The organism is Alteromonas sp. 5NW40-0090 (assembly GCF_057552975.1).
Genome location: NZ_BAAJLT010000002.1, coordinates 172138 through 229808, shown reverse-complemented (window position 1 = coordinate 229808; position 57671 = coordinate 172138). Strand labels below are relative to the sequence as shown.

55 protein-coding genes (2 of these 55 only partly in view) are annotated in these 57671 nt (G+C 45.2%); 33 read left to right on the top strand and 22 right to left on the bottom strand.

Annotated features, from left to right (window positions below; genetic code table 11):
• Together AC27KT_RS03130 and AC27KT_RS03125 are read left to right on the top strand one after the other, a co-directional pair.
• Positions 1-620, top strand: the 3' portion of a protein-coding gene (locus tag AC27KT_RS03130; protein ID WP_487127286.1) for a DUF6445 family protein. Its footprint begins 82 nt before the window's first position; the window shows 620 of its 702 coding nt (coding positions 83-702); its start codon lies off the left edge, out of view; its stop codon occupies positions 618-620.
• Between the two features lie 169 nt (positions 621-789).
• Positions 790-972: a DUF6435 family protein gene (locus AC27KT_RS03125; protein WP_039221919.1), complete on the top strand. Its 183-nt coding sequence runs from the start codon at positions 790-792 to the stop codon at positions 970-972.
• Positions 973-1001: 29 nt separating this feature from the next.
• Here the strand turns inward: AC27KT_RS03125 and AC27KT_RS03120 are convergent, their stop codons facing one another.
• Positions 1002-4166 (bottom strand): TonB-dependent receptor, encoded by a 3165-nt coding sequence (locus tag AC27KT_RS03120; RefSeq protein ID WP_487127284.1) that lies wholly within the window; start codon positions 4164-4166, stop codon positions 1002-1004.
• 209 nt (positions 4167-4375) lie between these two features.
• Here AC27KT_RS03120 and AC27KT_RS03115 point away from each other — a divergent pair, with 209 nt between their 5' ends.
• From AC27KT_RS03115 to AC27KT_RS03105, 3 genes are all read left to right on the top strand, one after another.
• Entirely contained in the window at positions 4376-4966 is a 591-nt protein-coding gene (locus AC27KT_RS03115) for a sigma-70 family RNA polymerase sigma factor (protein WP_487127282.1), read from the top strand.
• The gene (locus AC27KT_RS03110; protein WP_487127280.1) at positions 4959-6065 is read left to right on the top strand and encodes a FecR family protein; all 1107 of its coding nucleotides are present in this window, start codon (positions 4959-4961) and stop codon (positions 6063-6065) included. The genes AC27KT_RS03115 and AC27KT_RS03110 overlap by 8 nt, the downstream gene beginning before the upstream one ends.
• A 176-nt stretch (positions 6066-6241) precedes the next feature.
• Complete coding sequence (locus AC27KT_RS03105; RefSeq protein ID WP_487127278.1) at positions 6242-6988, top strand: hypothetical protein; 747 nt, start codon at positions 6242-6244, stop codon at positions 6986-6988.
• A 93-nt stretch (positions 6989-7081) separates the two neighbouring features.
• Here the strand turns inward: AC27KT_RS03105 and ppiC are convergent, their stop codons facing one another.
• Positions 7082-7363 (bottom strand): peptidylprolyl isomerase PpiC, encoded by a 282-nt coding sequence (ppiC, locus tag AC27KT_RS03100; RefSeq protein WP_012520075.1) that lies wholly within the window; start codon positions 7361-7363, stop codon positions 7082-7084.
• A 186-nt stretch (positions 7364-7549) separates the two neighbouring features.
• On the opposite strand from ppiC, the gene AC27KT_RS03095 reads away from it, so the two are divergent.
• Positions 7550-8062 (top strand): YgjV family protein, encoded by a 513-nt coding sequence (locus AC27KT_RS03095; RefSeq protein ID WP_071960224.1) that lies wholly within the window; start codon positions 7550-7552, stop codon positions 8060-8062.
• Between the two features lie 129 nt (positions 8063-8191).
• Here AC27KT_RS03095 and cyoE read toward each other — a convergent pair whose 3' ends face one another.
• The 6 genes from cyoE to AC27KT_RS03065 form a co-directional block, all read right to left on the bottom strand.
• Entirely contained in the window at positions 8192-9088 is an 897-nt protein-coding gene (gene cyoE, locus AC27KT_RS03090) for a heme o synthase (RefSeq protein WP_487127275.1), read from the bottom strand.
• Positions 9089-9285: 197 nt separating this feature from the next.
• On the bottom strand, positions 9286-9657 hold the full coding sequence (gene cyoD, locus AC27KT_RS03085; protein ID WP_461852236.1) for a cytochrome o ubiquinol oxidase subunit IV: 372 nt from the start codon (positions 9655-9657) through the stop codon (positions 9286-9288).
• Complete coding sequence (gene cyoC / locus AC27KT_RS03080) at positions 9657-10274, bottom strand: cytochrome o ubiquinol oxidase subunit III (protein WP_487127273.1); 618 nt, start codon at positions 10272-10274, stop codon at positions 9657-9659. Before cyoC ends, cyoD begins: the two co-directional genes overlap by 1 nt.
• On the bottom strand, positions 10271-12259 hold the full coding sequence (gene cyoB / locus AC27KT_RS03075; protein ID WP_487127271.1) for a cytochrome o ubiquinol oxidase subunit I: 1989 nt from the start codon (positions 12257-12259) through the stop codon (positions 10271-10273). Before cyoB ends, cyoC begins: the two co-directional genes overlap by 4 nt.
• 2 nt (positions 12260-12261) lie before the next feature.
• Positions 12262-13203: a ubiquinol oxidase subunit II gene (gene cyoA, locus AC27KT_RS03070; RefSeq protein ID WP_131136875.1), complete on the bottom strand. Its 942-nt coding sequence runs from the start codon at positions 13201-13203 to the stop codon at positions 12262-12264.
• Between the two features lie 147 nt (positions 13204-13350).
• Positions 13351-13758, bottom strand: a complete 408-nt coding sequence (locus tag AC27KT_RS03065; RefSeq protein ID WP_487127269.1) for a hypothetical protein — start codon at positions 13756-13758, stop codon at positions 13351-13353.
• Positions 13759-14256: 498 nt separating this feature from the next.
• Between AC27KT_RS03065 and vapB the strand changes: the two genes are divergently transcribed.
• Both vapB and vapC read left to right on the top strand, forming a co-directional pair.
• On the top strand, positions 14257-14496 hold the full coding sequence (gene vapB, locus AC27KT_RS03060) for a type II toxin-antitoxin system VapB family antitoxin (RefSeq protein WP_179984955.1): 240 nt from the start codon (positions 14257-14259) through the stop codon (positions 14494-14496).
• A complete protein-coding gene (gene vapC / locus AC27KT_RS03055) occupies positions 14447-14890 on the top strand; it encodes a type II toxin-antitoxin system tRNA(fMet)-specific endonuclease VapC (RefSeq protein WP_442864470.1) in 444 nt (147 codons plus the stop codon). Before vapB ends, vapC begins: the two co-directional genes overlap by 50 nt.
• Before the next feature lie 222 nt (positions 14891-15112).
• Here vapC and groL read toward each other — a convergent pair whose 3' ends face one another.
• The 3 genes from groL to AC27KT_RS03040 all read right to left on the bottom strand — a co-directional run bounded on the left by groL (position 15113) and on the right by AC27KT_RS03040 (position 17927).
• Positions 15113-16750, bottom strand: coding sequence for a chaperonin GroEL (gene groL, locus AC27KT_RS03050; protein WP_136782534.1), 1638 nt, complete (start codon positions 16748-16750; stop codon positions 15113-15115).
• Positions 16751-16790: 40 nt separating this feature from the next.
• Complete coding sequence (locus tag AC27KT_RS03045; protein ID WP_012520088.1) at positions 16791-17081, bottom strand: co-chaperone GroES; 291 nt, start codon at positions 17079-17081, stop codon at positions 16791-16793.
• A gap of 321 nt (positions 17082-17402) precedes the next feature.
• A complete protein-coding gene (locus AC27KT_RS03040) occupies positions 17403-17927 on the bottom strand; it encodes an FxsA family protein (RefSeq protein ID WP_487127265.1) in 525 nt (174 codons plus the stop codon).
• 212 nt (positions 17928-18139) lie between these two features.
• Here AC27KT_RS03040 and cutA point away from each other — a divergent pair, with 212 nt between their 5' ends.
• The 8 genes from cutA to AC27KT_RS03000 all read left to right on the top strand — a co-directional run bounded on the left by cutA (position 18140) and on the right by AC27KT_RS03000 (position 25951).
• Positions 18140-18454, top strand: a complete 315-nt coding sequence (cutA, locus tag AC27KT_RS03035) for a divalent-cation tolerance protein CutA (RefSeq protein WP_136782532.1) — start codon at positions 18140-18142, stop codon at positions 18452-18454.
• A 64-nt stretch (positions 18455-18518) separates the two neighbouring features.
• Positions 18519-20405 (top strand): protein-disulfide reductase DsbD, encoded by a 1887-nt coding sequence (locus AC27KT_RS03030; protein WP_487127263.1) that lies wholly within the window; start codon positions 18519-18521, stop codon positions 20403-20405.
• Positions 20406-20658: 253 nt separating this feature from the next.
• Positions 20659-21330 (top strand): M23 family metallopeptidase, encoded by a 672-nt coding sequence (locus AC27KT_RS03025; RefSeq protein WP_487127261.1) that lies wholly within the window; start codon positions 20659-20661, stop codon positions 21328-21330.
• Between the two features lie 294 nt (positions 21331-21624).
• Positions 21625-22065: a type II 3-dehydroquinate dehydratase gene (aroQ, locus tag AC27KT_RS03020; RefSeq protein ID WP_487127259.1), complete on the top strand. Its 441-nt coding sequence runs from the start codon at positions 21625-21627 to the stop codon at positions 22063-22065.
• Positions 22066-22079: 14 nt separating this feature from the next.
• Positions 22080-22544 (top strand): acetyl-CoA carboxylase biotin carboxyl carrier protein, encoded by a 465-nt coding sequence (gene accB / locus AC27KT_RS03015; protein WP_014951276.1) that lies wholly within the window; start codon positions 22080-22082, stop codon positions 22542-22544.
• A 14-nt stretch (positions 22545-22558) separates the two neighbouring features.
• Entirely contained in the window at positions 22559-23902 is a 1344-nt protein-coding gene (gene accC, locus AC27KT_RS03010; RefSeq protein WP_487127257.1) for an acetyl-CoA carboxylase biotin carboxylase subunit, read from the top strand.
• 357 nt (positions 23903-24259) lie between these two features.
• Positions 24260-25204, top strand: a complete 945-nt coding sequence (locus AC27KT_RS03005; RefSeq protein ID WP_487127255.1) for a hypothetical protein — start codon at positions 24260-24262, stop codon at positions 25202-25204.
• A gap of 279 nt (positions 25205-25483) precedes the next feature.
• Positions 25484-25951 carry a hypothetical protein gene (locus AC27KT_RS03000; RefSeq protein ID WP_487127253.1) on the top strand — a complete coding sequence of 156 codons (468 nt, stop codon included), beginning with the start codon at positions 25484-25486 and terminating at the stop codon, positions 25949-25951.
• A gap of 55 nt (positions 25952-26006) precedes the next feature.
• On the opposite strand, the gene AC27KT_RS02995 is transcribed toward AC27KT_RS03000, so the two are convergent.
• The 3 genes from AC27KT_RS02995 to AC27KT_RS02985 all read right to left on the bottom strand — a co-directional run bounded on the left by AC27KT_RS02995 (position 26007) and on the right by AC27KT_RS02985 (position 28908).
• The gene (locus tag AC27KT_RS02995) at positions 26007-26270 is read right to left on the bottom strand and encodes a TIGR03643 family protein (protein WP_015000000.1); all 264 of its coding nucleotides are present in this window, start codon (positions 26268-26270) and stop codon (positions 26007-26009) included.
• A gap of 99 nt (positions 26271-26369) precedes the next feature.
• Positions 26370-28514 (bottom strand): exonuclease domain-containing protein, encoded by a 2145-nt coding sequence (locus tag AC27KT_RS02990; RefSeq protein WP_487127251.1) that lies wholly within the window; start codon positions 28512-28514, stop codon positions 26370-26372.
• 106 nt (positions 28515-28620) lie between these two features.
• On the bottom strand, positions 28621-28908 hold the full coding sequence (locus AC27KT_RS02985; protein WP_269917953.1) for a hypothetical protein: 288 nt from the start codon (positions 28906-28908) through the stop codon (positions 28621-28623).
• Between the two features lie 189 nt (positions 28909-29097).
• On the opposite strand from AC27KT_RS02985, the gene AC27KT_RS02980 reads away from it, so the two are divergent.
• From AC27KT_RS02980 to AC27KT_RS02970, 3 genes are all read left to right on the top strand, one after another.
• On the top strand, positions 29098-29289 hold the full coding sequence (locus AC27KT_RS02980; RefSeq protein ID WP_105932532.1) for a zinc ribbon domain-containing protein: 192 nt from the start codon (positions 29098-29100) through the stop codon (positions 29287-29289).
• The gene (locus tag AC27KT_RS02975; RefSeq protein ID WP_487127248.1) at positions 29282-29911 is read left to right on the top strand and encodes a flavin reductase family protein; all 630 of its coding nucleotides are present in this window, start codon (positions 29282-29284) and stop codon (positions 29909-29911) included. Before AC27KT_RS02980 ends, AC27KT_RS02975 begins: the two co-directional genes overlap by 8 nt.
• A gap of 222 nt (positions 29912-30133) precedes the next feature.
• The gene (locus tag AC27KT_RS02970) at positions 30134-30427 is read left to right on the top strand and encodes a high-potential iron-sulfur protein (protein ID WP_487127246.1); all 294 of its coding nucleotides are present in this window, start codon (positions 30134-30136) and stop codon (positions 30425-30427) included.
• A 131-nt stretch (positions 30428-30558) separates the two neighbouring features.
• Here the strand turns inward: AC27KT_RS02970 and AC27KT_RS02965 are convergent, their stop codons facing one another.
• Positions 30559-32181, bottom strand: coding sequence for an amidase (locus tag AC27KT_RS02965; protein ID WP_487127244.1), 1623 nt, complete (start codon positions 32179-32181; stop codon positions 30559-30561).
• Positions 32182-32334: 153 nt separating this feature from the next.
• The gene (locus AC27KT_RS02960) at positions 32335-33096 is read right to left on the bottom strand and encodes a substrate-binding periplasmic protein (protein WP_487127242.1); all 762 of its coding nucleotides are present in this window, start codon (positions 33094-33096) and stop codon (positions 32335-32337) included.
• Positions 33097-33304: 208 nt separating this feature from the next.
• Between AC27KT_RS02960 and prmA the strand changes: the two genes are divergently transcribed.
• The 6 genes from prmA to purD all read left to right on the top strand — a co-directional run bounded on the left by prmA (position 33305) and on the right by purD (position 40003).
• Positions 33305-34183, top strand: a complete 879-nt coding sequence (prmA, locus tag AC27KT_RS02955; protein ID WP_487127240.1) for a 50S ribosomal protein L11 methyltransferase — start codon at positions 33305-33307, stop codon at positions 34181-34183.
• A 370-nt stretch (positions 34184-34553) separates the two neighbouring features.
• Entirely contained in the window at positions 34554-35552 is a 999-nt protein-coding gene (dusB, locus tag AC27KT_RS02950; RefSeq protein ID WP_487127238.1) for a tRNA dihydrouridine synthase DusB, read from the top strand.
• Between the two features lie 30 nt (positions 35553-35582).
• On the top strand, positions 35583-35876 hold the full coding sequence (gene fis / locus AC27KT_RS02945; protein ID WP_012520109.1) for a DNA-binding transcriptional regulator Fis: 294 nt from the start codon (positions 35583-35585) through the stop codon (positions 35874-35876).
• An 82-nt stretch (positions 35877-35958) separates the two neighbouring features.
• On the top strand, positions 35959-37557 hold the full coding sequence (gene purH / locus AC27KT_RS02940; protein WP_487127236.1) for a bifunctional phosphoribosylaminoimidazolecarboxamide formyltransferase/IMP cyclohydrolase: 1599 nt from the start codon (positions 35959-35961) through the stop codon (positions 37555-37557).
• Positions 37558-37867: 310 nt separating this feature from the next.
• Positions 37868-38683, top strand: coding sequence for a class I SAM-dependent methyltransferase (locus tag AC27KT_RS02935; RefSeq protein ID WP_487127234.1), 816 nt, complete (start codon positions 37868-37870; stop codon positions 38681-38683).
• Positions 38684-38710: 27 nt separating this feature from the next.
• A complete protein-coding gene (gene purD, locus AC27KT_RS02930) occupies positions 38711-40003 on the top strand; it encodes a phosphoribosylamine--glycine ligase (protein ID WP_487127232.1) in 1293 nt (430 codons plus the stop codon).
• 94 nt (positions 40004-40097) lie between these two features.
• On the opposite strand, the gene AC27KT_RS02925 is transcribed toward purD, so the two are convergent.
• Positions 40098-40811 (bottom strand): sugar-binding protein, encoded by a 714-nt coding sequence (locus AC27KT_RS02925; RefSeq protein ID WP_487127591.1) that lies wholly within the window; start codon positions 40809-40811, stop codon positions 40098-40100.
• A gap of 203 nt (positions 40812-41014) precedes the next feature.
• Here AC27KT_RS02925 and AC27KT_RS02920 point away from each other — a divergent pair, with 203 nt between their 5' ends.
• From AC27KT_RS02920 to envZ, 5 genes are all read left to right on the top strand, one after another.
• A complete protein-coding gene (locus AC27KT_RS02920) occupies positions 41015-41947 on the top strand; it encodes an ion transporter (RefSeq protein WP_487127230.1) in 933 nt (310 codons plus the stop codon).
• A gap of 122 nt (positions 41948-42069) precedes the next feature.
• The gene (locus tag AC27KT_RS02915; protein ID WP_487127228.1) at positions 42070-42975 is read left to right on the top strand and encodes a phosphoribulokinase; all 906 of its coding nucleotides are present in this window, start codon (positions 42070-42072) and stop codon (positions 42973-42975) included.
• Positions 42976-43119: 144 nt separating this feature from the next.
• Entirely contained in the window at positions 43120-44250 is a 1131-nt protein-coding gene (locus tag AC27KT_RS02910; RefSeq protein WP_487127226.1) for a DUF2855 family protein, read from the top strand.
• A gap of 182 nt (positions 44251-44432) precedes the next feature.
• The gene (gene ompR, locus AC27KT_RS02905; protein ID WP_014951298.1) at positions 44433-45155 is read left to right on the top strand and encodes an osmolarity response regulator transcription factor OmpR; all 723 of its coding nucleotides are present in this window, start codon (positions 44433-44435) and stop codon (positions 45153-45155) included.
• Between the two features lie 133 nt (positions 45156-45288).
• Entirely contained in the window at positions 45289-46623 is a 1335-nt protein-coding gene (gene envZ, locus AC27KT_RS02900; protein WP_039221491.1) for a two-component system sensor histidine kinase EnvZ, read from the top strand.
• A gap of 93 nt (positions 46624-46716) precedes the next feature.
• On the opposite strand, the gene AC27KT_RS02895 is transcribed toward envZ, so the two are convergent.
• Positions 46717-47889 carry an MFS transporter gene (locus AC27KT_RS02895; RefSeq protein WP_487127223.1) on the bottom strand — a complete coding sequence of 391 codons (1173 nt, stop codon included), beginning with the start codon at positions 47887-47889 and terminating at the stop codon, positions 46717-46719.
• A 141-nt stretch (positions 47890-48030) separates the two neighbouring features.
• Positions 48031-50454, bottom strand: a complete 2424-nt coding sequence (locus AC27KT_RS02890) for a TIM-barrel domain-containing protein (RefSeq protein ID WP_487127221.1) — start codon at positions 50452-50454, stop codon at positions 48031-48033.
• Positions 50455-50781: 327 nt separating this feature from the next.
• On the opposite strand from AC27KT_RS02890, the gene AC27KT_RS02885 reads away from it, so the two are divergent.
• The gene (locus tag AC27KT_RS02885; protein WP_487127219.1) at positions 50782-51273 is read left to right on the top strand and encodes a hypothetical protein; all 492 of its coding nucleotides are present in this window, start codon (positions 50782-50784) and stop codon (positions 51271-51273) included.
• Between the two features lie 137 nt (positions 51274-51410).
• Here AC27KT_RS02885 and AC27KT_RS02880 read toward each other — a convergent pair whose 3' ends face one another.
• From AC27KT_RS02880 to hslR, 3 genes are all read right to left on the bottom strand, one after another.
• Positions 51411-52973, bottom strand: a complete 1563-nt coding sequence (locus tag AC27KT_RS02880; RefSeq protein WP_487127217.1) for a phosphoenolpyruvate carboxykinase — start codon at positions 52971-52973, stop codon at positions 51411-51413.
• A gap of 445 nt (positions 52974-53418) precedes the next feature.
• Positions 53419-54318: an Hsp33 family molecular chaperone HslO gene (gene hslO / locus AC27KT_RS02875; RefSeq protein ID WP_487127215.1), complete on the bottom strand. Its 900-nt coding sequence runs from the start codon at positions 54316-54318 to the stop codon at positions 53419-53421.
• Positions 54319-54341: 23 nt separating this feature from the next.
• On the bottom strand, positions 54342-54746 hold the full coding sequence (gene hslR / locus AC27KT_RS02870) for a ribosome-associated heat shock protein Hsp15 (protein WP_487127213.1): 405 nt from the start codon (positions 54744-54746) through the stop codon (positions 54342-54344).
• Positions 54747-54875: 129 nt separating this feature from the next.
• Between hslR and gspC the strand changes: the two genes are divergently transcribed.
• Both gspC and gspD read left to right on the top strand, forming a co-directional pair.
• A complete protein-coding gene (gene gspC / locus AC27KT_RS02865; protein ID WP_487127211.1) occupies positions 54876-55793 on the top strand; it encodes a type II secretion system protein GspC in 918 nt (305 codons plus the stop codon).
• A 116-nt stretch (positions 55794-55909) separates the two neighbouring features.
• Positions 55910-57671 carry the 5' portion of a type II secretion system secretin GspD gene (gene gspD, locus AC27KT_RS02860; protein WP_487127209.1) on the top strand. It continues 284 nt past the right edge of the window, so only the first 1762 of its 2046 coding nucleotides appear in the window; the start codon lies at positions 55910-55912; the stop codon falls past the right edge of the window.

Sequence of the window (57671 nt, the reverse complement as noted above, 5' to 3'; positions counted from 1 at the left end):
AGAGTCTGGTAGAAACGATTGCGCAACACCATTCATTTACAAAACAAGATGGCGATTTTTATCCCGGGGTAAGGAGTCACGCGCCCCGAGATTATGTCGCACACCTGCATACCTCGCTTCCGCTGCTGTTTAGCCAACTTGCTTCGCATAATGGGCTACAAGATTTTGGCGTGGACAAGCCGCTTCAAATACCCCTAGTGCAACTTTCCATAGCCAATCAAGCGCCGAAAAGTTTATCGCCCATTCAATGTATTCCGCACATCGATACGCAAAAGGATAATGAATGGGCATTGGTGCACTATCTGTTTAGCGCGCCTTTGGGCGGTACTGCATTCTATCGACATATTGAAACGGAGTTAGAGCGGGTTAATGCAGCGCAATACGAAGGCTATTTTAAAACCTTAAAACGTCAGGCCACCAGCGTAGGGCTACCACCTAAAGCGTACATAAATGGTGATACTGCCATGTTCACCCAAATTTCCCGCGTTGAGCCTAAATTTAATCGCGCCGTGTTATATCCTGCCAACTTGCTTCACAGCGGCTGTTTACCTAACAATATTTCGGATTCTGTTAATGTGAAAGAAGGCAGGCTAACCGCAAACGCCAGTATCGTTTTTTGACTCACTTTTAACTGGGCATGACGTATCATCTATAGAGTAGTCTACGCGTGTAGCATCACAATTTGTGAGCCTTGTGCAAAGTATTCATGAAGGTTTATTCATACAAAAAGGTGATCGAAACTTTATTTTCAAACGTTTCCTCGCTAAATCACCGTATTGGATATTTATTATGTTTGGACTTTTCAAAAGCAACCCAACCAAAAAAATGCGAAAGCAGTATGACGCCCTTCTTGAGAAAGCCATGCATGCGCAAAGAAACGGCGATATAAAAACGTATTCCTTGCTCACAGCGCAATCTGAACAGCTATGGAAAGAAATAGAGGCGTTGGAACAAGGTACGCCAAAATCATAGAGCGCTATGAACCAGGATAAATAAAGCGGTTAGTAGGTGATGTTAACGCCCACTGCATAGCGAGCTCCTGCATCTTGCACGAGCAAAAGATGATTGCTGAATCGGCCGCGCTTATGCACGGTTTCGTTCGTAATATTGATACCTTCCAAAAATACGGAAACTTTTGGGCTGAACTGGTATGAAACACTCATGTCCCATTGCTGGTAAGGGCTCACAAAGGTGGGTTCAGTACTTTGGGGTTGGTTCAGTGACTGTAAAAAGCCTTCTCGCTGGTTCCAAGCCAACCGCCATTGCAGCGCATTTTTTTCATAGAAAAGCACCATGTTTTTTGCACCCGACAGCCCCGTAAGTGCGAACGTTGAACGGATATTGGCGGTGTCTAATTCAGCGTTGCTGTCTACAAAGCTCGCATTGGCCTGAACTCCCCAGCCTGACTCGCCAAAAAAATGCTGCACCGCTATCTCGACCCCTTCAACCGTTGCTGACTCGCCATTGCTGGGAGATATTACGGAAAATTCCGCTAACGCATCAGCATCGTCGGCTGCGTTTGGATCCGTGCCGGTGCTAGGATCGCTCACGTTATTAAAGGTTTGCGTACTGCTCTCGTTAACGATGAAATTATCTACCGTTTTTCTAAAGTAACCTGCAGATAAGTAGCTATTTTCCTGGTAGTAATGCTCAATGGCCAAATCAATGTTTTTTGCCTCGAAAGGCAATAGCTGTGCGTTTCCTATACGCGCTCTCAGATCCCCACCTTGTCGCGTGGTGGTATAGGTTACACCTGGCGCCATCTGTTCTAAGGTTGGACGGGTGATACTGTGATTGTAAGCAGCCCGAAATACCCAGCTATCTAACCAGCTGGCTTTAAGGCTTACGCTAGGTAGAACGTTGGTGTAGTTTGACGATTCATCAATGCTTACCGAGGCGCCAAACTCTTGCCCCAGCTCGGTTTGGTCTAAAATGACTAACGCCGATAACTGTTCGTCGACACCACTTACTTTTACGTCAGTATACTCAGCGCGTAGCCCTAAATGCACATCGATAAACCAAGGCGCGAAATCCTTTTCGATAGCGGCTTGAGCATACGCCGCATACACCGTTTCTTTAACCGCGAAAGAACTCCCCCGGGTTTCAGCGGCTAAACTGATATCTCCGGCGTTTTCTAAGTAACGAAATAGAGTATCACCGTCGTGACGCAACCACTGATGAGGTATGTTCTCATGCCCACTAATCGATCCGAGAAAATCGTCGCCTGCGTCAAATATGGTTTGAAAGCTGTCGGGAATATCTGGTGCATCAAAATAGCCGCAAAAACTGCAGTGTCTTGCGTCTGCTTCGTTGTCTCTTCTTTCGTTGGCTTTTTCTCGCTGAGTTAATGCTCCGCCAACGTCAATTTTGCTAAACCAGTTATCATCGCCAAGTACGCTTACATTGATTTTTGCTTGCCCTATATCGTCGTCAACACTCCATCCTCTGCGCAGCATAACGTGGGAACGACCGTTGGCTGGATCTAAGTAATGGGACACCCCCACCGGCTCCCCCAAGGCATTTACCTGACGGGGGTTAGCTTGTTCAAAGCCCGATATTGCGGGCAATATATTCGACTGACGATGATCGAATGAAGAGCGATTTAGATAACCGATAAGCGAGAGAGAATTCCCCTCTCCATTGTTGTCATCGACATTAGCCATTGAGTAAGACAGATCAGCATCAACAATTACGCTATCGCTTGCGATGTAGTTCGCTGCAAAACCGAAGCTTCTCAAAGTCGATGAACGGTTAAAAGTGCGAGCGTGAAAATCGGTGGCGTGCCCACTGTTTTGTGAGAAAGATACCGCTGTGCCATTTTTATCAACCGTAACATCTTCAAGATTACTTGAAGTGAACCAATGCCCCATTGAGGTTGCCGAGGTCTCTACATCGAATGTCGATCCCAAATAGTCTGCAGTAAGCTCTAGCTTGTTATTGGGTCGATACTGTAAAACGAGCGCAGACCCCGTACGGGTTCTATCGTCAAAACGCACTCTTTGATCGTAATTTCTGGGCACATATAGCGTAGAAGCGTCATCAGAAAGCTCACTTTCAGGTACATTAGTATTTACTAACCAGCCATCAATTTGCGCTTCATCTAACCGCGCTTGGCGTTTGTGTTGGGTAAAAGAGGCTAGAATGCCAAACGAATTATCTAAATAGGTGTTGCTGAACATGGCAGACGTTGAAGGCGCGTACTGTTGCGAGTTGGTATCGTACTGCATTTTGACGCTGCCAGCCGCCCGCATCCCCTTGAAGGACAAAGGTTTAGCGGTGTGAACATCAATTGTAGCGCCGATGCCACCCGACTGCATAGTCGCCTGGCTTTGTTTGTGCACGGTTACACTGCTGACAATCTCAGAGGCCAGTGTATCAAAGCTGAATTCGCGCCCGAGCTTATCGGTTGCCATGGGCCTACCGTTTAATAACACCCGATTAAATTCCGGACCGAACCCCCTTACCGTAACAAGTTGCCCTTCCCCTTCTGCGCGGTCGATAGATACGCCAGACACACGCTGCAGCGCTTCTGCGAGGTTTTGATCGGGAAACTTGCCCATATCCACCGACTGAATAGTATCAATGATGACGTTCGCGTTGCGTTTAATCCCCACCGATTGGGCAACACGCGCTCGCAAGCCCCTCACCTCAATATATTCAATATCGTAACTACCTTGCTCGTCAGGTACGGTTACCAAGCTATCGTCTTGTGCGGTAATGGCGTTAAAAAGACGACCTAGCAAGTGATTGTTTTCATCGCCATCGCTAGCAGGCACTATTTTTATGCGTGTGTTATCAACAATGTGAGCACTTAGACCCGTACTAGCTAAAAGCTTTTCAATTGCCTCCTGCGGCGTATAGTTACCACTTACTTCGTTGGCAAAGACATGTCTGACTTTATTGAAGGGAAAGACTACGGTCAGCTCGGCTTGATTGGCAAACGCGATGATCGCCTCATCTGCGCTTTGTGCAGGAATAGTGAAATTTATCACTGGAAGCGGTGACTTATTTTGAGCAATTATTTCGGCTTGTTGGTGAGGAAGCACTGATTGAGCAATAGCAGTGTGGCTTGCGCCGAACGACACCATACACAGCGCTACCGTTAAAGCTTTAGGCTTAAAAGGCAGCTTGGGTTGTGTGTCGAATGGGTTATTTGCCACAGGCATATTTGTATTTACGCTATTGTTATTATTAATTTATGAAGGGGAAATGCCTACGCGTCACCCACCTCTTTATTGTTGGTGTTGTTTTAAACTAGCGCCGCATTATATACAACCCATTAACAAATTTAATTTTTGAGCGATAATGTTGAAAATACTGGGGGAAAATAGCGTGGCTGTCGTCTTAGTAAGTAACAACGATAAAAAATAACAATATGCCCATAGAAACAGCCATACATAATGCCTATATGTCGGCGCGCGGCTCGATGGCCAAAATGCTATCGCGCCTTGTGCCGCCTAAAGAAGTCGACGACATACTACAGGATACGTACGTCCGCTTGTGTCAGGCTAAATCTACTGAGCATATTAAAGAGCCTAAGTCGTTTTTGTTTAAGACCGCAAAAAACTTGGCTTACGATCATTTAAAGCGTGCTGATACGCGCATGGTAGACGACAGCGTAGAGGTTGCGGCAGCGCTGGAAAGTGCAATTAGCGGTGTTGAAGATGAAACATTTCACAACAACGCTACCCAGCAAGAATTTAAGTTGTTTTGTGATGCAGTGCGCGCCCTACCAAAACAATGCAGGCGCGCATTTGTGTTGAAGAAAGTGTATGGCTACTCTCTTAAAGAGATTGCCCAGGAATTAGAGATAAGCGAAAAAACCGTGGAAAAGCATATTGCTGAAGGGATAAAAAGATGCACCTTATTTATGCGACGACAAACAACGTCGTATACACGGCCGAACGCTTATCAAAATGGTGGGCAACACAGCTCGGCGGATGTAAAGAGAGAAGCCCATGAATAGTTCGAAAAACGAAACTAAAACCGACAAATCAGACACCCAAAGCAACGTTGTTCAATTTCATAGCGATGATCGTGTGCTTGATGTTGCTAGCGAATGGCTTGTGAAGCTAGACGAGGGGCTTGATAACGATGAAAAACAAGCACTTAAAACGTGGCTTGCAACACCTGTCCATCGAGACACTTTCCTAGAGATGGTAGCGTTATGGGACAAGATGTCGGTACTTAGCGAATTGGCTGATATTGTACCTCATACGCCTGAGCCTAACGCTAAACACAAAACAAACAGCACCATGACTTGGAAGCGCCCGCTGGCCATTGCAGCCTCGTTTTTAATGGTTGGGTTGTTAAGTTATCAGGGGCTAAATTTATTCTCACCGTCTAACCAAACCGAACCTGTTGCACAAATGGCAAGCTACTCGTTACAAGCCTCAACCAAACCGGGCGAGCACAAAAGCATTAGCTTAGAGGACGGCAGTACACTATGGCTTAACACCAACTCTCAAGTGAACATTGCTTTTACTGAAACCTCACGGGTTATTCAGCTTGTCAAAGGTGAGCTTCATATCGAAGTGGCAAAAGACAAATCCCGCCCGCTCAATGTACTTGCAGCAGGTAAAGCTATACAGGCGGTTGGTACTGCATTTAATGTGCAATATCATCGCGGCGATCTTGAACTGGTAGTTACCGAAGGCGTGGTAGAAGTCGCCAGCTATACACTTAACAAAGCGAATGGCGAAAGCATTACTGATCCAATTATTAAACCGCAGGCTCAGCCACTGACGTTAGTTCAAGGTGAAAAGTCGCTTTTATCTTTACCCAACAGCACTATCGAGACAGTGTCAGATGAAGATATCGCGAATGATTTAAGCTGGCGGGAAGGCAAGATTGTATTTCGCGGCGAGCCATTAATTGACGTGATTGAAGAAGTAAGCCGATATACGGATAAAACGGTTGTTTTAGGTGATGCAGCACTTGCCAATATGCAAGTAGCAGGGCTATTCAATACCAACGACGTAGATGCGCTTATTGCCGCCCTTGCCGACAATTTACAGATATCTACAGACTACTCTAGCGACACTATTGTCCTTCGCCCCCGTTAACGGTGTGCTTGGCTCATAGGTTCTTATTTAGCTTTATTGGGCTACAATCTAAATCGAAAGCGCGTTCTAAAGCTTAACTCGCGCTTTTACCTACTACCCCTTACAATGACGCCTTATACCAGTTCGCATGCGTTGGTATTGTATATACATACATCAAACAATAAGGCTTCTTTGATATGCAAATAGGCAGTGCTTTAACGGCAATTAAGCAGCTCACTTCCAGGCTACTACTTCTGACCACCTGCGCGGTGCTATCTAATTCAGCTTTCGCCATTGAAGCTGGCCAATATTATTATTTCATCTCTGACAAGTGCGTCGCTAAAGGCCCTCAAACGCCCGAAGAGCGAGGCGCCGTAACCCCAGATGTTATGCTATTTGAAGTGGTACCTGCGGGGATCAGCGACTACTACGTAAACATGAATACAAGCGCACTGGTTCACTATACAGAGGAAGGGCAAGCGCACCTTTCTTCATTGGAAGCAGAGCAGGCCTATACTGCTGGCAAAGCACCTTCGAAAGACAGCCTTAGAAAAGATGGCAATGCCATCCAGCACGACTTCATGCTGCAGCGCGAAGCAATAGATTTAAAAACCTTAATAAACGCGTTAAATGGTTTTTCCCAGCTCCAATCTGATAAAGGCTACTTTTTTAAGAAGATTGTGGGGCTTTCAAATCCCAACGCTAAATTTAAAGCTATCACCCGGGTACGCTTAAGCGATATGGGTTATGAAAACCGTATGAAGCTAACTAGCTACACAAGCGACTATTTTATGCTTGATGAACAAGGCAAGGCACCTGATACGCCATTTATTACGGTAGATCACGGTGCCGCACTGCGCAATTCACTTCACGACACCAACAGCCCTTACGCGATATTTACCCAAAATTCAGTATGCGGTGAAAAATGGGAGCCGGGAAATTAATAAGGTAGTTAGCCAAAACCCTACTTTGAAAGTTTGTTGAAAGCGCCGGGCTCGGTTTGGCGTTAGCGGCTTTCGTTTTAGAAAAATGCGGTTTTAATTACTACGATAGAGCGTTTTAATAAGGTGGTAGCCGAAACGGGTCTTCACCGGCCCGTGTACTTTTAGCACGTCTTTTTTAAATACCACATCGTCGAAGGCTTTTACCATTTGGCCTCTACGAAATTCACCAAGATCGCCGCCACGCTTGCCCGACGGGCATTTAGAATGACGCTTTGCTAATGTCGCAAAATCCTTACCCTTTTTAAGCTGCTCTAAAATAGAAAGCGCTTCTTTCTCTGTTTTAACCAAAATGTGAAGTGCGGATGCCGTTGCCATGGAAAGGACCTAATTTGTATCGGGGGTTTAAGAATAATATCGTGCACGCTAAGTATACCCTAGTGAACAACCCGCCTGCCATTAGTCAATATGATGTGTTGGGTTAAAAAAGCGATGTAAAGGCTACTCTGCTGTTTAAAAACTGCGTATCGTTAACCTTTATCAATCATTGACGAGCCTTCCCTTTTGTTACCAGAATTCGACTTGGCCCAAGCGATAGGAATGCTGAGTTTTGCGCTTGGCATTTTGTGCTTTTATCAGCGTGATGATCAGCACCTGCGAATAATGATGGTGGTGATGAATTTAAATCACGCCCTGCATTTTGCGCTACTTGGTGCCGTAACCGCATGCTTAAGTGCCTTGCTTTCAGTGGTAAGAACAGGCATTTCAATTAAAACCCGCTCCCGCAGCGTCGCCTATCTATTTATATTAATATCGCTAGCAGCCGGGCTGTATTTGGCCGAGGTTTGGTACGATTTATTCCCTATTTTGGGCACGTGTATAGGCACTTATGCCTTGTTTTGTTTGTCGGGAATACGCATGCGTTTAGCGTTTTTGTGCGGCGCTATATGTTGGCTAACCAACAATATTATTGTCGGCTCTATTGGCGGCACCCTGCTTGAAGCTACGCTACTGGCAGTTAATAGCTTCACCATTATTCGCTTGTACAGAGGGCAAAAAGCACTCGGTCAGGCCTGATTGCCAATTTATGCCAGACTATGCTCCCAATCTACACGTCTTGATTAACCCAAAATGAATGCGTTGCTATACGCACACTGCATTGGAAGCTTTTAAGCCAACCTCGTCGAGTGAGTCTAAACACATCAATTAGAACGAGAGTGCAAACAGACTCGTTACTGACGTGTGATAGTCCAGTGACATAGCGACGGATAACAGCGTTATATTCACAATGGAAAAACCAAAAACACGTTTTGCCCAGCCTTCTACGTTGATGCCGGATCTGTATCCGCGCAGCGCCATCAACAGCCACCAAAGGCTTGTTGCAAAAGCTACTGTTAAAAAGCCAATACCCGTATAACCGCTAAGTGGAAGCAGCATTACCACTAAAGCAAATAGCGCAATATGAAGAACAATATGGCGTTTTGCTTTTGCAATACCTTGCGAAACAGGCAATACGGGAATGCCAGCCGCCTTATAGTCGTTATATCTAAAGATAGCGATGGCATAAGAATGGGGCATTTGCCAAATGCTAAACATACACAGCAAAATGGCCGCAGCCATATCAAACTGACCGCTCGCCGCGCAATAACCGACTACGGGCGGAACGGCCCCCGACAAACTGCCAACGAAGGTGCCATACACCGAGTTTCGCTTCATATACAGGCTGTACACACCCACATAAATAACGTAGCCAAAAACAGCAAAAAATACCGCAGTAAGGTTGGTGTAAAGCGCTAACAAGCCAAACCCTGCAATGCCTAGTAAAGCACCGTGCAACATCGCAGTGCGTAATGGCAGTTCGCCTGTTACCGTCACCCGATTAGCCGTGCGCTGCATTTTGCCGTCGATATCTCGGTCAATGCAGTTATTAATGACACAACCTGAAGCCACCACCAGCGATAAACCGATGAGCGTTGCGAGCAATAGCCAGTAATCTATATCGCCACGGGACGCGAGCAAGAAACCGCCCGTTACCGAAATAGCATTGCCCATAATAATGCCGGGCTTGGTGACTGACAGGTAACGTTTATAAGTAGAGGTCATAGGTAAAATCCAAATTTAGAACGCGCCCATTTAGACGCGTATCAAGGTGTACTGAGAAGCCCCAATGTTGCCCCCAAAATAGGTTGCACCAATAGGAGGACGAAACATGAGGGCTTAACGTACTGACCGCGATGAAGTAAACACATTGAAAAGCCTGACATGATCGTCAGGCTAGACCACGTATATACAGAGATTTGCTAATACATCATCATGGCGTTTGATTCGTAGATGATCCAAACGGATAACCCCACCACCATGAAAATAATAAGCGCACTGAATAAGAACGAAAACGTATTGGCTCTGCCTTCTTCAGTAACAAAGTTAAGGTGCAGGAAATATTTAAGATGCACCCAAATTTGAACTAAGCCCAGGGTAACCACGCTCCAAATGGTGGTGACTTTAGAAAAATCACCATTCATCACCAAAGTAAACGGAATAGCGGTAAGTACCACAGATAAAATGAAACCAATAATATAAGACTTCACATCGCCATGTGCGTCATCACTATTGTGGGTCGATGAAGCATGACCGTCCGTATTTGAAGCTAATTTTGCATCGTGTAACGCCATTACATTGCCCCCATTAAGTACACTACGGTAAATACACATATCCATACGATATCGAGGAAGTGCCAAAACAGACTTAAGCAACTAAGTCGAGTAACGGTTTGCTCACCTAGACCTCGGCGGGTTACTTCAATAAACATGATTGTCATCCAAATAAGGCCCGCTGTAACGTGCAGTCCGTGCAGTCCCACTAACGAGAAAAACGCCGTTAGAAACGCACTTTGCTGCGGCCCGTTGCCATGCTCAATAAGGTGATGAAATTCGTACACCTCCATACCAATAAAACACGCACCCAGTGCCCATGTCACCGCCAGCCAAGCAAGGGCGCCTGACTTGTTTTGTCGGTGAGCACATATCATGGCAAAGCCAAAGGTAATGCTGCTTAAAAGCAGAGCGGCTGTTTCAACTGCAACAAAGCTGAGCTCGAAGATATTTTTGCCAGACACACCGCCTGCCGTGTTCATGAAGAGCACCGCGTAGGTAGCAAAAAAAGATGCAAACAACAAACAGTCGGTCATTAAATACAACCAGAAACCAAACACCGTGTTGTTCTCATGGTGTTCTTCGTGTGCATGCTCATGTGGCATTGGCGCTGTATTTGATGTTGCAATAGTACTCATGAGCGACCTCCCACTGTATTAGCACTTAGGTGCGTAGCTTCAACTCGTTCAACCTCATCCACCTGCACGTAGTAATCAACATCCGAGGTATAACAACGTTTTATAAACACCCCTATTCCTGCGACTAAACCAGCAATAGCTAGCCACCAGATATGCCAAATAAGGGCGAAACCCATAACGGTAAAACTCATACTCATAAACACACCTGCTGAGGTGTTTTTGGGCATATGTATAGGTGTGTATTTCTCTGGGCGTTGATACGACTCGCCCCGTTCTTTCATATCCGTCCATGCATCGATGTCTTTCACGTGCGGTATGTTGGCAAAGTTATAGAACTGAGGTGGTGACGCTGTTGACCACTCTAGCGTGTGACCATTCCACGGGTCGCCGGTTGTGTCGTTGAGCTTTTCTCTGTTTTTAAAGCTTACAAATAGCTGAAGTAGCTGGAAGAAAATGCCAATCGCAATAACAAACGCACCAAATGCAGCAATGTATAACCAGATATTCCAGTCAGGGTTGTTTGTGTGATTTAAGCGGCGTGTCATACCCAAGAAGCCAAGCACATAAAGGGGCATGAACGCCAAAAGGAAACCAATTTGCCAGCACCAAAAGGCTGCTTTTCCGGTTTTTTCGTCAAGCTTAAAGCCCATGGCTTTCGGGAACCAAAAAGCAAAGCCCGCCAAGTAACCAAACACGGCGCCACCAATAATGGTGTTATGAAAATGGGCAATAAGGAATAAGCTATTGTGCAGTACGTAGTCAGCACCAGGAATGGCAAGTAACACCCCTGTCATACCGCCGATAGTAAAAGTCACCATAAAACCTAACGTCCATAGCACAGGCACGCTTAGTACAAGACGGCCTCGATACATGGTGAACAACCAGTTAAATAGTTTCACACCCGTGGGTATAGCAATAACCATGGTCATAATGCCGAAGAAGGCGTTCACATTGGCGCTCGACCCCATGGTAAAGAAGTGATGCAGCCACACAATAAAGCCTAGAATGGCAATGGCGCCCGATGCGTAAACCATCGACTTGTAGCCAAACAAACGTTTAGCGGTAAACGTCGATATAACCTCTGAGAAAATACCAAATGCAGGCAGCACCAGAATATAAACTTCAGGGTGTCCCCACGCCCAAAACAGGTTGATATACATCATAGAGTTACCGCCGGCTTCATTCGTGAAAAAGTGGAAGTCCATATAGCGGTCTAGGGTTAGCATAGCCAACACAGCGGTAAGAATAGGGAACGACGCGGCAATCAGTATATTTGCCCACGTACAGGTCCAGGTGAAAATAGGCATTTGCATTAACTTCATGCCTGGTGCGCGCATTTTAAACACGGTAACTAAGAAGTTTACGGCAGTTAACAGGGTGCCGAGCCCGGATATCTGCAGGGCCCATATGTAATAGTCGACGCCAACCCCGGGACTAAACTCCAACCCGGCTAGCGGCGGATAAGCAACCCACCCTGTTTTTGCGAATTCACCTAACCCTAAAGACACATTCACCAGAATTGCGCCCCCTGCGGTCAGCCAAAAACTTAAGTTATTTAAAAACGGAAACGCTACATCACGGGCACCAATTTGTAGTGGCAAAATGATGTTCATCAAGCCTATCATGAACGGCATCGCCATGAATATGATCATGATAACGCCATGAGCTGTGAAGATTTGGTCGTAGTGCTCTGGCGGTAGATAGCCGGGCGCACCATTGGTTGCCATTGCAAGCTGAGTACGCATCATGATGGCGTCGGCAAAGCCGCGAAGCAGCATGATCATAGCTAGCACAATGTACATAATGCCAAGACGTTTGTGGTCGACAGACGTGATCCAGTCAAACCACAGGGTACCCCACTGTTTGTGTTTGGTGATTAGCATGGCTATAGCCACACCAAGCAGTGCCACTACGGCAAGTGTCACCATGATAATGGGCTCGTGATAGGGCACGGCCTCTATAGATAATTTACCTAAAAAAGACATGATTATTGTGCATCCTCTTGATGATGACGGTGTTGCATTTGAGGCATTGTGTGATGCTCGCCGGTTGCGGCATTTTCTGGCTTGCTGTAGAAATCCATAGAGCCATGATCTTTCATGTACTTCATCACGATGTCGTGAAAAAGACCTTCACTAACGTTGCTGTAGTAAGTCACGGGATTGTTTTCGCTTGGTTTGGCTAGCTGCTCATAAGAAGCCGAAGTTAACGGTGTTTGTGCTTGCTTTACGCTTGCAACCCAATCGTTAAAGTCGCCCTCGGTAGGTGTGGCGATAGCGTTGAATTTCATTCCCGTAAAGCCCGCGCCACTGTAGTTTGACGAAATACCTTTATACGTACCTGGCTCGTCTGCGATAAGGTGAAGCTTAGTTTCCATTCCCGCCATGGAATAAATCTGACTTCCTAACTGAGGAATGAAAAACGAATTCATAGTGCTTTCAGAAGTGATTTTAAACGCCACAGGTTTATTAGCGGGAAACACCAATTCATTGACCGTTGCAATACCTTGTTCAGGGTATATAAACAGCCATTTCCAGTTGAGCGATACCACCTCAACAGTAAGGTGTTCTCCTTTGCCTTCTAGCGGCGAATAGGGGTCGAGCGCATGTGTCGAGCGCCATGTTATTACGCTTAATGAAATGACAATTAAGATTGGAATAGACCATACAATGGCTTCTATCTTCGTTGAGTGTGCCCATTTAGGGGTGTAAATTTCAAAGTCGCGGCTAGCACGATATTTCCACGCAAAGTAAAGCGTAAGCACAATAACGGGAACAACAACAATCAGCATCAGAATGGTACAAAGAATAATAAGATTCTTTTCATCCATGCCCACTTGCCCTTTGGGGTCAAGCACGCCACCGCTGCAACCGGCTAACGTAAGCCCAGCACCAGCAACAATCAAAGTAAAAAGGTTACGAATAGACAAAACAAGTTCCTATAACCCACAAGTTAAACGGCGATGACTGAGCAGTTCGGAAAGGAACTACGGGTTTACAGCATCGAAAAATGCACCAAAAGTGGCGTTATTACGCTGAAAGCGCAGCACTCATGGTGTCTAATAAATCGGAGACGTTTAACTAAAAAACGGGGGCGCTCTGCTGCCAACCGTTTGAACAAAAGGCTGAGGAGGTGTAGGGCAAAGGTAAGGGATAGGCTGGCGCTGTTTTGTTATTTGCGCCTTTGCTATAGCCGTGGCTTTAACCAATAAACCGACTAATACCAACGCGATAGTGGGAACGATAAATTGTGAAAGCGTGTGATTAGCAAGTGCAATAACGAAAGGCTCGAAAACCAAGCTTTCATTAAATGCACTGACAAACTCTGTAGCGTCGGCCATGGTGCCACTAATAACTAGCGCAACATTCAGCAACAGCACCATATTAGCCAACCACAGCATAGCGCCTACACCATTGGTGTAGTTTACTGCGGGTTTAATTAATAAATTCAATTCGCTTAAAAAAGCGAAAGAACGTGGTGCCATAGTGGGTAGTATGCCTTATAAAAATGCACTAGTTACCTACTTCAAAGATGAAGCAGGCGTGGCAGGTTAAAGGCAATTTTTATCGAGCACAAGTCACTCGTTGATTACGCTCAAGCTATTCTCTTTGCATTTAAATGAAAAATTTTCCATTTATTTAACATGTGAGGATTACTCTTCCAAATTATGCAGTCTGCTTTACTTACGCTGTACCTTTTGTTTTTAGGGATTTCATGATCATTTAACGTGAAACTTGCTTCTTCTTGAAAGAGAGCAATGTAAATTTTTCGTTTATAAAAACTAAGCAGAACATAGAACGCTGGAAAGTTTATGATGCGTTAAGCTTCCGATAAATACGATGAAACACACAAGGTTTTTCTAGTTGGCTATAGGCATGTTTTCAATACGCCAAAGCATGTATAACATCGCTTGGTATATGCCTTTGCCATATACCAACTTTATGTATATAGTAATGCTATATACCAACTAAGGGGTGTAAAAATGACGACAGCTAAAATTTTTATGAATAACCGCTCTCAAGCAGTTAGGATGCCCGCAGAAGCACGATTTGAAGAATCTGTTAAAGCAGTCAATGTTCGAGTTGTAGGTAAGGAAAGAGTATTAAGCCCTATTGAAAATACTTGGGATAGCTTTTTTGAATCAAGCAATTCAGTAACAGGTGACTTTATGAATGAAAGGGCGAGCCAAGAACAAACTGCTCGAGAAAGTTTTGATGATTAAGTACCTACTAGACACTAATATTTGTATTTATGTGATCAAGAATCGTCCTTTGGAAGTTTTATCAAAATTCAATGATTCAGCGGGCAGAATGGCTATTTCATCAATTACATTAGCTGAACTTTTACATGGATGTGAGAAAAGCCAAAAAGTTGAACATAATACCAGGCAAGTAGAAGATTTCTGCTCCAGGCTTGAAGTTCTTGAGTATGGCAATAATGCGGCGCAACATTATGGTTCAATTAGAGCCAATTTGGAAAAGTCCGGCCAAATGATTGGTGTAAACGACCTACATATCGCGGGCCATGCGCGTAGCTTAGGGTTGACTGTTGTTACTAACAACGAACGAGAGTTTCATCGGGTTAAAGGGCTACTTGTAGAAAATTGGATATCTTAATTTTAACAACTGTCTAGTAAAGTATGGTCGATTCAAAGAGACGCTTACAGAGCTTATTTTATGGAGTGACATTTAAGGGTAGCTAATGAAGAGCTGATGGAATATTGTAAAAGGAGATTAAGGAAATGGTGTGAAACTAACCGTGATACAAAACGTACCACAGTTAGTTTCAGAAGGCTTGTAAGCCCTTGATTTATAAGGGCCTAAAAAGCGGGGCGATTCTTACATCATGCCGCCCATTCCGCCCATGCCGCCCATATCAGGCATTGCAGGTGCGTCTTCTTTAGGTAGTTCAGCTACCATTGCTTCGGTTGTGATCATTAGTGAAGCAATTGAAGATGCGAACTGTAGTGCAGAGCGCGTTACTTTAGTTGGGTCAAGGATACCCATCTCTAGCATGTCGCCGTAAGTGTCGTTACCTGCGTTGTAACCGTAGTTACCTTCGCCGTTCTTCACTTCGTTAACAACTACTGATGCTTCTGCACCTGAGTTGATAGAGATTTGACGTAGAGGCGCTTCCATTGCACGTAGTGCAAGCTTAATACCTACTGTTTGGTCGTCGTTGTCGCCAGTTAGGTCAGCAAGTTTAGCTGCTGCGCGAACTAGTGCTACACCACCACCAGGTACTACACCTTCTTCAACCGCTGCGCGAGTTGCATGTAGTGCATCTTCTACGCGGTCTTTCTTCTCTTTCATTTCAACTTCAGTTGCTGCACCAACTTTAATTACTGCAACACCGCCTGAAAGCTTAGCTAGACGCTCTTGAAGTTTCTCTTTGTCGTAGTCAGAGGTAGACTCTTCAATTTGACCTTTGATTTGAGCACAACGGCCTTCAATCGCTTCTTGGTCGCCGTTACCGTCAACAACTGTTGTGTTGTCTTTGTTGATAACTACGCGCTTAGCAGTACCTAGGTCTTCAAGCTGAACTTTTTCAAGGTCTAGACCAATTTCTTCAGAGATTACTGTACCGCCAGTTAGGATAGCGATGTCTTGAAGCATTGCTTTACGACGGTCACCGAAACCTGGTGCTTTAACCGCTGCAACTTTAACAATACCGCGCATGTTGTTAACTACTAGTGTAGCAAGCGCTTCGCCTTCAACATCTTCAGCGATGATCATTAGCGGCTTACCAGCTTTCGCTACGCCTTCAAGGGTAGGAAGTAGTTCGCGGATGTTAGAAATCTTCTTGTCAACCAATAGGATGAACGGGTTGTCTAGTTCAACAGTACCGTTTTCTTGGTTGTTAATGAAGTATGGAGATAGGTAACCGCGGTCGAACTGCATACCTTCAACAACGTCTAGTTCGTTTTGAAGTGCCTGACCTTCTTCTACAGTGATAACACCTTCTTTACCTACTTTTTCCATTGCTTGAGCAATGATATCGCCAACTTCTGCATCAGAGTTTGCAGAGATAGTACCTACTTGAGCGATAGACTTGCTGTCTGCACAGTCAGTAGAAAGGGCTTTAAGCTCTTCAACTGCTGCCGCTACCGCTTTGTCGATACCGCGCTTAAGATCCATTGGGTTCATACCCGCTGCAACGCTCTTAAGACCTTCAGTTACGATTGCTTGCGCAAGTACAGTAGCAGTAGTAGTACCGTCACCCGCTTCGTCGTTCGCTTTAGACGCTACTTCTTTTACCATTTGAGCGCCCATGTTCTCGAACTTGTCTTCAAGCTCGATTTCTTTCGCTACAGACACACCATCTTTAGTGATAGTAGGTGCACCGAAAGACTTGTCTAGAACAACATTACGGCCTTTTGGACCTAGTGTTACTTTAACTGCGTTAGCTAGTGTGTTTACGCCTTTTAGCATTTTGCTGCGAGCGTCATCACCAAAACGTACTTCTTTAGCTGCCATGATTAAATTCCTCTAAAATTCGTTTTAACGTTAGTTGTAATTACTCAACAATCGCTAGAATGTCGCTTTCGCTTAGGATTAGTACTTCTTCACCATCCAGCTTTTCTGTTTTAACGCCGTAACCGTCGTTGAAAATAACGGTGTCGCCTACTTTAACGTCTAGCGCTTTAACTTCGCCGTTCTCAAGAATGCGACCGTTACCTACTGCGATTACTTCGCCGCGTGTAGATTTTTCTGCTGCAGAACCAGTCAGAACGATACCGCCTGCAGATTTGCTTTCTTGCTCTGCGCGCTTAAGGATTACGCGGTCGTGTAAAGGACGAATTGCCATTTTCAAGTCTCCTGAAAATTCCACTATTCAAATGAATGTAATTATCGACATTCAGACTATCTAAACGTCGCGTGTTTAAGGTTGCTCATTGCTGAGCAGTTAAAATCGTTTCTGCACGGATAGATGGGGTAGTACCCAGATAACTTCAAGGGTTTTTAAGCAAAAAAATGTAAAAAATTTGGTTTTTTCGCTAAATACTTATTTTTACTAGGCAAGTAAACGCCGTTTATCGCGGTAAACGGCGCTCATGACCTGATAGGACGTGTGGTGAGGTTAGAGCCCGTTGACCTTTGCTGTATACAAAGGGTCAACGGTCGCTGGTTATTTTAAGCGCTTATCCCGGTCGTTGGTTGTGTGATCGGTGTACTCACCCTCAAACACATCACCATCACTATTGGACGAGTTAGGGCGATCACCAAATGGATGCTGCCCAAACGGAGACTGACCTTGTCCAAAGCCTGCAGCTCCCGGCCCCATACCCGGAGCAACAACGCGCATTTTCATGTGCTTACTTACCTGGGCGGCAAAGAAGTGACGTGAGCCCGGCATTGCCAATAAGAAACCGAAGATATCGGTAATGAAGCCTGGCGTCACAAGTAAAATACCCGCAACCACCAGCATCAAGCCTTCAACTAGTTCTTTTCCTGGCACTTCATTTCGCTGCATTTTTTCTTGTGCAGTTTGCAGTGTACTCACGCCTTCGCGTTTAACAAAGTAAGCACCAATAAAGGCAGAAAGAATAACCAAGCCAACGGTATTCCAACCACCAATTACGCTACCTACATTAATTAGCAACGCAATCTCTAAAATAGGTAATAGGGCAAACAGTATAAATAAAACCCGCAAAATGCTTCCTCTTTCATGTATTCATAACCTGTTATAAGGTTTTTGTACGTAATAACAAGAAAAGGTGCCCATCCTTTCGCTTAAATAGCCACGTAAAGCGACCGATAACGACCGAGATATACGTTAGCTATGAAAGAATAGAGTGCTGATTCGGGTCTATTACACATCGACTCATTAGCAAAGTAACAGGCGCGAAAAAGTAGGAAACGTTTATGACAATAAAGCTTGTACTGTGTACCACACCCGATGAAAAGACTGCGCAATTAATTGCTAGTACCCTCGTTGAAGAAAAGCTTGCCGCCTGCGTGAATGTTATTAAAGGTATAGAGTCGGTTTATGAATGGCAGGGTAAAATAGAGACCGACACGGAATGTCAGCTACTCATTAAAACGAATACACAAAATGTATTACAGGCCTTTGATAGAGTAAGCGAGTTGCATCCGTACGATGTTCCTGAATGGCTAGAACTTAATGCTGAGGCTAGCAGCGCTTACGGTCAGTGGTTACAAACCACGCTACAGCGCTAGTTAAAACGTAATTCCAGATAAAAATAACGACAACGCAAAATAGATAAAAATGAACTGTAACTTTATGACTTTACCTTCTTTCTCATCAGGCAATGCATCAGCTTCGCTGTTCCAGCGCTTTACTGCTTATGTTCTCTCAGCGTTTTGTTTAATGACGTTATTAAGCACGTTCGCATTGGCTCAGGTGCCCAATGCCTTTGACGATCCGTTCGTGGATGAACCCCAGTTTCTAGATGTAGACCAAGCGTTTGCGTTCGACTTTAACCAAGAAGACGATGTGCTTACGGTAAGCTTCGACATTGCCGACGGCTACTACCTTTACCTAAAGCAGTTTAAGTTTGTGGCGAAACAAGCCGAAATTGGCGAGCCTGAGTACCCAAAAGGGGTAATGATTCAGGATGAGTTTTTTGGCGAGTCTGAAGTGTTTTACAACGGCGTATCTATTACTTTGCCCATTGAATCAGCGAGCAGTGACGGCGTAGTAAAAATTCGCTATCAAGGCTGTGCTGACGCAGGGCTTTGCTACCCGCCAACAGTGAAAGTCGTGTATTTAAATGAAGTGGGAAGCAGTCCAGTTGCTGAGACAGATACGGCGTTAGAATCAAATAACGCAGCGACCTCTTCACAAAGCGAGCAGTTCGATTTAGCGCAAAGGCTAATTAATAAAGATAACCTTGCTCTCACTTTAGCGCTATTTTTTGCACTAGGCGTAGGTTTAGCCTTCACACCTTGCGTGTTTCCCATGTACCCCATTGTGTCGGGCATTGTGATTGGTCAGGGCAAGCCTAAAACCGCATCGCATTCATTCTGGCTGACCTTTGTTTATGTACAAGGTATGGCGATTACTTACTCGTTGCTTGGGTTGGTTGTCGCTGTGGCAGGAGCGCAATTTCAGGCTGCGCTGCAACACCCTGTGGTGCTGAGCGTATTCATTCTGCTATTTGTGGCGCTTGCCGTTGCCCTGTTTGGTGGCTTTGAAATTCAGCTACCGGCAAAGTATCAAGAAAAGCTCACTCACATGAGTAACAATCAAACACCCGGCAGTTTCGCAGGGGTGTTTATTATGGGTGTATTGTCTGGCCTTATCGCTTCACCCTGCACTACTGCCCCGCTAACCGGTATATTGTTATTCATCGCCCAAACTGGCGATATGACACTGGGCTTTATTTCTCTTTACTTATTAAGCATTGGTATGGGCGTTCCACTTATTCTGTTCGGCATGACAGGTGGAAAACTCCTACCTAAAGCAGGTAACTGGATGAATGTGGTTAAAGTTACCTTTGGCTTCATGATGCTTGCCGTGGCCATTGTGTTTATTGAGCGTTTATATAATAGCCCTGCCACTGGCTTCCTATGGGGATTGCTTGGCTTCGGTTTGTTCGGCTATTACTGGGCACTTAACCGCGCCAGCAAAAACTCACTGATGAAGCTTGTACGTGCTGTTGTGGTGGCAATAGGTATTATGGGAAGTGCTGGCCTTACTTATCAAGCAGGGCTAAACACAGGGCTTTGGGGCGAGCACTCTGATGGTGTTCACGCAGGGCACCCAGACTTTGTTGTTGCGCGAGATTTGGCAGACTTACGCAATAAAATTGCGGCGGCTAACGCACAAGGTAAAACTGTGATGGTCGATTTGTATGCCGACTGGTGCGTTGCCTGTAAGGAATTTGAAAAGTACACCTTCCCAGACGAGCAAGTGATATCTGCGCTTAGCAATACAGTATGGATGCAAATGGACCTTACCGATAACACACCAGAACGTCAGGAGATTTTTGACACCTTCACTGTGCTAGGCCTGCCAACCATTTTGTTCTTTGACAAAAACGGCGACGAGTTAACCAAGGCCCGTGTCACCGGGTTTATGAAAGCAGACGCCTTTGCCGGTCATGTAAACGAGTGGCTTAACAATGGGTCTGACGCTAATGATGCTCAAAGTGGTCGCTTGGACTAAGGCGCTTCTATTCGAGGCCTTTCCTCTTCTAATATGGCGAGCGGTGCGAAGCGCCGCTCTCTTTATCTTGGGTAGAGACGGGTTTCAGAAAAGAAGGTTGGCTTCAATCCTGGCTTTCCTGTTTATTTCGCTTACTTTTTCCCTATCAATAACAGCGAAAACCACGGGTTGCTTCGATAACAAGCGCTTTTGTTTTTTGCTTACGCCTTCGTCTTCTTCTCTTTTTCTAGTCTCGGTACAAAGAAATGTAGAATTGCCCGTAGCCTTAACCCTTTATTCTTCTGTTTTGCAGGATATCCCTACAGGCAAGGGTGAGCTTAAATCAAAAGCCCATGTCAACGCGTTTTTAGATACCAATGACCAAGTGCCCCTTGGCGTAGTAAAAAATGCCGATGCATTCTGGGCATCTATGCGCGTTAAATGGACGGTGGGCCGCGTAGACGCTATACACGATAACGCCTATACGTATCTGTCACCGCTACAGCCTGCTGGCGAATACCGCATTGTTCAGGGCTTTAACGGCAATTTTAGTCATTCGGGGGCGTCAAGGTATGCTCTCGATTTCGCCGCGCCTGTTGGAACCCCTATTTTAGCCGCCCGAGAAGGCGTAGTGATCGACACGAAAGATGACGGCACGAAAGGCGGGCCAACGCCGAAGTTTGCAAAATACGCTAACTACGTTGTTATTCTTCATAGCGACGGAACCACCGGCGAATACTACCACCTGAAATATAAAGGTGTTGCTGTGACAAGAGGGCAAGTCGTGGAACGCGGGCAGCTTATCGGTTATACCGGCAATACGGGGTTTTCTTCCTTACCCCACCTTCACTTTGGCATATATGTAGCCAAATTTCATGGTAAGTACGTAAGTGTCCCCTTTTCTCTCGACAGCTCCTCAACTAAGGCCTCGCCTCAGAATTTATAGCAATAAATACTGATACATTTCGTTAAAACTACCATCTTATCTCCCACTAACGCCTTCTGAGAGTGCAGCATGCTGCGGTTTCACAGGCAGCAAATAAGCAAACATTCCAATAAACTTTGCGCCGAAAACACCTGATTAGACCAGTATTTTGCTGCGAAATCTTTATCTATCACTATAATCAGCATTTAACACAATAAACGAGCAAATTAATTGGCTTTTTTTCGTGCAACTGTCACAAAAGTTTGTTGAAATGACAATAACCGTGACTTTTTCCCGAAGATAGCAGCAAACTAGATGAATATTTTGTTATTGAACGGCCCTAACCTGAATATGTTAGGCCAAAGAGAACCCGACAAATACGGCACACAAACCTTGCAAGACATCGTAGATGATTTGCAGGCGCAGGCTGCGTCAAGCAACGTGACCTTAACGCATTTTCAGTCAAACGCTGAGTTTGAACTGATTGAACGCGTGCACGCTGCTATGGGTACTGTTGATGCCATTATTATTAATCCTGCTGCCTTCACGCACACCAGCGTCGCCCTTCGCGATGCATTATTAAGTGTCAATATCCCGTTTATTGAAGTGCATTTGTCGAACGTTCACGCCCGTGAACCGTTTCGTCATCATTCTTATTTTTCTGATGTTGCAGCTGGCGTCATTGTTGGCCTTGGTGCCATGGGCTACTCGCTCGCGCTAACTGCAGCAATCAACTTACCGAAATCGCATAAATAAAGCAGAGACAGAACATGGATATTAGAAAGATTAAAAAACTCATCGAACTAGTGGAAGAATCTGGCATTGCCGAGCTAGAAATCACTGAAGGCGAAGAGTCTGTACGCATCCACCGTGGCCCAACGGGTGTTCAAGCGCCGATGAACTACAGCTTTGCAGCACCTGCTGCACCGCAAATGGCACCTGCTCCAGCTGCGGCAGCTACCACTGCTTCTGAAGCACCAGCAGAGCCAGCTCAGCCAGAAGGTCACGTAGTTAAGTCTCCAATGGTAGGTACGTTCTACCGTGCTTCTTCACCAACAGCAAAAGCATTTGCAGAAGTGGGTCAGCAAGTGAAAGTCGGCGACACGCTGTGTATCGTTGAAGCGATGAAGATGATGAACCAAATTGAAGCAGATAAAGCCGGTGTGGTTAAGGCAATCTTGGTTGAAAACCAAGACCCTGTAGAATTTGACCAGCCAATGTTCATCATTGAATAAGCGAGTGCTTAACTATGCTAGATAAAGTACTTATTGCTAACCGTGGTGAGATTGCCCTGCGTATTTTGAGAGCCTGTAAAGAACTAGGCATCAAAACCGTAGCGGTGCACTCTACTGCGGATAAAAACTTGAAGCACGTGTTGCTGGCTGACGAATCAATTTGTATTGGTAAAGCATCGGCAACCGAAAGCTACCTGAACATTCCTCGCATTATTGCTGCTGCAGAAGTCACTAACTCTATTGCTATTCACCCAGGTTACGGTTTCCTAGCGGAAAACGCAGACTTTGCTGAAGCGGTTGAAAAAAGCGGCTTTATTTTCATTGGCCCTAAAGCTGAAACTATCAACCTTATGGGTGACAAAGTTTCTGCTATCAACGCCATGAAAAAAGCAGGCGTACCGTGTGTACCCGGTTCTGACGGCCCACTAACTGACGATGTAGAGCGCAACAAAGCCATTGCTAAGCGCATTGGTTACCCAATCATCGTTAAAGCTGCGGGTGGCGGCGGTGGTCGTGGTATGCGCGTGGTGCGCAGCGAAGCCGAGTTGATTAAAGCCATTGAAACAACGCAAGCGGAAGCTGGCGCTGCATTTGGTAACTCAACGGTTTACATGGAAAAATTCCTTGAGAACCCACGTCACGTTGAAATTCAAGTATTAGCCGATGGCCAAGGTAACGCCATTCACTTAGGTGAACGTGACTGTTCAATGCAGCGTCGCCACCAGAAAGTAGTGGAAGAAGCCCCTGCACCGGGTATTTCTGAGCAAATGCGTACTAAGATTGGTGATCGCTGCCGCAGAGCCTGTATTGAAATTGGCTACCGCGGAGCAGGTACATTCGAGTTTCTATATGAAAACGGCGAATTCTATTTCATTGAAATGAATACCCGTATTCAGGTAGAGCACCCAGTATCGGAAATGATCACAGGCGTTGACCTTATTAAAGAGCAGCTTCGCATTGCAGCCGGTCAGCCACTGTCAATTGATCAGTCGCAAATTCAAATTCGTGGCCACGCTATTGAGTGTCGAATTAACGCAGAAGATCCACAAACCTTTATTCCTAGCCCTGGTCCTATCAATATGTTCCATGCGCCAGGTGGTTTAGGTATTCGCTGGGAGTCGCATATTTACGCGGGCTACCAGGTGCCCCCTTACTACGACTCAATGATTGGTAAGCTTATCACCTATGGTGAAAGCCGCGACGAAGCGATTGCTCGTATGCGCCACGCCCTTGAAGAGATTGTAGTTGAAGGTATTAAAACGAATATTCCTCTTCAGCGCGCTATTATGGCCGATGAAAACTTCTTCGCGGGTGGAACCAACATCCACTACCTAGAGAAGAAACTAGGCTTAGCCTAATCCCCCCTTTGGGCTACACGCTGTTTTTTGTGTAGCCCAATTTTCTTTCTTCGCTATTCGCTATTCGCTATTCGCTATTCGCTATTCGCTATTCGCTATTCAGAACATTCTAATTTTCCGATTACCACAATCAATTTTTAACGATTTTCCTATTTAAAAACTGGTTCTATACTACACACAAGTTTTAAGACATCTCCCTTAAACTTTTGTGTGTTTTACCCTCATTGGAGTCCCACTCCACTTATCGCCGGCATCCCTGCCGGCTTTTTTTATCTTTTCGTAAAGTCGTTCTTTTTTGCGCTAATTAATTAGATTTAATGTATAAACTAGCTAATTGCTTTGTTTAAGGTTCGATAGGTGCGAATTCCGTTATTGCTTGTTTTACCACTCATTACTTTTTCGGGAACCAGTGCGTTTGGAGAACAAATAGCACCCACTTTCTCACAGAAGCTAGACATACAGGTTCGATACGATGATCGCTCTAACCGCCCTAGCCGCGAACAATATCGACTGCGCTACTATCCCTCTCTTGCCATCACTTCAGCGTGGTCAGTAAACAGCTTTGTGGTAACTGGTGATGACTTTTCATCAAGCCACAATACGTTCGGTAGCGACAATACTGATTATCTCTACGCAAGGCGTCTGTATTTGAGGCATGGAACCGAATCTGGAAAAACTGAGCTAGGTATTATTCCAACCTACAAAGGGCGTGTTTCTTCCACCGGTTTATCGAAAGATGGGTGGATAACGGGGGTACGTCACGTAAGGCAATTACAAAACGACACAGCCCTTGAAGTAGTGGTTGGTCAACTTGCAAATGCTGAAGCCTCTGAAGCCTTTAATATTGGCGGGGAGGATGCGTATTTCGAAATTGAATATTCGGCGAAAATGGATCAGCGCCATAGCTACGAGGCCAGTTTTGAAAAAATGCTCGGTGGTACATTTGCTCGTGCTGAGTATCGGTTTCGATTAAACGATAAAGATACTGCCTTTATAGAACTGGTTCAGCGTACCGATGAAAGTGCTGCGAAACTTGTTGTGGGCACCAGCGGAGAGTTTGATGCAAGCGCTTTTAACACATCGTATCCTATCGAATACTTCGCATACTACTCCTACATAGACAGTAGCTTTGGTGAGCGCGCTGAATTAATCGAAGACTTTCTGGGAACAGGCCACGGCGGTTCATTAGAATTAAGCGGCGTGCTGTCTGAAAAGCATGATGTTGCATGGTTTGTCAGAACTGATGTTGTAGATAGCGTCAGCAGATTATTGGCCGGTGTAAAACTTTCTTTTGAAAGTTGAATGACTGACGCTCGTCAAGGTGTACGTTCTTTATTACAACCGACAAAATGTGGGCGCATAAGCTACATAAAAAAGGCCCATCAAATGATGGGCCAAACAGCAAGAACGCGTACACACTTTAACAGTGCATAGTAGATTACGGGTTGGTCTGAAAATACGTTCAATTATTCTAGATTACGTATTTTTAACCTGAACAACTTTCTTCGTACTCGCGCTTTTATTACAATTTAACGTGTCTTGTTAGCTAGCCAAGATCAATCGCGCTGCGCAAGGCGATATATGTTATCCGATAGAAAAGGTGTTCTTGTGCCAAGCCGCTATGCTCAGTTCAAAGAAAAGCTTCCCATTTCTCGCCTCTCTGACGATGTGCTTCTCGCATTTCGCGTTCTTTTTGATGATCCCCTTGATATCGTAGACCTAGCGCAAGATATAGCAGACCTAGCGCTTTATCCTGAGCGATTACATGAAAGTTACAGAAAAGAGTGGGAAGCCTATGTACTTAAGGCGCTAGCTTTTGAGATAAGGCAACACGACAACCTATCCCCCGCCGAATTTATTGAATTAATGATGAGTAAGGTAGAGGCAATACAGCAAAACAATGACACCTACCACAATCTGTTACGCCAAGTTCATCACGCTAAAAGTATTTTGCAATCAGAAAATACGGTTATCTTTCCAACGCCGTTACGTCAGCAGTTAACCGCGTTTCTTTTACCCATAACCACCATTACTCCGCCAAAGAAGTAATGTAGGCTAGTTCACGTTGTCAAACCGGTAACGTCAAACAGATACTTATTCAACACTACTTGTTGGCACTTTTGTATTTGTATTGCGAGGGACAATAGCCTCTATCCACACCTTCAGGGCGCAAGCTGGCGTGTTTGGTCTTTCTGCCTGACACCCGTTCTCGCCAATTTTTAAAGGTTTTTTGTTTAAGATTTTTACGCATGAGCTTTATTACGTCTTTTTCCGGAAGCCCGTATAAACGCTCAATGGCTTCAAACGGCGTGCGGTCTTCCCACGCCATTTCAATAATTCGTGATTCTTGTTCTTCAGTTAATGCCATGTCTTACATCTCAATATGCACGTTATAACTCAACTCAATACAGCATTTACGCACATTTTGTTCAGTATCCGCATAGTAAAAATTTCAATAACAACGTTATTAATTCGCCGACAGGCCCGTTAATTCATCGTCTTTCTCAAATGCTAGTTTTAACAGTTCGGCGGCCGCCTTAGCGTCGCTTAGCGCTCGGTGATGCCGTTCCATTTCTATATGAAAATGTTTAGTTAAATTAGCCAAAGAGTACGAAGGCAACCCAGGATAAGTGCGGCGCATTTCGCGAACTGTGCACATTTTTGGTCGCCTAAAATGCTGCTCTAACCGCGCAAACTCTTGTTTAATGAACCCATAATCAAAGTTCACATTATGCGCAACAAATACGGCATCTTCGGTAAAGCGTGCCACCTGCTCAGCGACTTCGGCAAACAGCGGTGCATCTGCTACCATCTCGTCTGAAATACCAGTAAGGCGGGTTATATTACTAGGAATTCTGCGCTGCGGGTTCAATAAGGTTTGAAATCTGTCTACCTCTTCACCGCCAACAAGTTTAACCATGCCTATTTCGGTAATGCGGTTATAACTGTTGTTTCCACCGGTAGTCTCAATATCCACTACCACATAGGGTTGGGCTGGGTCGCGCACCCAATTCACTGTCGTCACAGCAACATCAAAACCGGCTTGTTGCAAACGCTGAATGGAAACCAATTGGTTTCGACGAAGCTGATCGCCCGGCGCTTTAATTTCTTCAAAGCGAAGCGCGCCATCAAACACCATAATATCGGGGAAGCCATCCCGCAGGCTTTCAAAATCTCTACACATCATGCGAAGTAAAGTATAGATACTATCTAGTGAACCATGCTCAATTAGCGCTTCTATAGGCGTAAGCAAATGGCTAGACCACATAAACAGGCTGTTCACTTTACCGTAGTGCATTGTAGCCATCTTGTGGATGTGAAAACGCAGTTTATCTTTGCTATCGAGCTTCTGTAATAATGCCTCAATACTGTGCTCAAACTTAGCGTAGAAGTTATTTTGCTTAAGCGATAATGGCCTGCGATCAAACTCTGTAACTAGCGTATCCTCTTCGTAGAGTTGCTTCCAAAAAGTAAGGCCGAACAAACTGCGCCATAACCGATTTTCTGTACGCCAGCCCTCTATTCCATGCCGTGCATAGTATGCTAACACGCCACGCTCTACTTGCTGATTTTGGCTTACGTCAATATCCAGCGTACGGCTAGCATTGCGAAGCATATCGGTAACCGTGCTAGTGCGCTTCTTATGATATTTACGGGCGTAAAAGTCTTCTGCAAACGCAAGCAGTGTATCCGATGGAGGATTATCGATAATTTCTTCTAGTGCTTGTTTGACGTCATCTTCTTGTCCGTCTTTATAGCTCTCTCTTAGCCACTTTTCTTTTGCTTTATCGCTGTGCGCTTGTTTCAATATTGCTAGCCCTTTGGACCTATCGAAGGCTAGCAATTTAAGCCCTAGTGCATAAAGTAATTGGTCGCGATAAAAACTGGCTGACACACCTTCTGTAGCAGGGAAATCACTTTCCGCTAAGGCAAGTAACATATCATTATTATAAAAGGCTAGCTGGCTATAGTGGTTGGCGTAAAACCAAGAAGCTTCGGCGTCGCTTTTAGTATCAAAACGCGCTGTGTCGGTTACCGAGTCAGAGCGAGTTCTCATTACGCCTAAATCACGCATAGAAAACTGATTTAAACGACTTTTGGTGTTACCAAAATAGAGAAACAGTAAATAGCGAAGTGCATCGTCGAATAGGCACACTAAATAGTTATTAAGCGAAAAGCGCTCTGGCCAGCCTTTAGCACCGATATGTTCATTAAGTAACGTCACGAGTCTGGGCTTAGTGAGCGATGCTAATCCCTGTGTACTGCCGTATTCAGCGAGAAGCGCCAGCAGCGCATCTTTGGTCAATACCCCTGCGATATCGTTAAGCGTAGCGTGAGTAATATCGCCAAACCAACCGTTTTCTATAAGCCAATCTATCTGTGCTTGTGGTTCAGTGATTTCGCCGTAATTAAACTGCGTTCTGTCAATCACCGCATACTTGCGATTGGCAGCCCTAACAACAATGCATTGCTTGTCATCATCTAATGCTTTAAAGCGCTCAACAAAGTCGGTTGCACCATCGCTTAAAAGCGCACTGTTAGCGCCTTCGAAGAAAGCAAGGAACTCGTGAAAGTGTGAAAGGTAATAACGTGGCGGTAAATCTTTTCGCATGAGGTATCTTTGACTATGAAAACATCAACAGTGTATATTTATACAGCCATGCTAATCAAATTAAATCCATCACGATTGCGTTACACATCCGCTGCTAAAAATCTTTTTAAACACGTACTCGCTGTTTAGACACCCACTGAAAGAACGTTGAAAGCTGCTCATCATCTAGTAAACGTTGTAAATTGAAGTAGTGTTTGGCTAATGTCATCTCATCATAAAAGCGATGTATACCGCTATGGCACTGTCTACAAATATAGATACCGTCCTGCAGTTCGGCTTTGCTAAAGTGCTTTTTAAAATAGGTGCGTCGGTGCATTTTTTTAGGGATAAGGTGATGATAAGTCAGGCGCGTCTCTCTATTACAACAGGGGCAGTTTCCTACTTTATTTGCCACACCATCACCTCTATTCATTCACCTTGCTGCTGTTTATTAGGGTCAATCATCAAGACTTCCATTTAATAATGGCTATGCGATTGCCTCAGCGCGTTCTTTTCATAAACAACGGGGTATTTTGCTAAAGAAAATCCACTCGTCTTAGCATTACGTAATAAACACTATTCATGATTAATAAGGCAATGAAATATGAGCTTAACCCGTTCCATGGGCTTCTCCTGCCCTTACTGTATGGCGCCTAACGATGTTGAGATAGATGAGGTTAACGATGTGGGTCAAGTCCAAGTACTCGACTGTCAGGTGTGCTGCCAACCCATAGAGTTGACGACTTATCAACATGGTGACGATATTCAAATTGAGGCAGAACGAGAAAATGACTAAGCAGTTTACACGCAGCGATATAGATGCGCTTGCACAGCGATACCGAGCTAATCTAGTCAACAGTTTATCTGGCTTTAAGTCGGCTGCTTTGGTGGGTACCACTAACGGCAGCACTAACAATTTGGCCGTCGTTAGCTCTATCGTTCATGTGGGTGCTAACCCACCACTTTTAGGCATGATCATGCGCCCACACACGGTCGTACGAGATACCCTTAGCAATATAAAGCAACAGGGCTTTTATACGCTAAATCATGTGTCAACTGATTGGGTAGACAAAGCACACCAGACATCTGCCCGTTATGCCCCTGATGAAAGTGAGTTTGAAGCAGTGGGTTTAACGCCGCAGTTTAGCGAGTCTTTTAGTGCACCGTTTGTCGAAGAAAGTGAAATTAAGATGGGCTTAAAGGTGGCGCAACATTTAAAATTACTTAACGAAACCGAAATGGTAATTGGAGAAATCCAAGAGCTTCATATGCCAGAGAGCATTATAGATGAAGACGGATACGCCGATATAGAAAAAGCCAACACCGCCTGCATTTCTGGATTAGATAGCTATCACAGCACTACGCGTATTGCACAATTTGTCTACGCTAAACCTGGTGTCCCCCTCGCTAAGAAGTGAACTTGTAGCAAAACAAACGGTCTGATGTTCATAATCTGGTGGCATCACTCTGAATTTTATTTAATCTAGATCAAGTGAAAATACGACTTTTCGTTCGATCTTTTTTCAAAAAGAGATAGTATTTAAACAATACACAAAACCTGCCTCTTTGGGCAGGTTTTTGCGTTTAAGGTACTGAATAAAAAAGAATCATTATCGTTTCTATCTCTTAAGGAGAATGTTATGAAATCTGTAAATCGCCGTGACTTTTTAAAACTGTCGGGCACTACAGTTATCGGTCTTACATTAGGTGGTGTAGCGTTACGTGCACAAGCTCAAGAACAATTGAGCGCTGATGACCCAACTGCTAAAGCATTAAACTACACACCGTCTTCAACCGTTGAAGGTGCAAAATGTGCAAACTGCATGTACGTGCAGGGAGCCGATGGCGAACAATATCGCCCTTGTAACATTTTCCCTAACAAGCTGGTTAACGCTGATGGCTGGTGTAGCGCTTGGGTTAAAAAGCCAGGCTAAATCATCACTCGTAGTTACATAAATAGCTACATAAATAGCTACATAAATAGCAAAAGCCCCCGATAATTATTGGGGGCTTTTTAGTTTCAATACTGCAAAACAGACTTCACATTCAAACCAAGCGCTTTTATCTAGCGGATCTCATTTAGTCCATTCTGGATGCCCTTTAGGCTCGGGTCATCAAAACGTGTAGGTAAAAGACCTGGCTTAATAAAAAAGCCATGTTTAGCTTCAAAGACTTTGCCTATCTTTAGCACTTCTTCATCTTTCCATTTAGCACCGATAAAGCTAATTCCTACTGGAAGACCTTTCACTTCACCCGCCGGTACTGTGAGATGTGGATAGCCCGCTACAGCGGCTAGATAGCCTATACCAATAAAACCAGCTGGCGAATGATCGCCATACACACCGTCAATTAAAAATGAAGGGCTATTTGAAGGCGCAACTAATACATCGACATTGTGTTTTGCTAGCAATGCGTCAATACCATTTTTACCCGCTGTATCTTGAATAAGACTTAGGGCGCTGTGATACGCTTCGCTATCAATAGGCGCCGCGTCTAGCGACTTTTCAAAAATATCTTGGTTGAATAACGCTAGCTCTCGCTCGGTTTGGCTGTTAAAAGCGATAAGCTCAGATAAATTTCTTGCGGGGATCTCTGCTGGCGATCCCGACAAATATTCGTTGATGCTGTGATGGAACTCACTGAGTAGAACATTGTAAGAGTCGGCCCAAAAGGAATCAGGCTGAGAAAAATCACTAATATCCACCAGCGTAGCCCCCGATGCTTTTATCTGATTTAACGCGCTTTCGTAGACGTCAAGTACATGAGGGTTATCACCTTGACGATACCTGACAACACCAATACGCTTGCCTTTTAAATCTGTTGCCAGCATTTCAGATGAAGGCATAGCAGGACGCTGAGACGCCGTGTTTTCAGTTGCACTATCGTTCACGTCTTCACCAGCCATAACTGACGTCATCAGCCATGCGTCTTGAACGTTGGAAGTCATAGGCCCCGCTGTATCCTGGCTAAAGGAAATAGGTACAATGTGCGTTCTTGAAAGTAAACCAACGGTTGGCTTAAAGCCCACTACACCGTTAATAGATGCCGGGCAGATTATAGAGCCATTGGTTTCAGTACCTACGGCAAGTGACGCTAATCTAAGTGACATTGCTGCGCCCGAGCCAGACGATGAACCGCATGCGCTTCTCGATAATATGTGAGGGTTTCGAGTTAAACCGCCTACTGCGCTCCAACCGCTTATCGATGATTCAGAACGAAAGTTTGCCCATTCAGATAAGTTAGTCTTGCCAAGAATGATCGCTCCCGCAGCTTTAAGCTTCGCCACAATCGGAGCGTCTCGGCCGGTGTCGTTATTGATTAGCGCTATAGAACCTGCTGTTGTGGGCATTTCTGCGCTTTCAATATTGTCCTTTAGCAATACGGGAATACCGGCTAACGGGCCTAATTCAGCTCCACTGGCAAATTGTTTATCAATATCTCTCGCTTCAGCTAATGCATTGGGGTTTAGCGCTAAGACGCTATTTGTCTTTTTATCTAACTCACCAATACGCGCTAAATACCCGCTCACAAGCTCTGCCGATGTAATATCGCCTTGAGCAATAGCTTGAGCCTGCAGGTACGCTGGCTCATCTAGCCACTTGTTATTATCACTATTTTCATGATGCGATTGCGACACACAGGCGGTGCATAGCAAGGTGACAACCAGTAAATACCACTGTTTCAACATAGAGCTTTCCTTAACGCATTGTTTTTATGAGAGCGTGCTTATGCCATCATGTCTTATCTATGGTTAGATATAAAGCGATGAGCATTACCGTATTGTTAGTTTGATATACGTTGAATCAGAAATGGTTCACTGTCTGCACGATAAAATACGCATTCACAGTGCAGCAGGCGCTTTTGGCAGTTTGTGAAGCAGATTATCAAGCTGATATTCATCGAGCAGTAGTTGATACCGATCATCCGCAATAAAGCGATGAAGGGCAGCATTAAACTCTGCCCTCAGTTTTGGATTGGGTATAGCCGCGCGATATATTGAAATAGGAAATAACTCATGGAACACGGTTTCCTCTTCAACATAGGCGCTATTTTTAAGTTTAAAGAAATTGAAAATATTTCTATCTAGAACAATCGCGTCCACGTGACCCAGCATAAGCATATCGACCTGACGGTCCTGCCTTGCCATTTCCATATACATTGACTCCAATGCGAGTGCTTGCTGAAATTCTTCACCTAACACTAATTGCGCAGTTTGAAACCCGATGAGACGCTTTCCCTTGAGGTCATTAATATCATTTATAACAAAGTGACTTTGCGCTTTTGTCACAACAACATTTTGGTAAATAATGTAGGGGTCGGAAAGGACAGAATCTTCCACGTTATGTGCCGCGTTTTGTGTAAGTCCTATATCCACAGCATTATCTTTCAAAAGTCGCGCTGTACGCCCAAATGGAACGTAGATGGGCGAAAGCGTATGTCCCATTTCCGCTAAAATGGCTCTTACCAGATCAATTTCAAAACCGCTGTGCTCTTGTGAAATAACATAAGGCGGCTTGTTCCAGCCAACCACCACGTCTAACTCACGGGCTTTGGTAGGAAAAACAATAGCAACAGCACACAAAAAAGGAATAAGAAAACGCATAAAACTCCGATTAACTTTACAATCGAACCGCATTAATAAATAACTATAGCCGCATTTAGAATCCATACCAATGGACAAAAGGTTAAGGCTTTTAAACACCGCTGCCCCTGACAAATAACACCTATTGTAACGCTTTTCGCTTGCTTTCATTTTGTTTAACGCCAAGCAAAGGTACAATGACCAACAAAGGTCCCAACGAACGACAACTATGGCTTGGCTACAACTTCGAATTAATACCTCCTCTGAATATGCAGAATCAATAGGCGACATGCTGACGGCCAACGGCTCACAAGCAGTGACCTATGTGGATGCGAAAGACACCCCTATGTACGAGCCCAAGCCGGGTGAAGTGTTACTGTGGCCCGATACACAAGTCGTCGGCTTATTTGAAGCTGATGCCGATATGAAAGGTATTCTGCAACGCCTAGGTAAGGCGAAGGTGCTTGGTCCAGACTTTAAGTACAAGCTAGAACCACTTGAAGACAAAGACTGGGAACGAGAGTGGATGGATAACTTCCATCCTATGCAGTTTGGTAAGCGCTTGTGGATTTGCCCAAGCTGGCGTGACGTTCCAGACCCTGATGCCGTTAACGTGATGTTGGATCCAGGCCTTGCTTTTGGCACAGGTACGCACCCTACTACCGCACTTTGCTTGCGCTGGCTAGACGGCATAGATATGACAGATAAAACTGTGGTCGATTTTGGCTGTGGCTCGGGAATATTAGCGCTGGCTGCGTTGAAATTGGGTGCTAAACGCGTCATCGGCATTGATATCGACCCACAAGCGCTACAAGCAACAAAAGAAAATGCACGACGCAACGGCGTTGAAGACCGTTTGGATGTATACCTTCCTGAAGACCAGCCTGAGCTTGAAGCCGATGTCGTGATGGCAAACATCTTGTCAGGTCCATTACTAGAACTTCAAAGCGTTATTACAAATTACTGTAAATCAGGCGGTTTGTTAGTCCTTTCCGGCATATTGGCTGAACAAGTCATGCGAATTGAAGAAGCCTATGCAAACGATATTACTCTTGAACCCAGTGCTATAGATGGTGAATGGGCGAGAGTGTCGGGCAAAAAACGTTAAGATTGAGCGACAAACTAACTAGGTGGTGAAAATTACACCTAGTTAGATCGGTGTGTTCACGGTAAACCACCCCAAATTTGCGACGAAATTTTGTACGACGAAGAACGTCACCGCCTAATTAATTGTTAATTTTTTTCACATTACAGCCCTTTCAAATCGGGGGCTGTAAGACTTTCGTACAATATTTAAACTAAAAAACGACGTTAGATTACTAATGTGACAGATTTTTTTCACTGTCAAGACCACGAAGTGAAATTTTGTGCGATTTTTAGCCTTTTCAAGCCTTGCGAAAACACGTACACTTAGCGCCCCGTTTTAGCCGGGTGTATATTTTCTGTGCAGTTTTAGATGGCGAGCTATACATTTTACAATGCGAATTGGACCTTACGAGTTAGAAAACAATTTGATGTTGGCCCCCATGGCTGGCGTAACAGATAGACCGTTTCGTCAACTTTGTAAGCGCTTGGGTGCAGGGCTTGTTGTTTCAGAAATGCTTTCGAGTAATCCGAAAGTTTGGAACACAGCCAAATCACAGGCGCGTATGAATCATGAGGGTGAAGAAGGCATTCGCTCTGTACAGATAGCTGGGGCCGACCCTGAGCTTATGGCTCAGGCAGCGCAATTTAATGTTGAGAACGGTGCGCAAATCATCGATATCAATATGGGTTGTCCTGCTAAGAAGGTTAATAAGAAGCTAGCAGGCTCTGCCTTGCTTCAATACCCAGACACAGTGGAAGCGATTATTAAAGCAGTAGTTAATGCTGTTGACGTACCCGTAACACTGAAAATTCGCACCGGTTGGAACCCAGAAAATCGCAATGGGGTAGAGATTGCCCGCATTGCAGAGCAAAACGGCATACAGTCGCTTGCTGTTCACGGCAGAACACGAGCTTGTATGTATAAGGGAGAAGCTGAGTACGACACCATACGTCAAATAAAGGCGGCAATTTCAATTCCTGTTATTGCAAATGGTGACATTACTTCTCCAGAGAAAGCACAAGAGGTGCTGAATTACACTGGTGCAGATGGCGTAATGATAGGTCGCGGCGCGCAAGGTAAGCCTTGGATATTTAAGCAAATCCAACATTATCTTGAAACGGGCGAGAACCTACCGGCACCGCCGCTGTCAGAGCTATATAAACTCTTGCATGAGCACGTAACTAATGTGCAAGACTTTTATGGCGACATAGCCGGTGTAAGAATTGCCCGTAAGCACGTGGGCTGGTATCTCGCGGAGCACGATACGGATCGTCAGTTTCGTAAAACGTTTAACGCTATCGATGATGCGACTGAGCAACTCGATGCACTAAATGCATATTTTCAAGCGCTGCAGACCCGAGAAACCCGACAGATTTCTCCCGCAGCATAGTGATGACTAACTTAAGAGCAACACAGTATTATGTTCGATCAAAACGTGACTTCACCTTTTACTACTACAGTAACTACGCCTTCACAAACGCAAGCTCAAAAGCCACTGCGTGACTCTGTAAAGCAAGCGGTTAACAAGTACCTTAAGCAACTGGATAACGCAAACATCGATAACCTGTACGAAATGGTACTGGCTGAAGTTGAAGCGCCGCTGCTAGAAGAAGTCATGACTTACACACGCGGCAATCAAACCCGCGCTGCCATCATGATGGGCATCAACCGTGGCACACTTCGCAAGAAGCTTAAGCAATACGGCATGAACTAAGATTCCAAGGGCTTTGCCCACCAAAGAGCACCAATCGGTGCTCTTTTTGTTTCAACACTACAACATTAGAAACTTAAAATTTATGCAAACACCAAAACCAATTAAACGTGCTCTCCTTAGTGTCTCCGATAAAACCGGTATCCTCGATTTCGCGACAGCGCTGCATAACGCTGGCGTAGAACTTCTGTCGACGGGCGGTACTGCGAAACTACTCGCTGACGCTGGCTTACCTGTGAAAGAAGTGTCCGATCATACAGGTCACCCAGAAATTATGGCTGGCCGTGTTAAAACTCTTCACCCGAAAATTCATGGCGGTATCCTTGGTCGTCGCGGTACCGATGAAGCGGTGATGGAAGAACACAACATTGCGCCTATCGATCTTGTGGTGGTTAACCTTTACCCGTTTGCTGCTACCGTGGCAAACGAAGACTGCACGCTAGAAGATGCAATTGAAAATATTGATATCGGTGGCCCAACTATGGTGCGCGCTGCTGCAAAAAACCATAAAGATGTGACTATTGTGGTTAATGCGTCTGACTACTCTCGCGTACTTGCAGAGATGAACGACAACAACGGCTCGTTAACCTACAACACCCGTTTCGACCTTGCCATTAAAGCATTTGAGCACACTGCTGAATACGACGGCATGATTGCAAACTACTTTGGTGCTCGTTTAGACAGCACAGGTTGTGAAGCAGACTGTGACCACCAGCACAGTGAATTCCCACGTACCTACAACATGCAGCTTACTAAGAAGCAAGACCTTCGCTATGGCGAAAATAGCCACCAAGAAGCGGCATTCTATGTTGAAAACAATGTTCAAGAAGCGTCTGTGGCTACCGCTACTCAGCTTCAGGGTAAAGAACTGTCATTCAACAACATTGCTGACACGGATGCAGCGCTTGAGTGCGTAAAAGAATTCGAAGAGCCAGCATGTGTAATCGTTAAGCACGCTAACCCATGTGGTGTGGCCATTGGCGATGATATTTTAAGTGCCTACGACCGCGCGTTTAAAACTGACCCAACGTCAGCATTTGGCGGCATTATCGCGTTTAACCGAGAGCTTGATGCGAAAACGGCGCAAGCGATTGTTGACCGTCAATTTGTGGAAGTCATTATTGCGCCGACAGTAAGCGATGAAGCGAAAGAAGTAGTAAGTGCGAAGAAAAACGTACGTCTTCTAGCATGTGGTGACTGGGCTGGTCAGCTAACCGAAGGTTATGACTTTAAGCGCGTAAACGGTGGTTTATTAGTACAAGAGCGCGACTTCGGCATGGTTGAAATGGAAGACCTAGAAGTTGTGACTAAGCGTCAGCCAAGCGAAGATGAACTGCGCGACCTTATGTTCTGCTGGAAGGTAGCAAAATACGTGAAGTCTAACGCGATTGTTTACTGCAAAGACGGTATGACGGTAGGCGTGGGCGCAGGCCAAATGAGCCGCGTTTACTCTGCGAAAATTGCGGGCATTAAAGCGGCTGATGAAAACTTAGAAGTAGCAGGCTCTGTAATGGCGTCTGACGCTTTCTTCCCATTCCGCGACGGTATCGACGCTGCGGCTGAAGCAGGTATTAAAGCTGTAATTCAGCCAGGCGGCTCTATGCGCGACCAGGAAGTCATTGATGCCGCTGATGAACACGGCATTGCCATGGTGTTTACGGGCATGCGTCACTTCCGTCACTAATAGGTATTTACGCTATACCTTTTAGTGCAGGCTTAGTGAGGGAAACCAATAGCTAAGTTAAACACGCAGTAAGGTGGCATTTAGTTACTTTACTGTGTGTTTTTTATTTTTCCTTACCTCTTTTAATACGCAGACCCGAGGCCAATCGTATGGTTGTGTTGATACCTCATCGAAGCGACAGAGTTGCGAATAATTCTGCTAAGGCGTAAGTGCAAATAGGGGTTAGCTGATAGGCTTGATCTGACCCGTGGTAATTTGTAGTAATAGTGTTATGTTATTCGCCTACCCTCGACAGAAAAAGGAAATAAGAATGAAAAAGTTAGCCCAATATGTGTTAGCCGCAACCCTAGGTGTAAGTGCTACTTATGCCAGCGCAGATGCGATTTCTGATGCCGCAATGAGCGATATCCGCTCTGCTAGTGCAAAAGTACGCGATGAGTACCGTAATCCTCAGCAAACACTGCGCTTTTTTGGCCTTACCCCAGACATGACTGTGGTAGAAATCTCTCCCGGTGGTGGTTGGTACGCCGACATCCTTTATTCTGTTGTAAAAGATAACGGTAAGTATGTAGCTGCTCACTTTTACGTGGATGATGAAACCAGCGGTTACTTTAAAAAATCGGTGGAAGGCTTTAAAGAAAAAATGAAGCCGGGAATGAAGTACGAAGGTGCTGAGCTTACTGCATTCGACCCAATCAAAGCGTTAGATATTAGCGAAGCAGGTAGTGCCGATATGGTGCTGACGTTTCGCAACGTACACAACTGGTATATGCGTCACGGTGACGAGGGTATCGACAATGCATTTGGCGCATTTTTCAAAGCGCTTAAGCCAGGTGGCGTACTGGGCGTAGTGGAACATGAGCTTCCTGAAAGCGCAGATGATGAAGCAATGAAGAAAAGTGGCTACATGAAGCGTTCTTACGTTGTGGCTGCCGCCGAAAAAGCAGGCTTTGTGCTTGAAGCAAGCAGCGATGTCAACGCTAACCCAATGGATACTGCCGACCACCCGAAAGGTGTGTGGACGCTACCTCCACGTTTGGCGCTAGATGATCAAGATCGCGAAAAATACATGGCGATTGGCGAGAGCAATCGCATGACGCTAAAATTCACCAAACCAAAATCATAAAATTAAACACTCAAAACGGAACAGTTAATGAACGTACTTGTAATTGGCGGCGGTGGCCGCGAACACGCGCTAGCGTTTAAAGCAGCGCAGTCTTCTGATGTTTCAACAGTATTTGTAGCACCTGGCAATGCAGGCACAGCTACAGAACCTAAGCTTGAAAACGTAGCTATCGATGTAAATGATATTGCTGGCTTGGTTTCTTTTGCTCAAGGTAACGATGTTGAGCTTACTATTGTAGGCCCAGAAGCGCCGCTAGTTGCAGGTGTTGTTGATGCGTTCACAAACGCTGGTTTAATGATTTTTGGCCCCACTCAAGCTGCCGCGCAGCTTGAGGGCTCTAAAGCTTTTACCAAAGACTTTTTAGCTCGCCACAAAATTCCTACGGCTGAGTATCAAAACTTCACAGAAATTGACCCAGCTATTGCCTATGTGCGTGAGAAAGGCGCGCCGATTGTAGTAAAGGCTGACGGTCTTGCTGCGGGTAAAGGTGTTATTGTTGCGATGACCCTTGAAGAAGCTGAAGACGCTATCCGCGACATGCTGGCAGGTAACGCGTTTGGCGAAGCCGGCAGCCGCGTAGTTATTGAAGAATTCCTAGACGGTGAAGAAGCGTCGTTCATTGTCATGGTAGACGGCAAAAACGTACTACCTTTTGCCACCAGCCAAGACCACAAGCGTGCTGCTGACGGTGACAAAGGGCCGAACACAGGCGGAATGGGTGCATATTCTCCGGCTCCGGTTGTAACGCAGGACATTCACGACCGTATTATGCAAGAAGTGATTATGCCAACAGTTAACGGCATGGCTGCTGAAGGCAACGACTACGTTGGCTTTTTATATGCTGGCCTTATGATCATGGCCGACGGTACACCAAAGGTAATTGAGTACAACTGCCGCTTTGGCGACCCAGAAACTCAGCCAATCATGCTGCGATTAAAGTCTGACTTGGTTCCACTTTGCCAAGCAGCTTGCAAAGGCGAACTTGCTGGCAAAACGATTGAGTTTGATGAGCGCGCGTCGGTAGGTGTTGTCCTTGCCGCTGGCGGCTATCCAGGCAGCTATGATAAAGGCGACGTGATTACCGGTTTCGAAGACGCCGCTAAATTAGATGGAAAGGTTTTCCACGCAGGTACCGCCCTTCAAGACGGTGATGTGGTTACCGCAGGTGGCCGTGTGCTTTGTGCTACTGCTTTGGGTAACAATGTTACCGAAGCTCAGCAAAAAGCGTATGAATTGCTTAAGACCATTCAGTTTAAAGATGTGTACTATCGTACTGATATTGCACACCGTGCAATTGCGCGCGAAGCTGAAGCGAAGTAATCGACATGTAAAGTATATAAAACGCGGCATGACGCCGCGTTTTTTATAAATACTAGGCAACTGGTTAAAAACAGTGGCGAATATATCGCCGACACTATTTAGTTAACGTCACTTTCCCAAACACCGACGCATCTTTGTACCCCAGGTTTTTATCGCCGTTTACTGGGGTGATCTCATGAGAGCCTACAAAATGTTCTCTATCGCCACCATCTGCATCACAGTAGGCCAACATAAAGCCCATAGTCATACCTTCTTTTAAGGTAACAGGTGAATTGTCTTTCCCATGCTGATAGCTGTCATCATATACACGCACCGCCGCTTCCCAATAAACCTTGTAAGGCACTTTGGTACCACGTAGCCACTTATTTTCAACATGGTCGTTGTATAACTGCGGTACCGCCTCTCCCCCCTTATTAGGGCCAATATCAACAACCTGATTGTCTAGCGCCAGGTGATAAGCAAACGCGTTGTAGTTATTGAGATGATCGCCACCAGAGGCATCCGCATCAATGAAAATTTCTAAACAGTCATCATCCCAGTAACGCTCAAGCGGGTTAGCATATGTGTCGGAAAGATGATCGTCTTGTATTTCTGCCAGCAGGTATAACGCATCCTTATTCCAGCGGAGCTTATATCTACCAGAAAAATCGCTGGGCTCAGGTGCTGTACCCCACATAAGCGACGTCATTTCCTGCCAATTGCCCTCTTCCCATGCTGCATCGTTGGCTACGCCATCGATTACGGGGGGCGTTGAAATAAAGCGTACGCTATCAGGCTTCGCTACTGCTGCGGGAATAGATGACGCCATAAACAGTGCTAAAGTCAGTGAAGTAACTCGGGGGTGTTTGCTTTTCAATTGAATACGCTCTTTGTTAGGTTACTTGCGATTTAAACTACCACGTTTCGCGCCCAGCTGCGCTTGAAATAGTACGATGCAACACACCTTAGTTAGAAGCATTACCAATTTGGTGCAGTAATTGGTATAAAACGATCATTACCTCTCTTACCATTTTGGCTATGTCATTTAGAAACGCGTGCTATCACATCCTGGCTCCCGCTAGTGAAGCCCACGAATACAAAAAGCTTAGCAAGCTGTTTGATATATTACTGATTGCGTTAATTATCGTAAATGTCGTTGCCATGATGCTGGAAACGGTACCGAGTATCTCTACCATTTGGCGATACGAACTCCATATTATCGAAGTGGTTTCTGTACTTATTTTTACCGCTGAGTACTGCCTTCGCGTATACAGTAGCGCATCAGCCCCTAACCGCCCTACCCGTGCCCAAACAACATGGAAAAAGCGCTGGGCCTACGTTAAAAGCCCCATGGCTTTAATCGACTTAATGGCTATTTTGCCTTTTTACTTAAGCGTATTTGTAGCGTTTGATTTGCGCATATTGCGAGTTTTTCGGGTAATGCGAATCTTAAAAATTAGCCGTTATTCACGCTCAATACAGACCCTTGCCACGGTTTTACGCAATGAAGCTCATAGTCTTGTTGCTGCGTTAAGCGTGCTGATTCTGTTTACCGTTATTGCGGCTACCTGCATTTACTATATCGAACACTCCGCACAACCCAGCGTCTTCAGTAGTATTCCCGCTTCGCTATGGTGGGCCCTGGTTACGCTAACGACAGTAGGTTATGGCGACGCCGTTCCCGTTACTGCGCTAGGTAAAGTATTTGGTGGGCTTATTACCATTATGGGCATTTGTTTCTACGCCCTACCAGCGGGTATTTTGTCATCGAGCTATACCGCACAAATGCAACTAAAACGCGATCGATTTAAAGATACAGTGCGCAGCGTTTTGGACGATGGAAAGCTAAGTGATCATGATGTGCACCACTTAGAGCACGTTCGAGCGCTACTAGATTTAGACGAGGAAGAAGCGAAGTTAATTGTGCGTCTATTACAACACCATCACAAAGGGCTAGACGAATGATTTGGCGTGGGTTCAAATAAAAATTCTTATTATGGACTGAGTACTGAACTCGCGTATGTCCCCTTGATTCTTAGCGCGCATCAGCTTATAACTAGTACCCGTCATTTCCAAAAAGAATTCCTATGTCTGTCAAACATCCTATTATTGCTATAACAGGTTCTTCTGGCGCGGGTACTACTACCACGACCAATGCTATTCGCCATATTTTCAGGAACTTAAGTGTTAATGCTGCAGTGGTGGGAGGCGATAGTTTTCACCGTTTTACCCGCCCTGAAATGGAAGTAGAAATTCGCAAAGCCCAAGAACAAGGCAGACATATCAGCTACTTTGGCCCTAAAGCCAACGACTTTGAACTGTTGGAGTCCCTTTTTCGGGAGTACGGCAGCTCGGGTACAGGCCAGTTTAGACAATACCTTCATACCTTTGATGAAGCGGTTCCTTTCAACCAGATGCCTGGAACCTTTACCCCGTGGCAAGATTTACCTAAGAACACCGATTTGTTGTTCTATGAAGGTCTGCACGGGGGCGTTAAAACAGAAGAAAATGACGTGGCAAAACACGTAGATCTGCTCGTTGGCATGGTACCAATTGTAAACTTAGAGTGGATCCAAAAAATTGTGCGCGACACCACTGACCGTGGCCATTCCCGCGAAGCCGTGATGAGCAGCATAGTTCGGGGGCTGGATGATTATTTCCACTATATCACGCCACAGTTTTCTCGCACTCACGTTAACTTTCAGCGCGTACCGACTGTTGATACCTCGAACCCATTCAGCGCTCGTGAAATTCCGACCCAAGATGAAAGCTTTGTTGTGGTGCGCTTCAGACGAGAAATGAAGAATGTCGATTATCCTTACTTGCTTCAGATGATTGATGGTTCATTTATGTCTCGTATCAATACCTTGGTTGTACCTGGTGGTAAAATAGCGCTGGCCATGGAGCTTATACTTACACCGCTGCTTGAAGATATTTTGAATAAAAAACGAAGAGCCGGCCACCAAATGGATTGGCTCAGCACAGATGAGTAGCGGTAAGCTCTATACACCAATTCTATGGGTATATATTTAAAACAGTAAGTCGTAATAGCTTATGCCCTGCGTCAATCTAGATACTATTTTCAATCTTCTTGATTTGGATCTTTGTCCTAGTTTTTGACACAGCAGGCCCCTACTATGACTACAATTAAAAGCCAACAAATTTGGGTAGACCAGCAACACCTTGCCAACACTAAAGTTGTTACCCGCGATATAAACATCAGCGGCTTACAGCAAGACGAAGTATTGCTTGAAACAGACAGCTTTGGCTTTTCTGCCAACAACATCACGTATGCCGCGCTGGGCTTTAAAATGGGCTATTGGGGCTTTTTCCCACCACAAAGTGATGACAATGGTGATAACCCAAACGGCTTTGGTATAGTACCTGTTTGGGGCTTCGCTACAGTCAAAGCGTCTTGTCATCCTGATATCAAAGAAGGTGAGAAAGTATTTGGTTACTTGCCCATGGCGAGCCATTGGGTAATAAAGGCTGGAAAAGTTGCTTCTCACGGTTTTTCAGACATCCACGAAAAACGTAAGAGCATTAGTCCCGTTTACGACCAATATCTACGTTGTGCAGCGGACCCTGGCTACAACAAAGACCGTGAAGCATGGCAGCTTAATTTCAGGCCCCTTTATATGACCTCGTTTGTGCTTGATGACTACGTGGCAGAGAAAGCAAAAGGTGAAACCTTACTGCTATCGAGCGCTTCGAGTAAAACCGCGCTGGGTACGGCACAACTGCTTAAAGACCAAAAAGCGTCACGAAACGCAAGCTATAAGGTGGTTGGGTTAACCTCCACGTCCAATGTGGATATGGTAAAAACGTCTAACTGCTATGACGAAGTATATAGCTATGATGATCTTAATGCGCTTACGAGTAACAGTAGCAATTCGCGTTACTGGCTTCTTGATTTCGCGGCTAACGGGACGCTAATTAATAACCTTAGCGAGCTGCTTGGCGGTAATTTGAGCGAGGTAACATTAATTGGTGCAACAGATTGGAAAGCCGAAGAAAAGCCAAATCCCAAACTGCTCAATGCAGAGATTTTTTTCGCACCAGCTCGCGTAAAACTGCGCCAAGGGGAATGGGGGCATGAGGTCTTTTTAGCGAAATACGCCAGTGCATGGAAACACTTCGCAGAAAAAGTGAGCGATCAGTTTTACGAGCAGTCGCACAGTGGTACTGATGCTATAACACGGTTATATTTAGAGACTCTTAACGGTTTGTCGCCCACGAAAGCGCTTAATGTTGTCACCTTCGATTAATGTCCTTTAAAGCATAGCGGTCTCCTCCTCTTTAGGGCCTGATAGCCTTCACTGTAAATAAAAGGTCAACAGGCTCTAGACACTATTTGTAACAAACATCCCCGACCTTTTACGCTTTTCTCGCTTTTGTATTTCACATCTTGTGGTTATAGTGAATCAAAAGTAAAACGAAAGGTATGAGTATGGGTCAGGAAACCTCTAAAATTCTCGTTGTTGACGATGACATGCGTCTGCGCAGTTTGTTAGAGCGCTATTTACTTGAGCAAGGTTATCAGGTGCGCAGTGCGGCCAACGCAGAACAAATGGACAGACTGCTTGAGCGCGAGAATTTTCACCTTATGGTTTTAGATCTTATGCTACCGGGCGAAGATGGTTTATCTATTTGTCGCCGTCTGCGTCAACAAGAAAACGACATGCCCATTATTATGCTTACTGCAAAAGGCGATGAAGTAGACCGTATTATCGGTCTTGAAATGGGCGCAGACGATTATTTGCCTAAGCCATTTAACCCACGCGAGCTACTTGCACGCGCTAAAGCGGTACTGCGCAGACGCAGTAGCGAAGCGCCGGGCGCGCCCTCTAAAGATGTACAAATTGTAGAATTTGGCAATTACAAACTGAACCTTGCCACGCGAGAAATGACAGCTGGTGATACGCCGCTTACCCTGACTAGCGGTGAGTTTGCGGTATTAAAATCTCTGGTCACTCACCCCCGCGAGCCATTGTCGCGAGACAAACTAATGAACCTAGCGCGTGGTCGCGACTACAGCGCCTTAGAACGCAGCATTGACGTTCAGGTTTCACGCTTACGAAGAATGCTTGAAGAAGATCCTGCCAACCCTCGGTATATACAGACTGTGTGGGGATTGGGCTACGTATTCGTGCCTGATGGCGAACAAGTTTAGCACCTATGATGGATACGGCGGGTGCTACCGCCTTAGCCAGTTCACTAGTGAAGTATGTATTCATGACGGCTAACTACGCGTTCACATACTATCATTGCAGACACTGGCTTATGATTCAAAGCGACGGCATGTTATGCGTTTAATCCCTAAAAGTGCATTTGGCCAAACCGTCATGCTTATTGGCGTGCTGCTGCTTATTAATCAGATTGTGTCCTACATATCTGTCACCTATTACTTTATTCAGCCCAGCTATCAACAAATTAACAGTTTATTGGCTACGCAAGTTAAGTCAGTGCTTGCCAACGATTTGTTGGTCACTAACCAAGAAACACGCGACCGCTACTTTCAAAAAACACAGGTGCAGGTTTTTGACGAAAGCGTTGCCAAACAAAATGGATTAGAGAGCGCCGTATACTATAGCTATATTTCTTCACAGGTTAGCGAACAGCTTAGGCAGCTTGCTGACGTGCGCATTAGCACCACTACACAGGCCAGTGACGAAAATGCGCCTTATATTGTATGGATATCCCTGAATCGCTATCCAGACACCTGGATTTCTATTCCTATTTCAGGGTTAAACGAAGCGAACATCTCACCCCTTACCATGTACTTAATGGTTATTGGTATATTGAGCGTGGCCGGTGGCTGGCTGTTTGTAAGACGCATGACCCGCCCATTGTCAGCCCTGCAAAAAGCAGCAATAGCGGTGGGTAAAGGCGAACACCCGGCGCCGCTTCGCGAACAAGGCAGCACCGAAATGATTCAGGTTACTCGAGCGTTTAACCGTATGAATCAAGGTATCAAGCAGCTTGAGAATGACCGAAATATCATGACAGCGGGTATTTCTCACGATTTGCGCACGCCGCTTACTCGCATTCGCCTTGCCTCGGAAATGCTGCCAGAAGATCAAGATTGGATAAAAGACGGTATAGTTAATGACATAGAAGACATGAACGCCATCATCGATCAGTTCATTGACTATGCCCGCTACGACACCGAAGAAGTCACTCAAGAAACCGATTTGAACGCGATTATCGCCGAGCTTGTACAAGCACGACACCTTGACGATAGACACCACATCGAACTCAAACTCAACACTATTCCTCCCTTGTCATTACGACGAATTGCAATGAAACGAGTCGTGGACAACCTCATCGAAAACGCTTTTAAATATGGCTCTGAAGAAATTGCCATTAGTAGCTTTTACAATCGTCATGAGAAGCGTGTGTATTGCAAAGTGCGTGATTTTGGGCCTGGCATACCTGAAGATGAACTCAACAGTGTTTTCATGCCGTTTGCGCAAGGCGATAAAGCCCGTAATTCGTCAGGCTCTGGCTTAGGACTTGCCATTATTCGAAGAATTGTAGAAGCCCATGACGGTGAGGTAACACTAAGAAACCATCCGCAGCAAGGGCTTGTGGCCGAGTTTTATTTGCCATACCTTTCTGAACTACCAGAAAAGAAATAGCGCAGCGGATTTTAGGCTATTCGTAGCGGTACATTGTTCCTCTAGCTAAGAATTTCCATTGCGCTGTTTATAGGTTTCTCAGCCGCTTGTTCTCTAGCTTCTGTGGTATTTAATTTTTCTGCTGTAACCATAAGAAGCAAGCCACAGTACGCATCCACCTAATGGGATCACCCAAAATGCAGTGGTAAGGGGTACAAAATTCGCCCACAGCCCAGTCGAAAAGGAAGCGACCTGTACGCCAGTAGAATTACCGATAATAGAAATACCAGAGAGTACAGGCCCGTTGTCGCTGTCGATATTCATTGCCGCTGACAAAGCTAATGGGAACAGGCCACCTAAGCCTAAACCAAGCATAAGATTACCAGCGCCAATTCCATAAAAAGAAGGCATTAGCTTTAGCGCGAATACACCCGCTAATGAAGCGGTGGCCATGATGACAATCATGCGATGCACCGATACAAATCGCAGTAAAAATGGGAAGGTCAAGCGACTGATTACCATACCAGCGGTAAAGCATGCCAGCAGGTTTCTTGACTGTTCACCAGTAAAGCCCAAACCGTTTTGCGCATAGCTCACAAACCAGTTCGCGTTACCAAACTCTACCGCGCCATAGCCAAAAGTGAGCAGCGTTAGAAATATAAAAACAGGCTGTTTGATGATGCCCCCAAATGCCAGCGTCTTTTTAGGCGCTTTAGGTTGACCTTGGAGCACTTTCGCCTGAGAACGCGCCGCAATGAATGCATAGCACGAAAGCACAATCATAACGCCTGCCAACACCTGAATTGGCAATCGCCAGTTGTGCTCAACAAGATATAACAGTGTTACAAAGAACGACGCCGCAAACGTTCCTAAGCTGAACATAAAATCCATTAAGCCCATCATAGTAAAACGCTTTTCTGCATACATTCGCGCAATCAGCGTGTGTCCAATGGTAAAAATTGTAGAACTTACTACCCCAATCAAAACCGCTAACACTAAAAACCACTGCCAAGATGACAGAACGGAAACCAAAAGCAGGAGCCCAGTATTCATACTGAATAAGGTCGCTAATAGCGGCATATACTCAAAGCGACTGGCATACTTGCCACCAATCACAGCGCCTAACATCATGCCTACGGAAAAGAGCGAAAAAAGTGCGCCACTGACTACTTCAGACATTTGCAAATCGGCTGCAATATCTGGCAGTAATATTCCCCACAAGAGAAACAATTTACCAATTAGAAAAAAACCAGCAAAAATAACGATGGTGGCAGGAAGTCGGCTCATTTAGGCTCCATGGCTGATATCAGTAGAAAGACATCCGATTTAGGCGTGAGGGCACAGCGTAGTTATGCCCCTTGACCACAAAGTGAACCTTTTGAGGGCGCTGACCTTTACTGCGCAAGAAAGAACAGCAGCCCTTAATTATCACATAATCACTACCTTTACAGATTGCTGATAATCGCAAGAAATTGCAAGTGAAAGCGTTTTCCCTTTTTCATCCCACATTACAGGCACACTGCTGCCATCAAGTGAAACGCTCTGTGGTTTTTCGCTTAAACCATGCACGATATAAGTGATATCTCGCTGCTTAGGCATACCTATATAGCTACCTTCACTATCAAGCGTCAGGGTTAATGCGGCCTTATCGTCTACTGACGCATTAAGAAGTAGCTTTGTATATAAGCCTTTTTTGACAGACGCTGGATTTTTGCCGTCATCCTCGTAATAAGTATATGAAGATGAATTCACTGAATTGTCATGCCAGTAATGCATTTCTATTTTACGGGCATCAAACTGCTCTGTGCGGTTAAGCCCTTTAGTCATTGGCATAAAGCTTCCTGCTTTTACCCACACCGGGAAATTATTTAGGCTTAGCGGGTAGTTAACGGTTTGGTCACCTTGGTATTTCGTATCAGAGAAAAAATCAAACCATACGCCTTCAGGCAACTTGGTCGGCCACACCGTTTGGTTAGCGCTAGTCACAGGCGAAACTAATAGCCCATCGCCCCACAGATAACTGTCTGCATTATCAAACCAATCGCTTTCTCCGTACGCCATAGCTAACGGGCGCATTAATGGCGTGCCGTAAAGCGCATTTTCAAAGGCCAATGAATAGTTGTAAGGCAGCATGTCGTAGCGAAGTTGGATAAACTTGCGCGCAATAGACTTTACGGGATCGGCGTGGAAAATTGGCTCTGGCGCGATATTATCTTGAGCATGAGGCCTAAATACCGGTGAAAAGGTACCGAACTGAAGCCATCTTGTATAAAGCTCAGGATCAAAGGTTTCGCCTCCAGCAAACCCACCTAAGTCGGAATGGGTATACGCCATTCCAAAAACACTCATTTGAAGTGCCAACTCTACCTGAGGTTTAAGTCCGCCCCAGCTTCGACTCACATCGCCTGTCCACGGCACCATGCCGTATCGTTGACTGCCCAAAAAGCCTGAACGCATCAGCACGAACGGACGCGTGTCGGGTTGTAGCGCAGTTAAATTGTTATACACGGTTTTCGCCCACTGATGACCGTAGGCATTGTGCACTTCTGCGCCGCTTACGTTTGTAGACTGCCACATGTGCTGAATATCATCAGGGTGCACTTCAGGCTCGCCCAAGTCGCCCCACCAGCCTGCAACACCCTGTGCAGCAAGCTTTTCATAGTATTGCCAAAACCAATCTTGACCCGCTTCACTGAACACATCGACAAGGCCGGTATTGCCAAAATAAAAATCGAAGGTATACGGCGCACCGTTATCGTTTTGAGCAAGGGCATTATTGGCAACGGCGCTTTCCCATTGTTTTGACGTCGTGAGAATAAAAGGCTCTGTTATCAGCACGGTTTTCACGTCTTGAGCGCGCAGCGTGCTAATCATTTTCTCGGGTTCAGGGAAAGTGGCGGCGTCCCAACTTAAGTTCCCCATGTGCCCCTTAATGTCTTTGCCAAACCAATATAAATCTAGCACTACGGCGTCAACGGGAATATCTTGCGTGTTAAAGGCATCGACAACATCCATCACTTCATTTTGTGATTTATAGCCAAATCGAGATGCAAAGTTACCCAGCAGCCAACGCGGCGGAAGCGGCTGTTTTCCCGTAACTGCTACGGTATTCGTAACCGTGTCTTCTAAATTTTCACCCAACACCATGATGTAGCTAGCACGGCCGCCTTGTGCCTTAAATAGCAACTCGTCGCTGTTCGTTTTGCCAATATCTAGCTCACCAGAAGCGGTGTTATCGAACAATACGCTGTAATTTTTTGACGACATCACAGCAGACAAGCCAAAGTACATCTGATTTGAAGACGTGGTGTAACCATAGTGTGCTTTGTTATATAGCGGCATGCTATGACCACGACGATCCATACCTAAAACGCGCTGGCCGCCACCGTAGAGCTTTTCGTTTTCATCTAGCGCGAACGACAGGCTGACGCCGTTACTGGAAATACTTAGTCCGCCTTGCTCTTTCGAGACAATTTTTCCGTTAACAGAATAGCTGATAGCGTGCGTCGTTTTATCAACATGCGCTGCAATATTATTGAGCTTTAATGTTAGGGTTGTCGCAGTTTCAACTAGCTCTACATCATTAGCTGTTTTGTTTGTAACATCAGTCGACGCCGCCTCGGGAAGCGCCATAGACGGAAGATTAGCGTAAGGCGTGCCATTGTCATCAGTAAGATACGTTACTTGAAAGCTACTATCGTGCAACGCGCTTATCGTGAAGTCATTGGTATCCGTATCAATATTTAGCGTTGCTTTTTCGAGTGTTGCTGTTTGAACTTCGGCTACCGAATTTGCCGAGAAAAATGCCAATCCAGCACATGCAAGTGCTATACGCTGTTTCCTGTCTATCATGCTTAAAACCTTCTTTATGCTTCATCGCGAAGCGCACCTAATTAGTGAACCGCACTTAGTTAACGAAGCTCGCTTAATTAAAGCCTATTTGTGTACGATGAATGATAGCCAGTGCATTGCTCAACTTAAATAAACATACGTATTCATAATGTTAAATTTGTTAACAACAAATGCTTTATTAATGATTATCTCTTTGGCTCTCTTACTGATATAAAAAGATATATAAACAGGGAGTCTATTAATCATGGGAGAATACTTCGTTATGCCATCAACTGATTATGCGCCGATGCCAACCTTTCCGAATAAGGTTAATCTAGAGCGAAATGAATGATGCGATGGATGTTATTTGGTGTCATTACATCTTTATTTGGGTTTTATTGCTTTGTCAGATTATTTCAGCCTAGCGCATTTATTCATGTTGGAGATAATAACGTCACTTTAGCGACAGTATTTATTGACTCCAGTTGGGACATCCAACAATCGGGATTTGATCGCGAAGAGTTATTTGAAGTTGTCAGTAAACATAACCTCCCACAAGGCGTTGTGTATTTACATGTCCCAGTTATTTATGATGCTCAAAACAAACTAACGCCACCACCAAACAATAAACAAAGAGAGATTCGTATTTTTGATACTTCGCTACTTATCGAAACTGCTCCTCTAGATCCATTTGGCGTGCCCTACACCCTAAGACTTATTTCTATTGATAAACAGAAATACTGGATAAGAGATAGTCATATGGACAGCGCACTTTTTCAGTACAAGGCCGACATCAACTTTACTCCAGTATCCACAAATTGGTTTAGCTCAACGCTCTAATATTAAAGGAGCCATTAAAGCAGCTAGTTCTCGAAAGCCTAATAATACCAATCCGCATAAAAAAGCCCGCAACACGGTGCGGGCAAAACATCAATCACGTTGAGTGTGATGAACGTTGGGAAGGGGCGGACCGAGTGTTAGTAACCCGGCCCGGCTTTAACGATAGCGTCGCTAACGTCATATTTTTCAAAGTTCTGTTTAAAGTCGTTAACTAAGTTAGCGGCGTATTCGTTGTACTTCTCTTTGTCAGCCCATGTGTTCTGAGGCACAAGTAAATTGCTGTCTACACCGTCTACTGCCGCAGGCACATCTAGGTTTAACGCGTCAATGTGCTGAGTTTCAACATCAGCCAAATTGCCCGATACAATCGCATCGATGATGGCGCGCGTAGTAGGGATATCAAAACGGCTACCTGTGCCGTAAGGGCCGCCTGTCCAACCGGTATTAACCAAGTAAACCTTTGCGCCAAACGCTTTAACACGCTTAATCAGAAGCTCTGCATACACGCCTGCTGGACGCGGGAAGAAAGGCGCACCAAAACAGGTTGAGAAAGTTGATTCAATATCGCTAGTAGAGCCTATTTCTGTAGAGCCAACTTTCGCTGTATAACCACTTAGGAAGTGATACGCCGCAGCTTCTTCACTTAACACTGAAACAGGAGGCAATACGCCACTTACGTCACAGGTCAAAAACACCACTGAGCGAGGTTCGCCGCCTCGGTTCTCAGCAACGCGCTTTTCAATGTGTGAAAGCGGGTAGGCGGCTCGTGAGTTTTGGGTTAACGACGTATCGGTATAATCTGGCGTGCGTGTTTCATCAAGCACGACGTTTTCTAGGATGGTACCAAACTTAATAGCATTCCAAATTACTGGCTCGTTCTTTTGAGATAGGTCGATACATTTGGCGTAGCAACCACCTTCAATATTAAATACGCTGCCTGGCGCCCAGCCGTGCTCGTCATCACCAATCAAGAAACGCTTAGGGTCGGCTGAAAGCGTGGTTTTACCTGTCCCTGAAAGACCAAAGAACAAGGTCACATCGCCTTCTTCACCTACGTTGGCAGAACAGTGCATAGGTAGTACGTCTTTTGCTGGAAGCAGGAAGTTTTGCACTGAGAACATGGCTTTTTTCATTTCACCGGCGTAACGCATGCCCGCGAGCAATACGCGCTTTTTCGCGAAATTGATGATAACCGTGCCATCGCTGTTTGTGCCGTCGCGCTCTGGATCGCAAGTAAAGCCAGGCACGTTTAGAATTTGCCAAGGCTGGTCGCCTTTCACGTTCCACTGTTCTGGAATAATAAATAAATTACGAGCAAACACATGCTGCCACGCGGTTTGCGTTCTTACTTCAAGAGATAATGCATGTTCAGGATCTGAGCCTACTTGAAGGTGTGAAAGAAAGTGTTCTTGGGTAGACAGGTAGGCTTCAACGCGGTCCCACAGCGCATCAAATTTGTCAGCATCAAAAGGCTTGTTTACCTTGCCCCAATCGATATCGTTTTCGGTCGTTGGCTCTTTCACGATAAACCGGTCGTTTGGAGAGCGACCCGTACGTTTGCCGGTTTCAACGACAAGCGCGCCGTTTTTGTCTAATACACCTTCTCCGCGCAATACAGCGCGTTCAATAAGTTCTGCATTTGGCAGGTCGATAAGTGGCGTTACTTTCAGTTCCGTTTGAATTGAGGCTGCTGCGGTCATGGCTGTTACCCTATATGTAATTTTTCAAAAGCACTTTCAAAAAAGTATCACCTCTTAGAGTCTAATGTAAACAAGGCCTAACACGCATTTATAAAACACATATTCACTATTCCTCGCATTAAAATTTCATAAATATTGTAAATTTATTACAAGGAAAGCCTTTTCCTTTGATATAAGCGCAAAAATAGGGGGTAGAAAACAGATATTGATCGATGAATTTCAAAATAAAAAGATGAAATTTTTTTTGAGACAGCGAGTGAAAACTTTCATTGAAACAGAAATAAAAGGAAAGCGGGACTGTGGAGAAAAGTTAAACACTTACTACTGGGCATTTTTTAACCATAAGTGAAGTGTTGCGCGAATGAATTGATATATACTGTGAGGCGTTCTGAAACGAAAAAGCACCTTCAATAGAAGGTGCTTTCAGATATCAGTAGACCAGTAATTACTGATTAGAAGAAGGAGCGTCGAAGTTGCCGCTGTGAATGGCTTCTACGTCAATACTATCGAAGCGATATTCAGTATGACAGTACTGGCAGTTCATTTTGATTGCACCTTCTTCAGCGATAATTGCGTGAAGCTCAGATTTCTCCACGTGACGAAGTGCTTCTGCGCTGCGCTCCTTTGAGCATGAGCAGGCAAAGGTTACGTCCTTCGCTGGATACACTTCCACGTCTTCTTGGTGGTAAAGACGATACAAAATGTCTTCAACCGACAACGTAAACATCTCTTCTTTGGTCAACGTTTGAGTAAGCTTAGTGATATGAGCAAACTCATTGGCTTGCGACACATCAGTAGCACTGGCATCAGTAGGTAAGACCTGAAGTAACACACCCGACGCCTTCGCGTTTTTAGGATCACTCATGTCTGTCATTAGGTGCACGCTGGTCGCTAGCTGCTCTGACTGAGCAAAGTAGCCTTCAATACATTCAGCTAGAGAAGGCTTATCTAATGCGACAACGCCCTGATAACGCTCGCCCTCATCTGGTGTGATAGTAATGACCAATACCGCTTGAGACAATAACTCTGAAAACGTTTCTGGCAATGTTTCTAATGTTTCGTCCCAGCGCGCCACACCGCGAAGCGTTTGTTCGTGAGTAGCGTTTAAGACCGCGTAACTTACAGGGCCTTTGCTTTGAATTTGAAGAGAAATTTCACCTTTAAACTTAAGCGTTGCTGTTAACAATGACGTCGCTGCCGCCATTTCACTTAACAATGTTTGAATTTGCACAGGGTATTCATAGCTGTGCACAATTTGCTTTAAGCTCTCATCAAGACGAACCAATTCGCCACGAACGTTAGCTTGGGTAAATAAGAAGCGGTGTAATTTATCGAAATCGCTCATAACTAATCCTGTTGAGCAGCTCATTATTGCTGCTTAAATTTAATAATCTGTCGTCGCTGCTTTTTATCAGGTCTATGATCTGGTTTAGGGCTGTGAAAGGCGTTTATTTTTCGCGCCGTTTGGTTTTCTTCACGTTTTGTTACACTTTCAATCGTCTCTTCAAAAAGCGCCTGCGCCAAAGGAGCGCTTAAACGCTTGTCACTTAAGCCTAGCACCTTAATTTCACGATTATCCCATCCTGAGGGAACTTTAATCATGGCGCCAAGCTCTACATGCTTACCAGGTTTGGCTCGTTGCCCGTTGTACTGGACCTTTCCCGACTGCACCATGTCTCTGGCTATTGCGCGGGTCTTAAAGAACCTTGCAGCCCATAGCCACTTGTCCAGCCTGACGTTTTGTGTTGTATTGTTGCTATCCGATTGGCTCATGTAATATTTTCGTAATGGTGTGGCTTTAGTGTTGTGACCCTCACCTTTACTAGGCTATTATGGGTTTGCTAAAGCGCGGTTAACCAAAAATTCACTATATTATAATAAAGCAGTACCATCAGTGGCAGCATGACATTCAATAAACCCAACCCACAATCTCTGGTTGTTTATCTGAACCAGCATCAAAAACAGCTACATACTATCGTAGTGGTTCTGCTCAGCCTGTATTTAATTGCATTTGCTGCCAAACTCGTGTGGCGAATTATACCCGAACCTCAACTATCTGCGACACCCACAGTAAGCCGTACTCCGGTTATTTCTTCGTCGTCAGGCCAAAATGGGGTCAACATCGCTAAAATACAACAGTTGAAATTATTTGGTAATGCGGCTGCCAAACCAGCTGAACCGGTTGCTGAGGTTACCGACGCGCCAGAAACGCGCTTAAACCTAACCCTGACGGGCGTTGTAGCCAGTTCAGAGCAGGAAGCGGGTACTGCTATTATTGAAAATCGCGGCAGCCAAGCGGTGTATGGTTTGGGTGAAAAGATTGAAGGCACCAATGCCACGCTGCAGAAGGTGTATAACGATCGCGTTATTATTAAGAATGGGGTAAGGAACGAAACCCTGATGCTTGACGGAATTGACTACGACGAAGCTAATCGTCGCCGTGAAGTGCAGGCAAGAAATCGACCTGAGCCAGAAGAATTAGAAGAAGACACCGTTGAGCTTAGCGATGAAGCATTAGAGGCAACTGCAGCTCTGCGAGAGCGTCCAGCCAACTTTACAGACTTTATTTCAATATCGCCTAAATCCGAGGAAGGCCAACTTATTGGTTATCAAGTTAGTCCTGGGAAAGAGCCCGAATTATTTAAATCGGCAGGGCTTCAGGCTGGCGATGTCATTACACAGATTAACGGGCTGGACCTTACCGACTTGCAGCAATCGCAAGAGGCACTGTCTGAGCTACGTAACGCACAAACTATAGAATTAACGATTATTCGAGATGGCAGTTTAACCACGCTCTACTTAGATTTACCCGAGTCGTAACAACAACTAAAACGGTAACGACTTGTTTTTAACAAGGTAAACATTAGTGAAGACGTCAGCACTGTGACTGACAAGCAATTCAGCCATCGATATGTTAGGAAATGAAGGAAGTTAGAATGAAAAGGCGCACTAGCCATAAACTATTATCTCGCTTAGGCACAGCCATGTGCACAGCGCTTCTGTGTTTCTCGGTCACTGCCGCTGAATACATGCCTAATTTCAAAGATACTGACATCAATGAATTCATAAATATTGTTGGTAAAAATCTTGAGCGAACTATTATTGTCGACCCTAACGTACGCGGCAAAATTAGCGTACGCAGTTATGACATGCTCAATGAAGATCAGTACTATCAATTTTTCCTAAACGTACTGCAAGTGTATGACTTTGCCGTTGTAGAAATGCCTAGCGGAATTTTAAAAGTCGTTCGCTCAAAAGACGCAAAGACATCGAACATTCCGGTTGTTGAAGGCGCGCAGCAAGACGGCGATGAGTTTATTACCCGCGTTGTGCCTGTTTACAACGTTCCGGTACGTGAACTTGCTCCAATTTTACGGCAGTTGAATGACCAAGCGGGCGGCGGTAACGTGGTTAGCCACGACCCATCAAACGTGATGATGCTAACGGGCCGTGCTGCAGTGGTTAATCGTCTTGTTGAAATCATTGAACGCGTAGACCGCGCTGGTGACGAAGAAGTAGAGATTGTTAAGCTTCGCTATGCTTCAGCCTCTGAGATGGTACGTATTATTGAAAGTATCAACAAATCACAAGGCAAAGCCAATACAGGCGCTAAATCTGAACCTCGCGTTGTAGCAGACGACAGAACGAACTCTGTGATCGTAAGCGGCGACATTAAAGCGCGTCAGCGTCTTATCAACCTTATTCAACGCATGGACCAAGAGCTTGAGTCCAATGGCAACACTCGCGTACTGTTTCTTAATTATGCTAAGGCAGAGGATTTAGTCAAAGTTCTACAAGGCGTATCGGCCAGTATCCAAGCAGAAGAGCAAGGCAGCGGCACCACATCGCGCAGAGCGAGCTCAAACCGCGAAATTAGCATCGACGCACACGAAGATTCTAACGCCATCGTTATAACTGCAGAGCCAGACATGATGCGCTCGCTAGAAGAAGTAGTACGTCAGCTTGATATTCGCCGTGCACAGGTACAGGTTGAAGCCATTATCGTTGAAGTCTTTGAAGGTGACGGTAATACGTTAGGCGTGCAGTGGGTCTCAGAAGAGGGCGGTGGTACACAGTTCAATAACGGCGTTATAGGTGTAGGCTCATTAGCTGTAGCACTACGACAGGCTGAGGATAGAGAAACCACGCAAACCAACATCACTGCCAACGGTGAAGTGGTAGAAACAACGGACACGATTGAAGGCGACTTTACCGCGCTTGCTAGCCTTCTTGGCGGTGCCAACGGCCTAATTGCTGGCGTTATTGAAAATGGCTGGGGCGCAGTGGTTCAGGCGGTAAGCACTGATACCAATTCGAATATTCTTGCCACACCTCACCTAACTACCATGGATAACGAAGAAGCGTTTTTCATCGTTGGTCAGGAAGTACCTATTATTACAGGGACTACAACCGGTGCGAACAACTCTAACCCGTTCCAAACGGTTGATCGCCAAGAGGTGGGTATTAAGTTAAAAGTCACGCCTCAAATTAATGAAGGCGACGCGGTACAGCTTCTTATCGAACAAGAAGTATCGAGCGTAAGCGGTGCAACGTCGGTAGATATTTCAATTAACAAACGTGAAATTAAAACCACAGTAATCGTTGATGATGGCGGTACTATCGTATTAGGCGGCTTGATTGATGAAGACGTACAAGAAAGTGTATCTAAAGTGCCATTGCTAGGTGATATCCCTATTC

Bases quoted from the DNA above. Each gene is read 5' to 3' on its own strand.
- aroQ (WP_487127259.1), top strand. From the start codon at position 21,625: ATGAATATTTTGTTATTGAACGGCCCTAACCTGAATATGTTAGGCCAA.
- AC27KT_RS02990 (WP_487127251.1), bottom strand. From the start codon at position 28,514: ATGCGAAAAGATTTACCGCCACGTTATTACCTTTCACACTTTCACGAG.
- AC27KT_RS03110 (WP_487127280.1), top strand. From the start codon at position 4,959: ATGAATAGTTCGAAAAACGAAACTAAAACCGACAAATCAGACACCCAA.
- AC27KT_RS02970 (WP_487127246.1), top strand. From the start codon at position 30,134: ATGAAATCTGTAAATCGCCGTGACTTTTTAAAACTGTCGGGCACTACA.
- AC27KT_RS03115 (WP_487127282.1), top strand. From the start codon at position 4,376: ATGCCCATAGAAACAGCCATACATAATGCCTATATGTCGGCGCGCGGC.
- cyoD (WP_461852236.1), bottom strand. From the start codon at position 9,657: ATGGCGTTACACGATGCAAAATTAGCTTCAAATACGGACGGTCATGCT.
- vapB (WP_179984955.1), top strand. From the start codon at position 14,257: ATGACGACAGCTAAAATTTTTATGAATAACCGCTCTCAAGCAGTTAGG.
- AC27KT_RS03105 (WP_487127278.1), top strand. From the start codon at position 6,242: ATGCAAATAGGCAGTGCTTTAACGGCAATTAAGCAGCTCACTTCCAGG.
- AC27KT_RS03030 (WP_487127263.1), top strand. From the start codon at position 18,519: ATGACTTTACCTTCTTTCTCATCAGGCAATGCATCAGCTTCGCTGTTC.
- ompR (WP_014951298.1), top strand. From the start codon at position 44,433: ATGGGTCAGGAAACCTCTAAAATTCTCGTTGTTGACGATGACATGCGT.
- fis (WP_012520109.1), top strand. From the start codon at position 35,583: ATGTTCGATCAAAACGTGACTTCACCTTTTACTACTACAGTAACTACG.
- purH (WP_487127236.1), top strand. From the start codon at position 35,959: ATGCAAACACCAAAACCAATTAAACGTGCTCTCCTTAGTGTCTCCGAT.
- cyoE (WP_487127275.1), bottom strand. From the start codon at position 9,088: ATGACCTCTACTTATAAACGTTACCTGTCAGTCACCAAGCCCGGCATT.
- AC27KT_RS02965 (WP_487127244.1), bottom strand. From the start codon at position 32,181: ATGTTGAAACAGTGGTATTTACTGGTTGTCACCTTGCTATGCACCGCC.
- cyoC (WP_487127273.1), bottom strand. From the start codon at position 10,274: ATGAGTACTATTGCAACATCAAATACAGCGCCAATGCCACATGAGCAT.
- AC27KT_RS02910 (WP_487127226.1), top strand. From the start codon at position 43,120: ATGACTACAATTAAAAGCCAACAAATTTGGGTAGACCAGCAACACCTT.
- cutA (WP_136782532.1), top strand. From the start codon at position 18,140: ATGACAATAAAGCTTGTACTGTGTACCACACCCGATGAAAAGACTGCG.
- AC27KT_RS02925 (WP_487127591.1), bottom strand. From the start codon at position 40,811: ATGGCGTCATCTATTCCCGCAGCAGTAGCGAAGCCTGATAGCGTACGC.
- AC27KT_RS02880 (WP_487127217.1), bottom strand. From the start codon at position 52,973: ATGACCGCAGCAGCCTCAATTCAAACGGAACTGAAAGTAACGCCACTT.
- dusB (WP_487127238.1), top strand. From the start codon at position 34,554: ATGCGAATTGGACCTTACGAGTTAGAAAACAATTTGATGTTGGCCCCC.
- AC27KT_RS03000 (WP_487127253.1), top strand. From the start codon at position 25,484: ATGTTATCCGATAGAAAAGGTGTTCTTGTGCCAAGCCGCTATGCTCAG.
- hslO (WP_487127215.1), bottom strand. From the start codon at position 54,318: ATGAGCGATTTCGATAAATTACACCGCTTCTTATTTACCCAAGCTAAC.
- purD (WP_487127232.1), top strand. From the start codon at position 38,711: ATGAACGTACTTGTAATTGGCGGCGGTGGCCGCGAACACGCGCTAGCG.
- AC27KT_RS02890 (WP_487127221.1), bottom strand. From the start codon at position 50,454: ATGATAGACAGGAAACAGCGTATAGCACTTGCATGTGCTGGATTGGCA.
- AC27KT_RS03045 (WP_012520088.1), bottom strand. From the start codon at position 17,081: ATGGCAATTCGTCCTTTACACGACCGCGTAATCCTTAAGCGCGCAGAG.
- groL (WP_136782534.1), bottom strand. From the start codon at position 16,750: ATGGCAGCTAAAGAAGTACGTTTTGGTGATGACGCTCGCAGCAAAATG.
- AC27KT_RS02995 (WP_015000000.1), bottom strand. From the start codon at position 26,270: ATGGCATTAACTGAAGAACAAGAATCACGAATTATTGAAATGGCGTGG.
- AC27KT_RS03065 (WP_487127269.1), bottom strand. From the start codon at position 13,758: ATGGCACCACGTTCTTTCGCTTTTTTAAGCGAATTGAATTTATTAATT.
- AC27KT_RS02915 (WP_487127228.1), top strand. From the start codon at position 42,070: ATGTCTGTCAAACATCCTATTATTGCTATAACAGGTTCTTCTGGCGCG.
- AC27KT_RS02935 (WP_487127234.1), top strand. From the start codon at position 37,868: ATGAAAAAGTTAGCCCAATATGTGTTAGCCGCAACCCTAGGTGTAAGT.
- AC27KT_RS02885 (WP_487127219.1), top strand. From the start codon at position 50,782: ATGATGCGATGGATGTTATTTGGTGTCATTACATCTTTATTTGGGTTT.
- cyoB (WP_487127271.1), bottom strand. From the start codon at position 12,259: ATGTCTTTTTTAGGTAAATTATCTATAGAGGCCGTGCCCTATCACGAG.
- vapC (WP_442864470.1), top strand. From the start codon at position 14,447: ATGAAAGGGCGAGCCAAGAACAAACTGCTCGAGAAAGTTTTGATGATT.
- hslR (WP_487127213.1), bottom strand. From the start codon at position 54,746: ATGAGCCAATCGGATAGCAACAATACAACACAAAACGTCAGGCTGGAC.
- AC27KT_RS02975 (WP_487127248.1), top strand. From the start codon at position 29,282: ATGACTAAGCAGTTTACACGCAGCGATATAGATGCGCTTGCACAGCGA.
- accB (WP_014951276.1), top strand. From the start codon at position 22,080: ATGGATATTAGAAAGATTAAAAAACTCATCGAACTAGTGGAAGAATCT.
- accC (WP_487127257.1), top strand. From the start codon at position 22,559: ATGCTAGATAAAGTACTTATTGCTAACCGTGGTGAGATTGCCCTGCGT.
- AC27KT_RS02895 (WP_487127223.1), bottom strand. From the start codon at position 47,889: ATGAGCCGACTTCCTGCCACCATCGTTATTTTTGCTGGTTTTTTTCTA.
- AC27KT_RS03120 (WP_487127284.1), bottom strand. From the start codon at position 4,166: ATGCCTGTGGCAAATAACCCATTCGACACACAACCCAAGCTGCCTTTT.
- AC27KT_RS02980 (WP_105932532.1), top strand. From the start codon at position 29,098: ATGAGCTTAACCCGTTCCATGGGCTTCTCCTGCCCTTACTGTATGGCG.
- envZ (WP_039221491.1), top strand. From the start codon at position 45,289: ATGCGTTTAATCCCTAAAAGTGCATTTGGCCAAACCGTCATGCTTATT.
- AC27KT_RS03125 (WP_039221919.1), top strand. From the start codon at position 790: ATGTTTGGACTTTTCAAAAGCAACCCAACCAAAAAAATGCGAAAGCAG.
- AC27KT_RS02960 (WP_487127242.1), bottom strand. From the start codon at position 33,096: ATGCGTTTTCTTATTCCTTTTTTGTGTGCTGTTGCTATTGTTTTTCCT.
- ppiC (WP_012520075.1), bottom strand. From the start codon at position 7,363: ATGGCAACGGCATCCGCACTTCACATTTTGGTTAAAACAGAGAAAGAA.
- gspC (WP_487127211.1), top strand. From the start codon at position 54,876: ATGACATTCAATAAACCCAACCCACAATCTCTGGTTGTTTATCTGAAC.
- prmA (WP_487127240.1), top strand. From the start codon at position 33,305: ATGGCTTGGCTACAACTTCGAATTAATACCTCCTCTGAATATGCAGAA.